General features: G+C 73.3%; 54 protein-coding genes and 1 tRNA gene. 34 read left to right on the top strand and 21 right to left on the bottom strand.

Annotation, left to right across the window (positions count from 1 at the left end; genetic code table 11):
• Window positions 1–116: 116 nt before the first annotated feature.
• The gene (locus tag J1G43_RS17450; protein ID WP_207378945.1) at window positions 117–563 is read right to left on the bottom strand and encodes a VOC family protein; all 447 of its coding nucleotides are present in this window, start codon (window positions 561–563) and stop codon (window positions 117–119) included.
• 188 nt (window positions 564–751) lie between these two features.
• Window positions 752–1,489 (bottom strand): GH25 family lysozyme, encoded by a 738-nt coding sequence (locus tag J1G43_RS17445; protein ID WP_307859648.1) that lies wholly within the window; start codon window positions 1,487–1,489, stop codon window positions 752–754.
• Between the two features lie 290 nt (window positions 1,490–1,779).
• Between J1G43_RS17445 and J1G43_RS17440 the strand changes: the two genes are divergently transcribed.
• Both J1G43_RS17440 and J1G43_RS17435 read left to right on the top strand, forming a co-directional pair.
• Window positions 1,780–2,463 carry an HAD family hydrolase gene (locus J1G43_RS17440; RefSeq protein WP_207378944.1) on the top strand — a complete coding sequence of 228 codons (684 nt, stop codon included), beginning with the start codon at window positions 1,780–1,782 and terminating at the stop codon, window positions 2,461–2,463.
• A gap of 453 nt (window positions 2,464–2,916) precedes the next feature.
• Window positions 2,917–3,600, top strand: coding sequence for an MOSC domain-containing protein (locus J1G43_RS17435; protein WP_207378943.1), 684 nt, complete (start codon window positions 2,917–2,919; stop codon window positions 3,598–3,600).
• Between the two features lie 446 nt (window positions 3,601–4,046).
• Here J1G43_RS17435 and J1G43_RS17430 read toward each other — a convergent pair whose 3' ends face one another.
• Window positions 4,047–4,751 (bottom strand): hypothetical protein, encoded by a 705-nt coding sequence (locus J1G43_RS17430; RefSeq protein ID WP_207378942.1) that lies wholly within the window; start codon window positions 4,749–4,751, stop codon window positions 4,047–4,049.
• Window positions 4,752–5,097: 346 nt separating this feature from the next.
• On the opposite strand from J1G43_RS17430, the gene dnaK reads away from it, so the two are divergent.
• From dnaK to J1G43_RS17410, 4 genes are all read left to right on the top strand, one after another.
• A complete protein-coding gene (gene dnaK, locus J1G43_RS17425; RefSeq protein WP_207341894.1) occupies window positions 5,098–6,966 on the top strand; it encodes a molecular chaperone DnaK in 1,869 nt (622 codons plus the stop codon).
• Window positions 6,963–7,592, top strand: coding sequence for a nucleotide exchange factor GrpE (grpE, locus tag J1G43_RS19210; protein ID WP_207378941.1), 630 nt, complete (start codon window positions 6,963–6,965; stop codon window positions 7,590–7,592). The genes dnaK and grpE overlap by 4 nt, the downstream gene beginning before the upstream one ends.
• A gap of 123 nt (window positions 7,593–7,715) precedes the next feature.
• Window positions 7,716–8,705, top strand: coding sequence for a DnaJ C-terminal domain-containing protein (locus J1G43_RS17415; protein ID WP_207341896.1), 990 nt, complete (start codon window positions 7,716–7,718; stop codon window positions 8,703–8,705).
• Between the two features lie 25 nt (window positions 8,706–8,730).
• Window positions 8,731–9,153, top strand: coding sequence for a heat shock protein transcriptional repressor HspR (locus tag J1G43_RS17410; protein ID WP_207371031.1), 423 nt, complete (start codon window positions 8,731–8,733; stop codon window positions 9,151–9,153).
• A gap of 42 nt (window positions 9,154–9,195) precedes the next feature.
• Here J1G43_RS17410 and J1G43_RS17405 read toward each other — a convergent pair whose 3' ends face one another.
• Window positions 9,196–9,618 (bottom strand): hypothetical protein, encoded by a 423-nt coding sequence (locus J1G43_RS17405; protein WP_207378940.1) that lies wholly within the window; start codon window positions 9,616–9,618, stop codon window positions 9,196–9,198.
• A gap of 204 nt (window positions 9,619–9,822) precedes the next feature.
• On the opposite strand from J1G43_RS17405, the gene J1G43_RS17400 reads away from it, so the two are divergent.
• The 6 genes from J1G43_RS17400 (at window position 9,823) to nrdF (ending at window position 16,641) form a co-directional block, all read left to right on the top strand.
• Window positions 9,823–11,670 (top strand): AAA family ATPase, encoded by a 1,848-nt coding sequence (locus J1G43_RS17400; protein ID WP_207378939.1) that lies wholly within the window; start codon window positions 9,823–9,825, stop codon window positions 11,668–11,670.
• A 129-nt stretch (window positions 11,671–11,799) separates the two neighbouring features.
• Window positions 11,800–12,030, top strand: a complete 231-nt coding sequence (locus J1G43_RS17395; protein ID WP_207341900.1) for a chemotaxis protein CheW — start codon at window positions 11,800–11,802, stop codon at window positions 12,028–12,030.
• A 603-nt stretch (window positions 12,031–12,633) separates the two neighbouring features.
• Complete coding sequence (gene nrdH / locus J1G43_RS17390) at window positions 12,634–12,879, top strand: glutaredoxin-like protein NrdH (RefSeq protein WP_089800153.1); 246 nt, start codon at window positions 12,634–12,636, stop codon at window positions 12,877–12,879.
• Window positions 12,880–13,081: 202 nt separating this feature from the next.
• Window positions 13,082–13,498 carry a class Ib ribonucleoside-diphosphate reductase assembly flavoprotein NrdI gene (nrdI, locus tag J1G43_RS17385; RefSeq protein ID WP_207341901.1) on the top strand — a complete coding sequence of 139 codons (417 nt, stop codon included), beginning with the start codon at window positions 13,082–13,084 and terminating at the stop codon, window positions 13,496–13,498.
• The gene (nrdE, locus tag J1G43_RS17380; protein ID WP_207341902.1) at window positions 13,468–15,615 is read left to right on the top strand and encodes a class 1b ribonucleoside-diphosphate reductase subunit alpha; all 2,148 of its coding nucleotides are present in this window, start codon (window positions 13,468–13,470) and stop codon (window positions 15,613–15,615) included. Before nrdI ends, nrdE begins: the two co-directional genes overlap by 31 nt.
• A 45-nt stretch (window positions 15,616–15,660) precedes the next feature.
• Window positions 15,661–16,641: a class 1b ribonucleoside-diphosphate reductase subunit beta gene (nrdF, locus tag J1G43_RS17375; protein ID WP_207341903.1), complete on the top strand. Its 981-nt coding sequence runs from the start codon at window positions 15,661–15,663 to the stop codon at window positions 16,639–16,641.
• A 117-nt stretch (window positions 16,642–16,758) separates the two neighbouring features.
• Here the strand turns inward: nrdF and J1G43_RS17370 are convergent, their stop codons facing one another.
• Complete coding sequence (locus tag J1G43_RS17370) at window positions 16,759–17,343, bottom strand: hypothetical protein (RefSeq protein ID WP_207371028.1); 585 nt, start codon at window positions 17,341–17,343, stop codon at window positions 16,759–16,761.
• Window positions 17,344–17,912: 569 nt separating this feature from the next.
• Between J1G43_RS17370 and J1G43_RS17365 the strand changes: the two genes are divergently transcribed.
• The 5 genes from J1G43_RS17365 to J1G43_RS17345 all read left to right on the top strand — a co-directional run bounded on the left by J1G43_RS17365 (window position 17,913) and on the right by J1G43_RS17345 (window position 20,764).
• On the top strand, window positions 17,913–18,098 hold the full coding sequence (locus tag J1G43_RS17365) for a hypothetical protein (protein WP_207341905.1): 186 nt from the start codon (window positions 17,913–17,915) through the stop codon (window positions 18,096–18,098).
• Window positions 18,095–18,280: a hypothetical protein gene (locus tag J1G43_RS17360; RefSeq protein WP_207341906.1), complete on the top strand. Its 186-nt coding sequence runs from the start codon at window positions 18,095–18,097 to the stop codon at window positions 18,278–18,280. The genes J1G43_RS17365 and J1G43_RS17360 overlap by 4 nt, the downstream gene beginning before the upstream one ends.
• Window positions 18,281–18,322: 42 nt before the next feature.
• Entirely contained in the window at window positions 18,323–18,469 is a 147-nt protein-coding gene (locus J1G43_RS17355) for a hypothetical protein (protein WP_207341907.1), read from the top strand.
• Window positions 18,470–18,588: 119 nt separating this feature from the next.
• Window positions 18,589–19,485 (top strand): sulfurtransferase, encoded by an 897-nt coding sequence (locus J1G43_RS17350; protein ID WP_207341908.1) that lies wholly within the window; start codon window positions 18,589–18,591, stop codon window positions 19,483–19,485.
• A gap of 163 nt (window positions 19,486–19,648) precedes the next feature.
• Window positions 19,649–20,764: an aromatic acid exporter family protein gene (locus J1G43_RS17345; protein WP_207341909.1), complete on the top strand. Its 1,116-nt coding sequence runs from the start codon at window positions 19,649–19,651 to the stop codon at window positions 20,762–20,764.
• A gap of 32 nt (window positions 20,765–20,796) precedes the next feature.
• Here J1G43_RS17345 and J1G43_RS17340 read toward each other — a convergent pair whose 3' ends face one another.
• From J1G43_RS17340 to J1G43_RS17330, 3 genes are all read right to left on the bottom strand, one after another.
• Window positions 20,797–21,174, bottom strand: a complete 378-nt coding sequence (locus J1G43_RS17340; RefSeq protein ID WP_249670707.1) for a cupin domain-containing protein — start codon at window positions 21,172–21,174, stop codon at window positions 20,797–20,799.
• Between the two features lie 124 nt (window positions 21,175–21,298).
• The gene (locus J1G43_RS17335; RefSeq protein ID WP_207378938.1) at window positions 21,299–23,113 is read right to left on the bottom strand and encodes a family 43 glycosylhydrolase; all 1,815 of its coding nucleotides are present in this window, start codon (window positions 23,111–23,113) and stop codon (window positions 21,299–21,301) included.
• Window positions 23,110–24,765: a ricin-type beta-trefoil lectin domain protein gene (locus tag J1G43_RS17330; RefSeq protein ID WP_207800633.1), complete on the bottom strand. Its 1,656-nt coding sequence runs from the start codon at window positions 24,763–24,765 to the stop codon at window positions 23,110–23,112. The genes J1G43_RS17335 and J1G43_RS17330 overlap by 4 nt, the downstream gene beginning before the upstream one ends.
• Before the next feature lie 389 nt (window positions 24,766–25,154).
• On the opposite strand from J1G43_RS17330, the gene J1G43_RS17325 reads away from it, so the two are divergent.
• Entirely contained in the window at window positions 25,155–25,652 is a 498-nt protein-coding gene (locus J1G43_RS17325; RefSeq protein WP_207341912.1) for a hypothetical protein, read from the top strand.
• Between the two features lie 117 nt (window positions 25,653–25,769).
• Window positions 25,770–27,041: a PP2C family protein-serine/threonine phosphatase gene (locus J1G43_RS19710; protein WP_207378937.1), complete on the top strand. Its 1,272-nt coding sequence runs from the start codon at window positions 25,770–25,772 to the stop codon at window positions 27,039–27,041.
• A gap of 39 nt (window positions 27,042–27,080) precedes the next feature.
• On the opposite strand, the gene J1G43_RS17315 is transcribed toward J1G43_RS19710, so the two are convergent.
• Entirely contained in the window at window positions 27,081–27,629 is a 549-nt protein-coding gene (locus J1G43_RS17315; protein WP_207341914.1) for a TetR/AcrR family transcriptional regulator, read from the bottom strand.
• Between the two features lie 111 nt (window positions 27,630–27,740).
• On the opposite strand from J1G43_RS17315, the gene J1G43_RS17310 reads away from it, so the two are divergent.
• The 6 genes from J1G43_RS17310 to J1G43_RS17285 all read left to right on the top strand — a co-directional run bounded on the left by J1G43_RS17310 (window position 27,741) and on the right by J1G43_RS17285 (window position 32,523).
• The gene (locus tag J1G43_RS17310; RefSeq protein ID WP_207378936.1) at window positions 27,741–29,666 is read left to right on the top strand and encodes an FAD-dependent oxidoreductase; all 1,926 of its coding nucleotides are present in this window, start codon (window positions 27,741–27,743) and stop codon (window positions 29,664–29,666) included.
• Between the two features lie 137 nt (window positions 29,667–29,803).
• Window positions 29,804–29,962, top strand: coding sequence for a hypothetical protein (locus J1G43_RS17305; protein ID WP_207378935.1), 159 nt, complete (start codon window positions 29,804–29,806; stop codon window positions 29,960–29,962).
• Entirely contained in the window at window positions 29,959–30,090 is a 132-nt protein-coding gene (locus J1G43_RS17300; protein WP_207378934.1) for a chromosome partitioning protein, read from the top strand. Before J1G43_RS17305 ends, J1G43_RS17300 begins: the two co-directional genes overlap by 4 nt.
• A gap of 170 nt (window positions 30,091–30,260) precedes the next feature.
• A complete protein-coding gene (locus tag J1G43_RS17295) occupies window positions 30,261–31,331 on the top strand; it encodes an iron-containing redox enzyme family protein (RefSeq protein WP_242635965.1) in 1,071 nt (356 codons plus the stop codon).
• Window positions 31,328–32,314, top strand: a complete 987-nt coding sequence (locus J1G43_RS17290; RefSeq protein WP_207378933.1) for a glycosyltransferase family 2 protein — start codon at window positions 31,328–31,330, stop codon at window positions 32,312–32,314. The genes J1G43_RS17295 and J1G43_RS17290 overlap by 4 nt, the downstream gene beginning before the upstream one ends.
• Window positions 32,311–32,523, top strand: coding sequence for a CDGSH iron-sulfur domain-containing protein (locus J1G43_RS17285; protein ID WP_207371020.1), 213 nt, complete (start codon window positions 32,311–32,313; stop codon window positions 32,521–32,523). Before J1G43_RS17290 ends, J1G43_RS17285 begins: the two co-directional genes overlap by 4 nt.
• Window positions 32,524–32,534: 11 nt before the next feature.
• Here the strand turns inward: J1G43_RS17285 and J1G43_RS17280 are convergent, their stop codons facing one another.
• Window positions 32,535–33,554: an aldo/keto reductase gene (locus tag J1G43_RS17280; protein ID WP_207341920.1), complete on the bottom strand. Its 1,020-nt coding sequence runs from the start codon at window positions 33,552–33,554 to the stop codon at window positions 32,535–32,537.
• A 163-nt stretch (window positions 33,555–33,717) separates the two neighbouring features.
• Between J1G43_RS17280 and J1G43_RS17275 the strand changes: the two genes are divergently transcribed.
• Window positions 33,718–34,326: a TetR/AcrR family transcriptional regulator gene (locus J1G43_RS17275; RefSeq protein ID WP_249670708.1), complete on the top strand. Its 609-nt coding sequence runs from the start codon at window positions 33,718–33,720 to the stop codon at window positions 34,324–34,326.
• 56 nt (window positions 34,327–34,382) lie between these two features.
• On the opposite strand, the gene J1G43_RS17270 is transcribed toward J1G43_RS17275, so the two are convergent.
• On the bottom strand, window positions 34,383–34,952 hold the full coding sequence (locus J1G43_RS17270) for an NADPH-dependent FMN reductase (protein WP_207341922.1): 570 nt from the start codon (window positions 34,950–34,952) through the stop codon (window positions 34,383–34,385).
• 136 nt (window positions 34,953–35,088) lie between these two features.
• On the opposite strand from J1G43_RS17270, the gene J1G43_RS17265 reads away from it, so the two are divergent.
• The gene (locus tag J1G43_RS17265) at window positions 35,089–37,050 is read left to right on the top strand and encodes a right-handed parallel beta-helix repeat-containing protein (RefSeq protein WP_207378932.1); all 1,962 of its coding nucleotides are present in this window, start codon (window positions 35,089–35,091) and stop codon (window positions 37,048–37,050) included.
• Between the two features lie 186 nt (window positions 37,051–37,236).
• Window positions 37,237–38,814 carry a SulP family inorganic anion transporter gene (locus J1G43_RS17260; protein WP_207378931.1) on the top strand — a complete coding sequence of 526 codons (1,578 nt, stop codon included), beginning with the start codon at window positions 37,237–37,239 and terminating at the stop codon, window positions 38,812–38,814.
• Window positions 38,815–38,860: 46 nt separating this feature from the next.
• Here the strand turns inward: J1G43_RS17260 and J1G43_RS17255 are convergent, their stop codons facing one another.
• The 4 genes from J1G43_RS17255 to J1G43_RS17240 are packed head-to-tail and all read right to left on the bottom strand — an operon-like array spanning window position 38,861 to window position 41,936.
• Window positions 38,861–39,727, bottom strand: a complete 867-nt coding sequence (locus J1G43_RS17255; RefSeq protein WP_242635964.1) for an anti-sigma factor — start codon at window positions 39,725–39,727, stop codon at window positions 38,861–38,863.
• Window positions 39,711–40,283 carry an RNA polymerase sigma factor gene (locus J1G43_RS17250; protein ID WP_207341926.1) on the bottom strand — a complete coding sequence of 191 codons (573 nt, stop codon included), beginning with the start codon at window positions 40,281–40,283 and terminating at the stop codon, window positions 39,711–39,713. The genes J1G43_RS17255 and J1G43_RS17250 overlap by 17 nt, the downstream gene beginning before the upstream one ends.
• 57 nt (window positions 40,284–40,340) lie before the next feature.
• Window positions 40,341–41,078 (bottom strand): class F sortase, encoded by a 738-nt coding sequence (locus J1G43_RS17245; RefSeq protein ID WP_307859647.1) that lies wholly within the window; start codon window positions 41,076–41,078, stop codon window positions 40,341–40,343.
• Window positions 41,079–41,090: 12 nt separating this feature from the next.
• Window positions 41,091–41,936 carry a DUF4397 domain-containing protein gene (locus J1G43_RS17240; protein WP_207341927.1) on the bottom strand — a complete coding sequence of 282 codons (846 nt, stop codon included), beginning with the start codon at window positions 41,934–41,936 and terminating at the stop codon, window positions 41,091–41,093.
• Window positions 41,937–42,245: 309 nt separating this feature from the next.
• Between J1G43_RS17240 and J1G43_RS17235 the strand changes: the two genes are divergently transcribed.
• Window positions 42,246–42,542: a DUF1540 domain-containing protein gene (locus tag J1G43_RS17235; RefSeq protein WP_207341928.1), complete on the top strand. Its 297-nt coding sequence runs from the start codon at window positions 42,246–42,248 to the stop codon at window positions 42,540–42,542.
• A 98-nt stretch (window positions 42,543–42,640) separates the two neighbouring features.
• Here J1G43_RS17235 and J1G43_RS17230 read toward each other — a convergent pair whose 3' ends face one another.
• Window positions 42,641–43,393 (bottom strand): phosphotransferase, encoded by a 753-nt coding sequence (locus J1G43_RS17230; protein ID WP_207341929.1) that lies wholly within the window; start codon window positions 43,391–43,393, stop codon window positions 42,641–42,643.
• Window positions 43,394–43,476: 83 nt separating this feature from the next.
• Entirely contained in the window at window positions 43,477–44,301 is an 825-nt protein-coding gene (locus J1G43_RS17225) for a hypothetical protein (RefSeq protein WP_207378929.1), read from the bottom strand.
• A gap of 300 nt (window positions 44,302–44,601) precedes the next feature.
• Here J1G43_RS17225 and J1G43_RS17220 point away from each other — a divergent pair, with 300 nt between their 5' ends.
• The gene (locus tag J1G43_RS17220; RefSeq protein WP_207378928.1) at window positions 44,602–48,681 is read left to right on the top strand and encodes a sigma-70 family RNA polymerase sigma factor; all 4,080 of its coding nucleotides are present in this window, start codon (window positions 44,602–44,604) and stop codon (window positions 48,679–48,681) included.
• 218 nt (window positions 48,682–48,899) lie between these two features.
• Here the strand turns inward: J1G43_RS17220 and J1G43_RS17215 are convergent, their stop codons facing one another.
• Entirely contained in the window at window positions 48,900–49,283 is a 384-nt protein-coding gene (locus J1G43_RS17215) for a hypothetical protein (protein WP_207341932.1), read from the bottom strand.
• A gap of 266 nt (window positions 49,284–49,549) precedes the next feature.
• The gene (upp, locus tag J1G43_RS17210) at window positions 49,550–50,185 is read right to left on the bottom strand and encodes a uracil phosphoribosyltransferase (RefSeq protein ID WP_207341933.1); all 636 of its coding nucleotides are present in this window, start codon (window positions 50,183–50,185) and stop codon (window positions 49,550–49,552) included.
• Between the two features lie 330 nt (window positions 50,186–50,515).
• On the opposite strand from upp, the gene J1G43_RS17205 reads away from it, so the two are divergent.
• Complete coding sequence (locus tag J1G43_RS17205) at window positions 50,516–50,947, top strand: nucleoside deaminase (RefSeq protein WP_207371187.1); 432 nt, start codon at window positions 50,516–50,518, stop codon at window positions 50,945–50,947.
• Window positions 50,948–50,999: 52 nt separating this feature from the next.
• Here J1G43_RS17205 and J1G43_RS17200 read toward each other — a convergent pair whose 3' ends face one another.
• Window positions 51,000–51,890 carry a Sir2 family NAD-dependent protein deacetylase gene (locus tag J1G43_RS17200; protein WP_207378927.1) on the bottom strand — a complete coding sequence of 297 codons (891 nt, stop codon included), beginning with the start codon at window positions 51,888–51,890 and terminating at the stop codon, window positions 51,000–51,002.
• A gap of 84 nt (window positions 51,891–51,974) precedes the next feature.
• On the opposite strand from J1G43_RS17200, the gene J1G43_RS17195 reads away from it, so the two are divergent.
• A tRNA-Ser gene (locus J1G43_RS17195) sits at window positions 51,975–52,061 on the top strand.
• Window positions 52,062–52,295: 234 nt separating this feature from the next.
• Here J1G43_RS17195 and J1G43_RS17190 read toward each other — a convergent pair.
• Window positions 52,296–52,544 carry a hypothetical protein gene (locus J1G43_RS17190; protein ID WP_207378926.1) on the bottom strand — a complete coding sequence of 83 codons (249 nt, stop codon included), beginning with the start codon at window positions 52,542–52,544 and terminating at the stop codon, window positions 52,296–52,298.
• Window positions 52,545–52,800: 256 nt separating this feature from the next.
• Between J1G43_RS17190 and J1G43_RS17185 the strand changes: the two genes are divergently transcribed.
• Both J1G43_RS17185 and J1G43_RS17180 read left to right on the top strand, forming a co-directional pair.
• Window positions 52,801–53,277: a hypothetical protein gene (locus J1G43_RS17185; protein WP_207341936.1), complete on the top strand. Its 477-nt coding sequence runs from the start codon at window positions 52,801–52,803 to the stop codon at window positions 53,275–53,277.
• Window positions 53,278–53,358: 81 nt separating this feature from the next.
• The gene (locus J1G43_RS17180) at window positions 53,359–56,124 is read left to right on the top strand and encodes a choice-of-anchor L domain-containing protein (RefSeq protein ID WP_207341937.1); all 2,766 of its coding nucleotides are present in this window, start codon (window positions 53,359–53,361) and stop codon (window positions 56,122–56,124) included.
• The last annotated feature ends 756 nt before the right edge of the window (window positions 56,125–56,880 follow it).

The raw sequence follows: 56,880 nt of genomic DNA, 5'->3' as shown, positions 1-56,880 counted from the left end.
GTCGCGCGTCCGTCACGGAGCACCCGTGCCGGCGTCGTGTCGGCCATCGCGCCAGTCTCTCCGGCCTGGAACGGGCAAGGCTCCCGACGGCCGGCTGCACCTGCACCGGCCGGACCTCACGGCGAGCGCGGGGTCACGGACTGTCCGCCCCACTCCTCGGGCGCGACGTCCGCGAGCGTCTGGTTGAGCACCCACTGGTGGCCGAACGGGTCGTTCAGCGTGGCCTGCCGCTCGCCGTACTCCCAGTCGTGCGACGGCTCGACCAGGACGGCTCCGCGAGCGAGCGCCACCGTGACGACGGCGTCCGCATCGACGACCTTGAGCATGACCTGGTGGGAACGGCCGTCGGGATCCGGGACGCGGCGTCCGGGGCGCTCCTCGGCGACGACGAGCTCGGCGGCAGGGCCGTCCGGGAGCCCGAGCTGGGCGCGGTGTCCCTCGCCGATGCGGACGTGCTCGACGAAGCCGAGCACCTCGGTGTACCAGGCGACCGCGGCGCGGACGTCGGCGACGATGAGTACGGGCGTGACCCGGGCGTGCGGTGCGGAGCGGTTGGTCAGCACCCAGCCACCGTAGGCCCACGGTGTCCGTTCTGCCGCTCGCGGGACGAGCGCCGTCCTGTGCCACTCGCCGCCAGGCTCGTCCATGCGGTCAGCGTGGCAGGTGACACGTCGGTGACGACGCGACATCGCGATGACAGATCGACGACAACGACAGCTCCGGCCTGCTTCGTGACCTGCCTCCGCCAGGCCTACCGCAGGGCGCGCAGGTCGTCGAGGTCGCCGTCGAAGACGTTCATGTCGATGAACGACTCCTCGCCGTCGTACCCGTCGAGGCGGTCCCGGTTCGAGTACTGCCAGAAGGTCCACGCCCGGTCGTCCGACAGGGTGGGCGGCACCATCACCGACCGGATCCAGATCGGCGTGCCCGGGAAGTGGCCGGCGACGTACCGGTCGTACGCGCTGCGGGTCGCGTAGACGACCGGCTCGATGCCGTGGTCACGCAGGGTCTCGATGAGCGCGGTCAGCTCCGGGCGGACCTGCGCCGCGTCCGGGGGGTCGGCGTGGAACGTCCCGTAGTACTCGACGTCGATCGCGACGGGCAGCAGGTCCTCGTCGTCCGGCACCGTCGCGAGCACGTGCTCCGCCTGCGCCCTGCCGCTGCTCTCGAAGCTGAAGAAGTGGTACGCACCGACCATCAGCCCGGCCTCACGCGCCCCGCGCAGGTTCGCCTCGAACTCCCGGTCGACGAACGACGAGCCCTCGGTGGCCTTCACGTACGCGAAGTCGACGTCCTGCCGGGCGATCGTCGGCCAGTCGACGGTTCCCTGCCATGCCGAGACGTCGACCCCCCGCACGTCGTAGCGCGCTGCGAACAGACGGTTCGGCCACACCAGGCCGCGTTCGACGAGCGCGGCCCCGAGCGCGAGGACGACGATCGTCCCCGTCAGGACGATCAGCAGGACACGGACGCGACGGCGGCTCGGCACCGCGCCAGTCTGGCGTCGTCGCGCGTCCTGCGCGCGCAACGTCCACCTGACCGGCCGCAGACGCTGCGTGCCACGATCTGGTCGCCGAAGCACGCAACGCGCCCGGTCATCGGGTGTAGGGCTCGCGGTACTTGTCCGCCGTCCGACGCTCTGACCTCGACGTGGACAGCTCCCTGAGAACGCCGCCGTCTCACTGTCGTGTCCGAATCCTCAGAAGCGGTACGGGACGGGCTGAGCTGCAGGGGTGCGTATGACCGGGCCGAGGGCGGGGTCTCGCTATCGTGCGGCCCATGTACCGCGGCCTCCTCCTCGATCTGTACGGCACCCTCGTGTGCGAGGACGACGAGGTCCTGGCGCCGATCTGCGCCCACGTCGCAGGGCTCGCCGGTGTCGAGCCCGGCGTCGTGGCGAAGGAGTGGGGGCGTCGGTTCGGCGAGGCCTGCCGCGCGGCCCACGGTGACGCGTTCCGCCTGCAGCGGGCCCTCAGCCACGAGACGCTCGCGGAGACGATGCAGCACTTCGACGTGCGGGGCGACGCGGAGGGCCTCTGTCGTCCCCAGTTCGACTTCTGGCGTCGTCCTGCGGTCTTCGCCGACAGCCTGCCGTTCCTGCAGCAGGTCGGGGTACCCGTGTGCGTGGTCTCCAACATCGACCGGGACGACGTGCAGGCGGTGCTGGACCTGCACCACCTGCCGGTGGACGCCGTCGTCACGAGCGAGGACGCCCGCGCCTACAAGCCTCGCCCAGAACCGTTCGAGCTCGCTCTGAGCGCTCTGGGGCTGCAGGTCGACGAGGTCCTGCACGTCGGGGACTCGCCGTCCGCCGACATCGGTGGTGCCCGGGTGCTCGGGATGGCTACGGCATGGATCAACCGCAAGGTCCGGCGTGCCCCGGCGGGCTGCGAACCGACCTTCACGGCGGGCTCCCTCCACGAGCTGTCCGAACAGCTGCGCCTCGGCATGCGGCGCAGCTGATCGACACGAGGAGGCGAGCGCGCAGAGGGGGTCGCAGGACCCCTCCAGATCCTCAGTGGTGCGCGGACACGTCAAGGCGACGGCGGGCACGCGCCGGACACGCTGACGCGAGCCGGACAAGCGGGACGCAAACCCACATCAGGTGGCTGTAGGAACTCATCGAACGTGTCCGGGGGCCGAAGCTCTGGCCTGCGGTGGGACAAGTAGGTGAGGCGGCGCGCGTCTCAGTTGGCTGTCCGAATCCTCGGATGCGCTGCGGCCACCGGGTGGTGCGTCAGCTGTGCAAGTGGCGATGTTGTCGACGGTGAGAGTCGGTTGCCCGCGGCGGGCGGCGGGGCACGGGAGCCAACAACAGCGGCGGCTCAGTGCCTCGGCAGCCCGCGCGTCGCCATCGGGCGCGTCAGGACGCGCAGGAGCACTGATCACCGTGAGCGACTCGCTAGGTTCGGGATCGTGGTCGTCACCTCCCTGCGCCGCTACCCGGTCAAGTCGATGGGTGGAGAGGCGCTGGCCTCAGCCGAGCTGGACCATCGCGGGTTCCACGGGGACCGCTGGTACGCCGTCGTGGACGGCGACGGCCGGTTCGCGTCGGTCAAGGACACCCGCCGGTTCCGCCGGCGGGACGCCGTCGTGCGCTACACGGCGTCGACGACGGCGGACGGCCAGGTCGAGGTTCGCTCGGACGACACGAGCTGGCTCGTGGGCGACCCGCTGCTCGACCGGCACCTCACCACCGCCATGGGGAGCGAGCAGCGCATCCTGCCCGAGGCTGCCGTCTCGCACCAGGACGCCGGTGCCGTCTCCCTCGTCGGCACCGCGACGATCGCATGGTGCGCGGCCCGGTGGGGCGGCAGCGACGACCCTCGGCGGCTGCGCGTCAACATCGTCGTGGAGACGCAGACGCCGTTCATCGAGGAGACCTGGGTCGGCCACCAGATCGCCCTCGGGTCCGCCGCGCTGACGGTCGTGGAGCGGATCCCACGGTGCCGGATGATCGATGTCGAGCAGGACGGGACCAGCCCGCGTGCCCCATGGCTCCGGTCGCTCGGCTCCGAGCGAGATCTGTACCTCGCGGTCTACGCCGACGTCAGCCGACCGGGTGTGATCACCCTCGGCGACGAGATCTCTGTGCTCTGAGCCGAGGATGGGCCGCAACCTCTGACCGGACAGGGTGCGTCAGTCGGCGCTCGGCGCACAGCCGACCGTCGCCCTACCAGTCAGTCGGCGCTCGCCGAGCCATCTGAGCGTCTTCCCAAGGGAGGCGGCCAGGCCTCTGACCTGCGGAAGGACACGTAAGCGCGAACGGCGCCGTCGCGCTTGGGTGTCCCAATCCTCAGCCCAGTGCGGGCGCTGCGGTGCTGTGACCTGCGATGGGACTCGCTCGATGCACCAGCAGGTCGGCGGCCGGACACGCTAACGCGACGCGGACAGGCTCGATGCGAACCCTCAGCAGCAGCAGGGGTGTAGGAACTCATCGAACTTGTCCGGCCCGAGGCTCTGACCTGCGGTGGGACAAGTAGTTGAGACACCTGCCATCTCACGCACTTGTCCACATCCTCAACGACCGGGAGGTGCGCGTCTGGTCAGCGGACGATGCCGGCCTGGAGTCGACCGCCAAGCGGTGCGAGCAGATCGTCGGCCACCTGCAGGAAGAGGGAGCGCTCGCCTGATGCGAACGCACCGATCAACCGGTCGGCAACGGCGGGGGCCCCGGTGCGGAGCCTGCGCAAGAGCCACTTCCCTGACCCGAGCCACTGCCGCTGCGTCAGGAGAAGCAGCTCGGACAGCGCGGTGAAGGCATCGGCCAAGAGCAGTGCACGCTCGCCGGGGTCGTCGGCGTCCGCCAGATCGTCGAGCAGAGCGCTGACGGCGTAACGGCGAACGTCGAGTGCGTGCTGCTCGATCCGCGGGCCGGCCGACAGCACGTCTCGTGCCCACGTCTGCAGATCATGGAGTTCAGGCCCGGAGCGCAGGACTACGCCCTCGCTGAGCATCGTGAGGATGACCGGGCGGTGCGCGTCGACCTCGCGGCCGGCCCAGGTGCGGTACGCCTCGGGCGAGTACGCGAACACCTCTACGACGCGCCCGCTGTGCTCGTACGTCGCTGCCAGACTCGACCGCCCGCCGTCCAGGGCGCCCGTCGGGCAGATCAGGACGAGGTCGAGATCGCTGGTCGGCGTGCTGGTGCCACTCGCGCTGCTTCCTGCGAGCACAGCACCGCAGGCCGCGGGAAACAGGCTGGCGACGAGCTGTTCGGCGATCGCTGACTCGGCGTCGAGGGTCGGCACGCGCACGAGCCTAGAGGCGGTCACGGACCCCGTCCCGAGCCACGCCCATCTCCCCACCGTTGGCCCTCCGGCTGGGACGACTAGGTGAGATTGGGTCAGGCCGTGGGCAGCTTCATGAGATGGGGACAACTCAGATGAGATCCCACACCGGCGGTGAGACGCGGAGCGAGACGCACCCGGGAACAAACTCCGCCCTCCAAGAGTTGAGCCCATCAGACTCAACTTCCGCCGCCTCCAGTTGCCTCGCGCCCCCGGCGCATCGCAGACTTGAGCCCGGCGGACTCAAGACGTCTCTCAGACCACAGCACGTCGGAGCCTCACCGGGCTCCAGGAAGAAGGCACACACATGGCACGAGCAGTCGGCATCGACCTCGGTACCACCAACTCGGTGGTCGCCACCCTCGAGGGCGGCGAGCCCACCGTCATCGCGAACGCGGAGGGGTCGCGCACGACTCCGTCCGTGGTCGCGTTCTCCAAGACCGGCGAGGTCCTCGTCGGTGAGGTCGCCAAGCGTCAGGCCGTCACCAACGTCGACCGCACCATCTCGTCCGTCAAGCGCCACATGGGCACGGACTGGTCGGTCACCATCGACGACAAGAAGTACACGGCGCAGGAGATCAGCGCCCGCATCCTCGGCAAGCTCAAGCGCGACGCCGAGGCGTACCTGGGTGAGCCCGTCACGGACGCCGTCATCACGGTCCCGGCGTACTTCAACGACGCCGAGCGTCAGGCGACGAAGGACGCGGGCACGATCGCGGGCCTCAACGTCCTGCGCATCATCAACGAGCCCACCGCCGCGGCGCTCGCCTACGGGCTCGAGCGCGGCAAGGAGGACGAGAACATCCTCGTCTTCGACCTGGGTGGTGGCACGTTCGACGTGTCCCTGCTGGAGGTCGGCAAGGACGACGACGGCTTCTCGACGATCGAGGTCCGCGCGACCGCCGGTGACAACCGCCTCGGCGGTGACGACTGGGACGCCGCGATCGTGGCGCACCTGGTCACCGAGGTGAAGAACACCACGGGCGTCGACCTGTCGAAGGACAAGATCGCCCTGCAGCGTCTGCGTGAGGCGGCGGAGCAGGCCAAGAAGGAGCTGTCGTCCGCGACGAGCACCAACATCTCGCTGCAGTACCTCTCGATGAGCGAGAACGGCCCCATCCACCTGGACACCAAGCTGACGCGCGCGCAGTTCCAGCAGATGACGCAGTCGCTGCTCGACCGCGTGAAGGCGCCGTTCCACCAGGTCATCCGCGACGCGGGCATCTCCGTGAAGGACATCGACCACGTCGTGCTCGTCGGCGGCTCGACCCGCATGCCGGCCGTCTCCGAGGTCGTCACCGAGCTCACGGGCGGCAAGGAGCCCAACAAGGGCGTCAACCCGGACGAGGTCGTGGCCGTCGGTGCCGCGCTGCAGGCCGGCGTCATGAAGGGCGACCGCAAGGACGTCCTGCTCATCGACGTGACCCCGCTGTCCCTCGGCATCGAGACCAAGGGTGGCGTGATGACCAAGCTCATCGAGCGCAACACGGCCATCCCCACCAAGCGGTCGGAGATCTTCTCCACGGCCGAGGACAACCAGCCGTCCGTCCTCATCCAGGTGTTCCAGGGTGAGCGCGAGTTCGCCCGGGACAACAAGCCGCTCGGCACGTTCGAGCTGACCGGCATCGCCCCGGCCCCGCGCGGCATGCCGCAGATCGAGGTCACGTTCGACATCGACGCGAACGGCATCGTGCACGTGTCCGCCAAGGACCGCGGCACGGGCAAGGAGCAGTCGATGACGATCACCGGTGGCTCGGCCCTCCCCAAGGAGGACATCGACCGCATGGTGAAGGACGCCGAGGAGCACGCCGCCGAGGACAAGCGCCGCCGCGAGGAGGCCGAGACCCGCAACACCGCGGAGCAGCTCGTCTACCAGACGGAGAAGCTGCTGGCCGACAACGGCGACAAGCTCTCGGACGACATCAAGGGCGAGGTCGGTGGCGCCGTCACGGAGCTGAAGACCGCGCTCGAGGGCACGGACGTCGAGGCCGTCAAGGCCAAGCACGCCGCGCTGCTCACGGCGAGCCAGAAGATCGGCGAGGCGCTGTACGCCAACCAGTCCGCGGCCCCGGCCGCCGACGAGGCCCCGGCCGGCGCCGGCTCGACGTCCTCGACGACCTCCGACGAGGACGTCGTCGACGCCGAGATCGTCGACGACGAGGACGACAAGAAGTGACCGAGGAGCGTTCGGGGTCGGGTACGCCCGAACCCGAGGACACCCCGCGGTTCACGGACAAGCGCCGCGTCGACCCGGAGACGGGCGAGCTGCGCGAGCCGACGCCCGAGGAGGCCGTGCTGGCCGAGGCCGAGCAGGTCACGACGGAGGCCGAGGAGTCGGTCGTCCTGGAGGGCCTGGTGCAGGCCGAGAAGCTCGCGGCCGAGCGGCTCGAGGAGCTGCAGCGCGCGCAGGCGGCGCTGTACAACCTCGAGCAGCAGTACAACGGCTACGTCAAGCGGTCCAAGGCCGAGACGGTGGCGGCGCACGACCGTGGCGTCGCGACCGTCGGCGAGGCGCTGATCCCGGTCCTCGACGACATCGACCTGGCCCGTCGCCACGGCGACCTCACCGGTCCGTTCGCGTCGATCGCCGAGAAGCTGGAGAGCACGCTCTTCCGGCTCGGCGTCGAGCGCTACGGCACCGAGGGCGACCCGTTCGACCCGGCCGTGCACGAGGCGCTCATGCACTCGCACTCCGACGAGGTCGAGGTGGCCACGGTGCAGCAGGTGCTGCAGCCCGGCTACCGCACCCCGGCGCGGATCCTGCGGGCCGCGCGCGTCGCGGTCGTGGACCCGGAGGCCTGAGGCCGCCATCATCAGCACCGAGAGACGCGGGGGCGGCGGCCGGGGGACCGGCCGCCGCCTCCGCGGCACCAGGAGAACCACCACGACCACGCACCACAGCACACGAAGCAGGAGGGAGGCGCCGTGACCGGCCAGGACTGGATCGAGAAGGACTTCTACGCCGTGCTCGGCGTCGCCAAGGACGCCGACGCCGCGACCATCAAGAAGGCGTACCGCAAGCTCGCCCGCCAGCTGCACCCCGACCAGAACCCGGGTGACGCCAAGGCGGAGGCGCGGTTCAAGGACATCGGTGAGGCGTACGCGGTCCTGTCGGACCCCGAGCAGCGCCAGCAGTACGACCAGCTGCGGGCCATGGCCGGCGGTGCCCGCTTCACCGCGGGCGGCCGCGGGGCAGGCGGCACCGCGGGGTTCGAGGACGTGTTCGGCGGCATGTTCGGCGGCGGGGCCAACGGCCCCGGCGGGCGGGTGCGCTACTCCAGCGGCGGGGCCGGCGGCGCGGGCTTCGAGGACATCCTCGGTGGCCTGTTCGGCGGCGCCGGCGGGTTCGGTGCGGCGCGCGGCCCGCAGCGCGGCACGGACCTCACGGCCACCACGACGCTGCCGTTCCGCACGGCCGTCGAGGGGTCGACGATCTCGCTGTCCGTCGAGGGCCGCACGGTCAACGCCCGCATCCCCGCAGGGGTGCGCGACGGGCAGAAGATCCGTCTGCGCGGCAAGGGACGCCCCGGTGACGACGGCGCCCCGGCGGGCGACCTGGTGATCACGGTGCACGTCGAGCCCCACCCGGTCTTCAGCATCGACGGCGACAACCTGCGTGTCACCGTGCCCGTCGCCTTCGACGAGGCCGCACTCGGCGCCACGATCGACGTCCCCACGCTCGACGGCTCGACCGTGCGCGTGAAGGTCCCGGCCGGTACGCCGTCGGGTCGCACGCTGCGGGTCAAGGGCAAGGGTGTGGCGACGTCGCGGCACACGGGCGACCTGCTGGTGAGCGTGCAGGTCGTCGTACCGCAGAAGCTGTCCGGTGCGGCCAAGGAGGCCGTGCAGGCGTTCGGCATCGCGACGTCCGGGCAGGACGTGCGGGCCGACCTGATGGCGCAGGCCAGACGCTGACCTGCGGAGCCGGTGAGGAGGGGTGATGGACGAGGACTCCAAGGTCTACGTGATCTCCGTCGCCGCCGAGCTCGCGGGCATGCACCCGCAGACCCTGCGGCAGTACGACCGCCTCGGCCTGGTGCGGCCCGCGCGCACGCGCGGCCGCGGCCGTCGCTACTCGCCGCGCGACATCCGTGCGCTGCGCGAGATCCAGCGGCTGTCCCAGGAGGGCGTCAACCTGGCGGGCATCAAGCGCATCCTCGAGCTCGAGGAGGAGGCCCGTGCGCTGCGCCGGCAGGTCGAGTTCCTGCGCACGCTGGTCGACCCGGGCCGCCGCGTGTTCCGGGCCGACCCGACCGGCAACGTCGTCGCCGACCGGCTGCACCCGCTGGCCGAGGCGAGCGCACCGCGGCCCACGCGCTGGGTCCCGCGGCAGCTGACGTCGGGCACCGCGCGCCGCGACTGACCGCACCTGCGCAGCGTGCCGCGCGGCGCCGTGCCGGTGCCGTCAGGCCCAGTGCCAGCGGAACCTGGCGTGGCGCGATCCGTTGAGCGCGCGGACCCGCGCCGCGGCGTGCGGCAGCCAGCGGTAGAACTCGTACCCGCTGCCCGTGAAGACGGCCCACGGCAGCAGGCCCACGAAGCGCGCCAGCAGCAGCAGCAGCGCGACCGCTCCGACGAGCCACAGCTCCAGCAGCATCACGACGCCGGCGAGTACAACGAGGCCGAGCAGTGCCGCCAGCACGCCGACCACCAGGGCGACGACGCCCCCGACGAGGTCGTCCGAGGCGCCGCTGAGGCCCGACAGGTCGATGCCCGGGTCGGGCATCCGGCGGCGCGGGCGCCACGGCAGCAGCCGGACCTCGATGACGGCGGGCGGCCGCTCGGGACGGTCCTCCACCACGTCCTCGTGCGTTCCCCAGGCCGGCATCACGGCAACTTATCGCGGTCCGGGGTCGACGGCGCCCCCACCCGCCCTCAGTCCGCGCACCCCCCCCGCGTGGGGCGCTGGGCCGGACGGGTGACAGCGTCTCGGCACGGTTGTCCGAAACGGACAATCCGGACGACGATGGCCCGACCACCGCGGCTGCGGCGGCCGAGCACCGCGGGCCGTCGCCTCACGAAGGGCCCGCCCGTGACCGACGCCCCCGCCAGGCCCCTGCTCGGCGCGCACGACATCGCCGTGGACCGCGAGCGGGTGCGTCGCCGCCGGGTGATCCGCCTCTGCCTGGTGGTTCTGGCGCTCGAGGCCTACGTCGTGTGGTCGGCGCTCACCGGGCGGCCGCTCGTGGTGCTGCCCGCCGTCGACCCGCTGGTCATCGCCCCGGTGCTGTTCTTCGTCGCCCTGATCGCGCTGCTCGTGGGCACCCAGGTCGGTGCCGGGCGGTCCCCGCACATCACGTTCCGCCCGGAGCAGGTCGACGTCACGCTGGCCGACGTCGTCGGCATCGACCCGATCGTCGACGACGTGCGCCGCTCCATCGACCTGTTCCAGACGCACCGGCGGTTCGCCGACCAGATGGGCGGCACCCCGCGGCGCGGCATCCTCTTCGAGGGGCCGCCCGGGACGGGCAAGACCCTGACCGCCAAGGCGATGGCGGCCGAGGCCGGGGTGCCGTTCCTGTTCGTCTCCGCGACGAGCTTCCAGTCCATGTACTACGGCGCGACGGCCCGCAAGATCCGTACGTACTTCAAGGCGCTGCGCCAGGCCGCACGGGCCGAGGGTGGTGCGATCGGCTTCATCGAGGAGATCGACGCGATCGCCCTGCGCCGTGGTGGCCTGCTCGGCGCGGAGCCCACGGCGGCGTTCGTGGGGTTGCCGTCGCCGTCGTCGCTGCTGGCCGGCCAGGGGGTGGTGCGCAACGCGATGATCTCCGAGGGCACGGGCGGCGTCGTCAACGAGCTGCTGGTGCAGATGCAGTCCTTCGACCAGCCGGTCGGTGCGGACCGCTTCTACAACGGGCTGGTCGCCGCCGTGAACCTGCTGCTGCCTGCGCAGCGCCAGCTCAAGCAGCGCCGCCCCACGCGGGCGCCGATCCTGCTGATCGCCGCGACCAACCGTGCGGACCACCTCGACCCGGCCCTGCTGCGCCCGGGTCGCTTCGACCGGCGGCTCACGTTCAACCCGCCGGACGCGCACGGACGGCGGGCGCTCGTCGACCACTTCCTCGCCCGGCGTTCCCACCACGCCGAGCTCGACGAGCCCGCCGTCCGTGACCGCGTCGCCGCCGCGACGAGTGGCTGGACCCCCGTCATGGTCGAGCACCTGCTCGACGAGGCCCTCGTCAACGCGCTGCGGCGCGGCGACGACGCGATGACCTTCGTCGACGTCGAGCAGGCGCGCATCACCGAGCTCGTGGGTCTGGGGCACCCCGTCACCTACACGGCCGGCGAGCGCACGCTCATCGCGACGCACGAGGCCGGCCACGCAGTCACGGCGTGGCTGGTGGCGCCCAACCGCACGCTCGAGGTGCTCACCATCGTCAAGCGCGGCTCCGCGCTGGGCCTGCTCGCGCACGGCGACTGCGAGGAGGTCTACACCCGCACGCAGTACGACCTGCGGGCGCTGGTGCAGATCGCGATGGGCGGCTGGGTGGCCGAGGAGCTGTTCTTCGGCCAGACGACGACCGGCCCGGCGTCCGACCTGGCGGCGGCGACCCGCACGGCCGCGCAGATGGTCGGGGCGGCGGGCATGACCGGCTCGCTGGTGTCGTTCGCGGCCACCGACCGGGACCTCGTCTCGGCGGTGATCGGCGACACGGCGGCGCGGGCGCAGCTGGAGGACGTGCTGGACAGCGCGCGGGCCACGGTGCGGCGGCTGCTGGCCAGCAACCGGGACCTGGTCGAGGCGCTGCGCGACGCGCTGCTCGACCGGCACGAGCTGGTGGGCGAGGAGATCACGTCGGTGCTGGAGAAGACGGTGGCCGCACGGCCCGACGGCGTGCGACCGGGGCCGCCGGCGGAGCACCTGCGCATCGCCTGACGCCCCACCCGCAGGCGGCGCGCGGCCCGGGGACGTAGGTCCCGCGTCCTGGCGGTGCCCCGCTGGGACCATCGAAGGGCCGGAGACCCCGGCACTTCGCTGTCCTCGCACCTACAGGAGCGTGTCGCCGTGTCCGCTGTCACCTGGAACCGTCCTGTGACGGCTGCCCGCCCGCTCCCGCTGCGCACCCGCGTGCGCCACGTGGTGGAGACCGTGCGCTGGGCACCGGCGCCGTACTTCGAGGGCTCGGCGCGGCAGCGCGCGCGCTACGTCGCCTACCTGCTGGGGTCCGTGCTCGCCTGGACGGTCGGCAGCCTCGCCGTGCTGGCCGTGATCGGGCAGGCTCTCGCGTCGTTCTGACGCCCCCGACACCGTGCCGGGCGTGCAAGGACGCCCTCCCGGTGCGGGCCGTACCCCGTGCGCGGCCACGTGCACGCGCCGCGGCGGCCGTCCGCACGGGCAGGTAGCCCGCAGAGCGGACGGTCCGCCGCGTCGCGGACGGCCGCCCAGCAGGGTGTCGCACGCAACTGTGCGCCCGTGGCATCCCGGCATAGCGGACAACGCCCCCGAAGCCGCCTGTGGACGGTGGTGGGGACGACGTGCCCGCGCCTGTGCACGCCGCTGTGGGTCGTCCCGGCGTGTCGCGCTGCTGACGCGCGTCGTCGCACGTCAGCGGGCTCGCGCGGCGTCCACAGGCGGTGCGCCACTGGCCTCACAGGGTGAAGAATGACACGGCCGTAACACAACACTTAGTGGGTGCTTGCGATGTCAGACCCCAGGTGTAGTGTCTAGCCAGACGGCTCGCCCCGAACCACACCGGTGTCATGCAGGCCCCTCGGCAGCACGACGGACCACCCCTCGCAGGGAGGCCCGGAGGCTGACAGGAGCACGCGGACCCCGACCCCCGGGTGACGCGGCCGCCACGGCGAGAACCACACGGACCACGAGCTCGGGGGAGCACACATGACCATCACGGTGTACAGCAAGCCGGCCTGCGTGCAGTGCACGGCCACGTACCGCGCCCTCGACAAGCTCGGCCACGAGTACACGGTCGTCGACATCTCGGAGGACGCCGACGCGCGCGACTACGTCATGTCGCTCGGCCACCTCCAGGCGCCCGTCGTCGTCGCCGGCGGCGAGAACTGGTCGGGCTACCGCCCGGACCGCATCAAGGCTCTCGCGGACAAGCTGGCGACGCAGGTCGCCTGAACGCGGCGGGCCTCGCGGCCTGTCGCCCCGCACGCCCCGGGCCGACGCACGGCTAGCGCCGCGTCGGCCCGGCGGGCACTCGAGAACGGTCCGGCCGGCGCCTCGTGCGCCGGCCGGGCTGCACCCGGCACGCGCAGCGGGCCTCGGCATGCCCGGGTCCGCCGCACGGCAGCAGCACAGGACGCGGAGAGGGAGGCGAGCGGTGACCGAGCTCGTGTACTTCTCGTCCGCGTCGGACAACACGCACCGCTTCGTGCAGAAGCTCGGCATCCCGGCGCAGCGGATCCCGCTGCGCCCGACCGACGGGTTCCTGCGCGTCACGGAGCCGTACGTCCTCGTCGTGCCGACCTACGGGGGCGGCAACGAGGGCGGCGCGGTCCCGCGGCAGGTCGTCAAGTTCCTCAACGACGAGGACAACCGTGCGCTGATCCGCGGCGTCATCGCGGCCGGCAACACGAACTTCGGTGAGGCGTACTGCATCGCCGGCGACATCGTGGCGGCCAAGTGCCACGTGCCGTACCTGTACGCCTTCGAGCTCATGGGAACAACCGAGGACGTCACACGCGTCCGCGAAGGATTGGGAAGATTTTGGCAGCGACAGTCGCAGATACCCGCGTAGAGCTGACGGGGCTGGACTACCACGCCCTCAACGCGATGCTCAACCTGTACGACGCGGACGGGAAGATCCAGTTCGACGCCGACCGGCAGGCCGCGCGCGAGTTCTTCCTGCAGCACGTCAACCAGAACACGGTCTTCTTCCACGACCTGGACGAGAAGCTCGACTACCTGGTCGAGAACAAGTACTACGACCCGGCCGTGCTCGCGCAGTACGACCGCGCGTTCGTCAAGTCGCTCTTCCAGCACGCGTACTCGAAGAAGTTCCGTTTCCAGACGTTCCTCGGCGCGTTCAAGTACTACACCTCGTACACGCTCAAGACGTTCGACGGCAAGCGGTACCTCGAGCGCTTCGAGGACCGCGTCTGCATGGTCGCGCTCGCGCTGGCCGAGGGCGACCAGCAGTTCGCCATGAACCTGGTCGACGAGATCGTGTCCGGGCGCTTCCAGCCGGCTACGCCGACGTTCCTCAACCTCGGCAAGGCGCAGCGCGGCGAGCCCGTCTCCTGCTTCCTGCTGCGCATCGAGGACAACATGGAGTCCATCGCGCGCGGCATCAACTCCGCCCTGCAGCTGTCGAAGCGCGGCGGCGGCGTGGCCCTGCTGCTGTCGAACATCCGTGAGCACGGCGCGCCGATCAAGCACATCGAGAACCAGAGCTCCGGCGTCATCCCCGTGATGAAGCTGCTCGAGGACTCGTTCTCGTACGCCAACCAGCTCGGTGCGCGCCAGGGCGCCGGCGCGGTGTACCTGCACGCGCACCACCCGGACATCTACCGCTTCCTCGACACCAAGCGCGAGAACGCGGACGAGAAGATCCGCATCAAGACGCTCTCGCTCGGCGTCGTCATCCCGGACATCACGTTCGAGCTGGCGAAGAAGAACGAGCCGATGTACCTGTTCTCCCCGTACGACGTCGAGCGCGTCTACGGTGTGCCGTTCGCCGACGTGAACGTCTCGGAGAAGTACTACGAGATGGTCGACGACGGGCGGATCCGCAAGACCAAGATCAACGCGCGCGAGTTCTTCCAGACGCTCGCCGAGATCCAGTTCGAGTCCGGGTACCCGTACGTCATGTTCGAGGACACGGTGAACCGGGCCAACCCGATCGAGGGCAAGATCACGCACTCGAACCTGTGCTCGGAGATCCTGCAGGTCTCGACGCCGTCGACGTACAACGAGGACCTGTCGTACGCCGAGGTCGGCCGTGACATCTCCTGCAACCTGGGCTCGATGAACATCGCGCTGTCGATGGACTCCCCGGACCTGGGCAGGACCGTCGAGACCGCGATCCGCGCCCTGACCGCCGTCTCGGACCAGACGAGCATCGAGTCGGTGCCGTCGATCAAGAAGGCGAACGCCGGCGGGCACGCCATCGGCCTGGGCCAGATGAACCTGCACGGGTACCTGGCGCGCGAGCGCATCTTCTACGGCTCCGACGAGGGCCTGGACTTCACGAACATCTACTTCTACACCGTGGCGTACCACGCGATCCGCGCGTCGAACCTGCTCGCGCAGGAGCGCAAGGCGTCGTTCTACGGCTTCGAGAAGTCGACGTACGCGACCGGTGAGTACTTCACCAAGTACATCGAGAAGGAGTGGAAGCCGCGGACCGCGCGCGTCCAGGAGCTCTTCGACACCGCAGGCGTGCGCATCCCCACGCAGGACGACTGGCGTCTGCTGGCCGCGCTCGTCGCCGAGCACGGCCTGTACAACCAGAACCTGCAGGCGGTGCCGCCGACCGGCTCGATCTCCTACATCAACCACTCGACGAGCTCGATCCACCCGATCGCGTCGAAGATCGAGATCCGCAAGGAGGGCAAGATCGGGCGCGTCTACTACCCGGCGCCCTTCATGACGAACGACAACCTCGAGTACTACCAGGACGCGTACGAGATCGGCTACGAGAAGGTCATCGACACGTACGCCGAGGCGACGCAGCACGTCGACCAGGGCCTGTCGCTCACGCTCTTCTTCAAGGACACCGCCACCACGCGCGACCTGAACAAGGCGCAGATCTACGCGTGGAGGAAGGGCATCAAGACGATCTACTACATCCGCCTGCGGCAGATGGCGCTCGAGGGCACCGAGGTCGAGGGCTGCGTCAGCTGCATGCTCTGACGCCCCACCTGCGACGACGCCTTCGACGAGACTGAGGAAGAACACATGATGAGCACGGGCAAGCTGAAGCTGGTCGACCGCGTGTCGGCGATCAACTGGAACCGGCTGCAGGACGAGAAGGACGCGGAGGTCTGGGACCGCCTCGTCGGCAACTTCTGGCTGCCGGAGAAGGTGCCGGTCTCCAACGACATCCAGTCCTGGGCGACCCTCACCGAGGCCGAGAAGACGATGACGACCCGCGTCTTCACCGGTCTGACGCTGCTGGACACCATCCAGGGCACGGTCGGCGCGGTCAGCCTCATCCCCGACGCGCTGACCCCGCACGAGGAGGCCGTCTACACGAACATCGCGTTCATGGAGTCGGTGCACGCCAAGTCGTACTCCTCGATCTTCTCCACGCTGATCTCCACCAAGGAGATCGACGAGGCGTTCCGCTGGTCGGAGGAGAACCCGAACCTGCAGCGCAAGGCCGAGATCGTCCTCAACTACTACCGGGGTGACGAGCCGCTCAAGCGCAAGGTCGCCTCGACCATGCTCGAGTCGTTCCTCTTCTACTCGGGCTTCTACGCGCCCATGTACTGGGCGTCGCGCGCCAAGCTCACCAACACGGCCGACCTGATCCGCCTCATCATCCGCGACGAGGCCGTGCACGGGTACTACATCGGCTACAAGTACCAGAAGGGCCTCGAGCTGGTGTCGCCGGCCGAGCGTGCGGAGCTCAAGGACTACACGTTCAACCTGCTCTTCGAGCTGTACGACAACGAGGTGGAGTACACCCAGGACCTCTACGACGAGCTCGGCCTGACCGAGGACGTCAAGAAGTTCCTGCGCTACAACGCCAACAAGGCCCTGATGAACCTGGGCTACGAGGCGCTGTTCCCGCGCGACGAGACCGACGTCAACCCGGCGATCCTGTCGGCGCTGAGCCCCAACGCCGACGAGAACCACGACTTCTTCTCCGGGTCGGGCTCCTCGTACGTCATCGGCAAGGCCGTCAACACCGAGGACGACGACTGGGACTTCTGAGTCCCGCTGAACGGCGCCGCGGCCCCCGTGACCTGCTGGTCACGGGGGCCGCGGCGCGTCGGGGGACGAGGGCGATCAGCCGCCGGTGGGGCAGCGGGGACCTCGTCCCGTCGTCTGTCAGGACTCGGGGCTCGGCAGCTGCGGGTACGCGGTGCACGAGGCGGGCGACGCAGCCATGACCCACCCGTCGATGAGGTACTGGCCACCGGCCGGCACGAGCGACGGGAAGTCCCCGCCGCCCCCGACGATCGTCCCCTCCGCGCTGCGGCAGATGATCCCCACCCGCAGGTCGGACCAGTCCTCGGCAGTGCCGTTGACGAGGGTGAACGTCCAGTCCCCCTCAGCGGTCTGCTGACCGTCGACGGGTGCGACGGGCTCGGCGGGTTCGGCGGAGGAACCGTAGTCGCTGACCTCGAGGGTGGCCTCGACGCGGGCGACGGTCTTGCCGGTCGTGTCTGTCTGGGTCCCGATGGCGGTGACGCCCTCGGCACTCGTGAAGATCTCGACCTGCTCCTCCGTCGCGATCAGGGTGTCCGTCTCGTCGAAGAGGTTGAACACGACGGTCGCGAACTCCCCGACGTGCCCGGTGTTGGAGACGAGCGAGGTCACCCACGTGTAGTCGCCGTCCTGCCCGAACCCGGCCTCGAGGATCTCGGCGTGGTCGGCCTTCTCCTCCTGCGCGGCCGGACTGCGATCCTTCACTTGCTCGGACGTGGGAGGTGCGGTCGCGACCGCCTCATCGGTAACGGTGTCGCCGCCTCCGCAGCCTGCGAGCAGGAGTGCGCAGCTGAGGGCGACGAGGGTGTGAGTAGTGCGCATGCGCGGGAATATAGCGTCGCTATTTGCACGGAACAAAATCAGCGGTCTCGTCCCGCGGGCTCAATCAGGTTATGCTTGCAGATCGTGCGATAAATCGCACGCTCCTGGCGGCTGGCACATTCAGGTGGTGCGTGGACATGGCGCGATAATTTACCAACGCCTCACCCGTCCCGGCGAAACCCAGAAAGGTCGCTGTTGGTGAGTCTTCACCCATTCTGCCGGAACGGAGCGATCAGGAGATGCGTGCCCGGGTGGTGCGAAAGGCCCCCGGCACCCGTGGCGGAGGCTCGGGGGGCGTCAGCGGTACGTCGGTGACTCCGCGGCGGCAGGCTGTCGAAGTGCAGCGCGATCACCTGATGGAGTTGCTCGCCCCGTCGCGCCGACCCGGGCCGGGCGTACGCCGGTGGCACAGTGATACCAGGGAGGTCGGCATCTCGACGATGTCGTTGCGCATGAGCGACGAGGACAGCGCGCTGCTGCGGCGTCTCGCGGAGCGCGAGAACCGGTCCATGAACGACACGGCGATCCTCGCGATCCGCCGGCTGGCCGAGCAGACCGTCGTCGAGGACGCCTACGCCGACGCGGTCTCCAAGGTCGCCGAGCGCGACGCCACCCTGCTCGACCTGCTGTCCCGGTGAGTGTCTGGTACCCGACCCTCGACACGGCGAAGCTGATCTGCGACCGGTCCGGCCTCCACATCGGTGACGCCGGCTCGCTCGCGTCGGCTCTCGCGCGCCCCTCGCAGGTCGTCCGGGGCGTCGAGGCGTACGTCGGGATCCACGCGAAGGCAGCGGCCCTGCTCGACGCGATCAACCGGTAGCATCCGCTCCACGACGGCAACAAGCGGCTCTCGTGGCTCCTGGTGGCGTCGTTCTACGAGGTCAACGGGTACTCCCTCGTCGTCGACCCGCACGACGGCGACGGGTTCATCCGCGCCGTTGGAGGTGACGACCACCTGACGCTCGACGCCGTCGCCGACTGGTTGTCGGCGCATGCCGTCGCCCACTGACGGCCCGGCGCGCGGGACGCTCGCACGGTGGTGTGGGCAGCCCGGGGCATCGTTGATCGGCTCGGAGTGCCACGGGCCGCGTAGCGTCGGTGGACACCGGCCCCAGCGAGGAGAGCCTCATGACCTCTGCCCTTCCCGCCCTCGTCAGCCCCGAGGAGCTGCACGCCACCACGGCGGCGGGCACCGTGCCCCTCGTCGTGCTCGACGCCTCGACGGCGCTGGCCACGCACGGTGAGGGCGAGCCGTACACGGCGCAGCCGCTGCGCGCCGCGTACCTCGATGCGCACGTGCCCGGCGCCGCGTTCGTCGACGTGACGAACGAGCTCTCGGACACCGGCGCTCCGCAGCTCTTCACCCTCCCCGCCCCGGACGCGCTGGCCGCCGCCCTCGGTGCGCTCGGCATCGGTGACGACACCCACGTCGTCGTGTACGACAACGTCGGCTCCGCGTGGGCGACGCGCGTGTGGTGGCTGCTGCGCTGGCTGGGCCACGACCACGTGTCGGTGCTCGACGGTGGGCTCGGCGCCTGGCGGGCGGCCGGGCTGCCCCTCGCGAGCGGGGCCGAGGACGACGCGGCCGCCCGTGCCACCCCGGGCCGGCTGACCCCGCGCGTCCGGCCCGAGCTGCTGGCGACCTTGCCGCAGGTCGAGCAGATCTCCACCGGGTCGGCAGCCGGGTTGCTGGTCAACGCGCTCGACCCCGCGACGTTCCGCGGCGAGCAGGAGGTCAGCCCGTACCCGCGCCGCGGCCGCATCCCCGGCAGCATCAACCTGCCGCTGTTCACGTTCCTGGACCCGGCGACCGGCCGCTTCCTGCCGCCCGCCGAGTTGCGCGGCCTCCTGCAGGACGGCGGCCTGCTCGACGCCCAGGGCGCCGTCACGTACTGCGGCGGCGGGATCGCGGCGACCGTCCCCGCGTTCGCGGCCTACGTCGCGGCCGGCGTCGACGTCGCGGTCTACGACGGCTCGCTCTCCGAGTGGACGGCGGAGCAGGGGCGCCCGGTCGACGTCGGCTGACGCGGCACCGCCGGCGGTAGGTCGTGACGGGTTGTTGCCGAGTTCGGCAACAACCCGTCACGCCGTCGTGCCCCCCCGGCCGGTCGTCGTCCGGCCGTACCGGGACGCACACCCTGCTCCCGGCCACCTTGCCGGTGCCCGCACCCCGGGTTCGACTGGACGGATGCGCACAGACCGTGGGACCGCGCGTCGGCTCCTGCGCCACCCGCGCGTGGAGCTGGCGCTGAAGGCGGCGGTGGCGGCGACCGTCGCGTGGGTGCTGGCGCGGCAGGTCCCGGGCGCGCAGGACTACGCGTTCTACGCGCCCTTCGGCGCGGTCGCGACGACGTACTCAGCGGTCGTCCGGTCCGTGGCGGAGACCGTGCGGACGGTCGCCGCGATCCTGCTGGGCGGGGCCGTCGGGGTGCTGGCCGACGTGGTGCTCGGCCCCGGCGTCGCCGCGATCGCGCTGGTCGTGGGGCTCGGGATGCTGCTCGCCGGCGTGCCGTGGTTCGGTGACGCGCGCTCGTACGTGCCGGTCGCCGGGATGTTCGTGCTGCTCGTCGGGCAGGGGGAGGAGATCGGCTACACCGCGGCGTACGCCGGGCTGTTCCTGCTGGGGGCCGCGTGCACGGTGGTCGTCAGCACAGTGCGCCCGGCGCTGCCGCTGGAGCGGACCGACCGCGCGCTGGACGCCCTGCGCGAGGCGTGCGTCGAGCACCTGCGCTCGCTCGCCGCGGCCATCGACCCGCGTGCCGACGACGACGTCGAGCTCCCGGACCGCGACGAGCTGAGCGGGCCGCTCAACCGCGCGCGGACGGAGGTCGACGAGCTGCGGCAGGCGGCACGCGGGAACCGCAGGGCGCGGCGCCGGTCCGACGACGTCGCCCGGCGGACCGAGTACTTCCGTGCCCTGCAGCGTGCCGCGCTGCTCGTCGACGACCTCCAGGCGACGGTCGAGGACCAGCCCTGGGGCCTGAGCGTGGCGCACCTCCCCGAGGAGCTGCGCACACCCACCGCAGACGCCCTGCGCGAGCTGGCCGCCACGACGGCCGAGGCCGCGACCCACGACGTGGAGCCCGGGCGCCGCCGGTCGGCCGACCGCGCGACCGCCACGCTCGTCTCCGCGCTGCACCGCTACGGCGAGCGCGGCGGGTCGGACGCCGTCACGCTCGTCGTCTCGGCCGTCGTGACGACCCTGCGGCGGTCGCTGTCCGCGCTCACACCGTGGGACCGCATCCAGCTCTCGACGAGCCCCGCCGAGGCGCTGGAGCTCGAGGACGACCGCACGGACCGCTGAGAGGTCGGAGGGCACCGGACACAGCGGTCCCGTCAGCGCGGCGGATCCTCGGCAGCGTTCTCCTGGATCATCACCGGCGACGCGTGGATGCAGATCATCCGCAGGTCGCCGTCGCCGGTGTTGGTGAAGCGGTGCCACGTGTCGGGCGGCACGACGGCGGTGTCGCCGGTGCGAGCGACGACGTCGTGCTCCCCGATCCGGATCGTCGCCTCCCCGTCGAGGACGGACCACGTCTCGGAGTACGGGTGGCGGTGCAGGACCGGCCCCTGCCCGGGGGCGTTCGTGACGAGGAAGAAGCTGACGCCGGAGCCGTGCTGCGCACCCTCGAACCGCAGGGTCCGGCTGCCCGCCATGCGCAGCCGGTCGGCGGGGACCACACCGGGGATCGCGGGCTCGTCCTGTCCGACCACGGTGACCGCCTCCCTGCGTCGTGCCGCTCGGTGCCACCGTACGACCGCGCGCCGACATCGCTCCAGCGCGACGTCGGCGGTCCCGGGACCGTCCCGGAGCCGCCGACGTCGTCGCGCCGTGGCGTCAGGCCGCGCGGCTCCACTGGAACGTGCCCGCCGACGTGCACGTGCGCTGCTCGAGCGCGGCGCCGTCGGCCGTCGAGCCGTCGACCACGCCCACGCACTTCCCGCTGTTGCGGGTCACCAGCTGCTCGTAGCCGTCGCCCGAGCGCCACGAGAACTGCTGGTTGGTGCCGCCGTGGCAGGTGTACTGGATGAGCCGGGCGCCGTCGGCACCTGACGCACCGCTGACGTCGAGGCACTTGCCGCTGTGGACGCTGCGCACGGTGACGTAGCCGCCGCCGGCGTCGACCACCTGCCAGCGCTGCCAGGGCTGGCCGTTGCTCGTCCACTGCCCGACCACCGCGAGGTCGTCGCGGTTGGGGGCCTGGACGTCCATGACCTTGCCGCTGGCGCGGTTGGTGATCCGGACGTCCCCGGACGGCGGCGTCGGCGTCGGCGTCGGGTCGCCGCCCACGCCGCGCGTGAACTGCCAGCTGGTGACGTTGAACAGGCTGCCGCTGCCGCCGGTGAACCGCAGGACCAGGTCCCGGGTGCCGGTCGCGCCGCTGACGGGGCAGCTGACGGTCGTCCACGTCTGCCAGCCGCCGGTGCCGGGCACCGTGCAGGTGCCGACCACCGGGCCGGACGCGCTGTCGAGGCGCACCTCGATCCGACCGCCGCTGCCCGCCGACGCGACCCGCGCGGTGAACGTGGCCGCGCCCGTGCCGAACGCGACGCCCTTCACCCGCAGCCAGTCGCCGTTCTCGATCCACCCCACGTTCATGCCGCCCTCGGATGCCGGCTCGGTCTCCAGGCCGCCGGCCCACGCGATCGTCTCGGCCTGCTGCGTGACGTACGGGTCGAGGGGTTCGATCTGCGGTGGCCCGGTGGCCGTCATGCTCATCTGGGGGATGGACCCGTCGGCGCCGTAGGTGAACTGCTCGACGGCGACCGAGCGCGTGAACCCGCCCCCGCCCGGCAGTGCACCGTTGTGGTAGAAGAAGTACGACCTGCCCCGGTAGTCGACGACGCCCGGGTGGTTGGTGAAGCTGCCGCCCTGCGTGGGCATGACCACGCCGCGGTACGTCCACGGGCCGGTCGGCCCGGGTGCCGTCGAGTAGCCGATGAACTCGCTGCAGCACGCCGCCGCGAACACGTTGTAGTACGTGCCGTTGCGCTGGTAGACCCACGGGCCCTCCTCGTAGAGGGTGGGCCGCTGCGCGACGTTGCCGGGGCGGGTGCCGAAGCCCGCGGTGGTGAGCGGGATCCGGGCGGGGCTGCCGGCGAGCGACACCATGTCGCGGTTGAGCCGCACGACCCAGAGGTTCGGGTTGCCGTAGTAGAGGTACGCCTGCCCGTCGTCGTCGATCATCACGCTCGGGTCGATCTCGGCGTTGTCGACCAGGGGTCGGCCGATCGCGTCGCGGAACGGCCCGGTGGGGCTGTCGGACACCCCGACGCCGATGGCGTTGCCGCCGCCGCGCTTGACGACCGGGACGTAGAAGTAGAACCGCCCGTCCCGTTCGACGACCTGACCGGCCCAGGCGTCGGACTGCGCCCACGAGAACGTCGCCAGGCTCATGGGGGAGCCGTGGTCGGTCCAGTTCGCCATGTCGGTCGTCGAGTACACCCGCCAGTCCTTCATGGTGAACCAGGTCGAGCCGTCCTCGTCGTGGGTCGTGTAGACGTACAGCCGGCCGTCGTGCACGAGCGGGGCCGGGTCGGCCGTGTAGATCGTCTGGACGATCGGGTTGTCCGCCTGCGCCGGGACGGCGAGGGCGACGGGTGCGAGCAGGGCCGCCGCCGCCAGCGCGGCGACCCGCCACCGCCGGCTCATCGTCGGCTCCAGACCTGGTTGGCGGACCCGGAGCAGTGCCAGAGCAGGACCCCGGTGCCGTTGGCGGTGAGGTTGTGGTCGACGTCCAGGCACAGGCCCGTCGCGACGTTGCGGACGGTGCCGTTGGACTCGAGCGTCCACTGCTGGTTGGTGCCCCCGTGGCAGTCGTAGAGCTGCACGGCCGTGCCGGCGGCCGCCCCGGTCGGGGCGTCCAGGCAGCGGCCCAGCACGCGCAGCTGGGCCCCGCTGACCTCCCAGCGCTGGTTGGCCCCGCCGTGGCAGTCCCAGATCACCGGCTTGGTGCCGTTCGTCGTCGCACCGTTCGGCGCGTCGAGGCAGCGGCCGGACGCGGCGCTGACCAGCATGGACGTCGAGCTCGTCGGCGGCGGGTCGGTCGGCGGCGGGGTCGTCGTGCCCGGCGTGACGCGGTAGAGCGCGACGCCGTGCGCGGGGACGGTCGCGGTGATCCGGTCGGACGTCTGGCCCGACGCACCGGTCCACAGCTCGCGGTACGACGCGGTCCCCGCCGGCAGGCCGGCCTCGACGAGCGTCGCGGAGATGCTGCGGGCGCTGTTGCCGCGGTTGAGCAGCGCGACCGCCGCCGACCCGTCGGCCAGGGGCTTGGCCCAGACCTCGGCGTCGCCGTCGTCCCGCACCCGGTCGGCCTGGCGCACCAGCGGGTCCTGGTCGATGGCCAGCACGTCACGGTTGGTGAGGACCGCCCGCACGTCGGCGCTCATGTTGCGGATGTCGTTGCCCGCGATGAGCGGTGCCGACAGCATCGCCCACATGCTCATGTGGGCGCGGTTCTCCGTGGGCGTCAGGGTGTTGCGGACGCCGACCATGAGCATGTCCGGGTCGTTGTACTGCCCCGGCCTCGTCCACTCCCGCATCGGCTCGATGACGTCCAGCGCCTCGGTGATGCCGACGAAGCACCACTGGTCCGACGGCGGGCAGCCGGTCGACCAGGCGTCCTTGAGGTCCTCCGACGTGCGCCACATGTCCGCGAACGCACCCCAGCCGGAGTACGTCGGCGCCGTGTTGTCGTGCGCGCTGTTGGGGTTGATCGAGTAGACGATGGGCCGACCGGTGGCCTTGAGCGCGTCGCCGAACTTCTTGAACAGGGCCGCCTGCTCCTGCACGTTCCCACGCGGGTCGCACCAGTCGTGCTTGACGTAGTCGACGCCCCACGACGCGAACAGCTGCGCGTCGCGCGTCTCGTTGCCGTTGGACGACGTGCCGGGGCGATTGTTGAAGTACTGGTCGCACGTCTTCTCGCGCGGGGCGTGGTACAGCCCGAACTTCAGGCCCTTGGAGTGGATGTAGTCCCCGAGCGCCTTCATGCCGGACGGGAAGCGCGACGTGTCGGGGCGCAGGTTGCCGTCGGGACCGCGGGTGTCCTGCATCCAGCAGTCGTCGACGACGACGTACTGGTAGCCCGCGGCCGCCATGCCGGAGCTGACCATCGCGTCCGCCGCCTGGCGGATCATCTGCTCGTTGATGTTGCAGTAGAAGGTGTTCCAGCTGTTCCAGCCGAGCGGCGGCAGGGGAGCCGGCTCCTGGACGGTGGGCGTCGCGGCGGCGGCGGGCGCGGCGGGCGCGACGACGGCGGCGGCAGGCGCGGCGAGCAGGGCCAGGACGAGGGCGAGCATGCGGAGCCTGGAGCGAGGACGGGTGCGTGACACGGAGGTCTCCTCGGTGGACGTGGCCCGCGGACGGGCCGGACCTACCCCGCGGACGTCGGTGTCCACCGGGGCGTCACGGGTGGGCGCCGAGTCACCCGGGCGTCGTCCCGACGCCGACGTGGCACGCGTCCGACCCAGCCGTGAACGTTCACAACGGCCTCACGGTGGCGTAGCAGGACGACGGCATCCAGTGGTGAAACGCTTCGACGTTGCACGGGCACCCGCGCGCCGATATGGGAGCCCGTTTCTACGGAATCGGGCCAGAATGCCCGAAAAATGCCGTTCAGGTCGCGTGGTCGACTCCGGGGTGCAACCGTTGCGGTTCACGCACAACCGTTCCCTCACTGGAGGCTTTCATGGCTGCACCCCGCACAAACGGTGGCAACGCCACCCACGAGCCTCGCCGCGCGGCGACCACCGGCCTGGTCGTCGCCGCCCTCGGGATCGTGCTGTTCAACATCTCGCCCCTGCTCAACTGGGTGAACCCGGGCGGCGACGCCGACCCGAGGACGGGCTACGAGACCGACTCCGTCGTCCCTTTCATCGCCTACCTGGGCCTCGGGCTGCTCATCGCCCTGCTCTACGCGAACAAGCTGGCCCGGCGGGGCCAGCACCGCGGCCTCACGCTGGTCACCATGGCCGTCGGCATCGCCGCGGCCATCCAGTGCCTGGCCTTCGCGATCAACCCGATGGGCGGCCTCGAGCGCGGTGACGGTCTGGCGACCGACATCGGCGTGTGGGTCGGCCTGATCGGTGCGGCGGTCTGGGCCGTCGGCGCCTTCCTGCTGGCGAAGGACGTGGAGGGTGACGACCGCGTCGACACCTACCAGCAGGACGCCGCCGCCACGCGCTGACACGTCCTGACGAGCGGTGGAAGGGGCGCGCGGCGTCCCTTCCACCGCTCGCGCTGTCGGTGCAACCCCACAGGCACTTCTCGTGCGGTCGTCCAGCAGGCGTGGCACCCTCATGGCGTGACGCCCGCACCAGTCGACATCTCTGCCTTGCTCACAGCCGCGGAGGACGTCTCCCCGGCCGACGCGATGTCGGCCGCTGCGGACGCTTTGCGGCGGAGCCTCGGCGTCGAGTCGGCCACGTTCCTGATCGCCGACGCGGCGGGGAACACCCTCATCGACCACGGCGACCCCGCCACCCGCTTCTCGCTCGACGGCACGGACCCGGGGCGGGCGTGGCGCGGGCAGTGCATCATCCACGACGCCGCGCGCCGGCGCGCGTACGCACCCGTCACCGTGCGGGGCGACGCCCTGGGCGTCCTGGCGGTGCAGCTGCCGCCGAGCGACGCGACGGTGGACGGCGGGGGAGACGGCGCGGAGGAGCGTCCGGACGCCGCCGACGGCGAGCTCGACCCGGTCCGCGCCGAGCAGCTCGCAGCCGTCGCCCACGCCCTGGCCTACGTGCTGGTCGCGAACCAGCGGCACACCGACACCTACGAGACGGCCATGCGCTCGGCCGAGTTCACCCTGCCCCGTGAGATCCAGCGTCGGCTGCTGCCGTTGGGCTTCGTGTGCGAGGGAGGGTCCTTCACGATCGCCGGCTGGCTCGAGCCCTCGGCCAGCGCGGCCGGCGACACCTTCGACTACGTGGCGTCCGGCGACCGTCTGGTCGCCACCCTCACCGATGCCACCGGGCACGACCTGAACGCCGCTCTCATCGCGACGCTCACGGTGAACGCGCTGCGCAACGCCCGCCGGCAGGGCGCCGACCTGGTCGAGCAGGCGCACGCCGCCAACATGGCCCTCATCGACCAGGGCGTCCCCCACGGCGGTGCCTACGTCACCGGGATGCTCCTCGAGATCGACCTCCGGTCCGTGGACGACAAGGAGGGCAGCGGCGAGGGCGCCGTGGTCCGGATCATCAACGCCGGGCACCCCGGCGCGCTCCTGCTCCACGACGGTCACGTCACGACCGTCGCTCCCGCCAACAACCCGCTGCTCGGGATGCGGCCGCACGAGTACCAGGCTCAGGAGATCGAGATGTACCCGGGAGACCGGCTCCTGCTGATGACCGACGGCATGCTCGAGCGCAGCGCCGCCGCGTTCGACCTGCCCGCGGCGCTGCGCGACACGGCGGACCAGCACCCCCGCAACGTCGCGCAGGACATCTCGCGCATGTTCCTCGAGAAGGTCGGCGCCGACGTCCAGGACGACGCCGCCCTGCTGCTGCTCGAGTGGCACGGCGGCTCCACGCACCGCCGGACCCGCCACGGGGCGGACGCCGCCCGGTAGGCCCGGCAGCGGCTGACGTGCGCACGCGGGCCGGGACGGTCAGGGCCGCAGCCCCGCGAGCGCGATCGTCAGCCCGCGGTCCAGCGCGGGGCCGCGCTCGTCATCGTCCTGGGACGCGAGCAGACCTTCGACCATCATCAGGACGAGGTGGATGTCGGCGACCGTGACGTCGGCGGAGATCTCGCCCAGGTCGATGGCATCGGCCAGCGGCCGGGTCACCAGGGTGCCGATGCGCTCGCCCAGGGCGTCGAGGTGGCCGGCGGCGTCGGGCGCCGAGCGCAGCAGGGGGAACAGGCCCGCGAGCCGGCGCTGGCCCTCGGCGATGCGTCGCACGACGGCCTCGAACGCGCCGGGCTGCCCCGCGCGCTCGGTGGCGAGCCGCGCGGCGTCGTCGAGATGCTGCCCGTAGAGCCCGGCCGCGAGCGCGTACCGGTCGGGGAAGTGGCGGTAGACGGTCGCGCGGCCCACCCCCGCCTCGCGGGCGACCTCGCTGAGCGGGGCGGTCAGACCCTGGGCGGCGAAGACGCGCTCGGCCGCGGCGATGACGGCGGCGCGGTTGCGCGCGGCGTCCCGTCGCGCGGAGGTCACCCACGAAGTCTAGGACGTTGATCCCCGACGTCGCGGGCGGGCCGCCGCAATACTCGGGAACAGAAACGGACGCGGTCGTCCGTTTCGATCCCTTCCCTGATCGGAGCCCTTGTGACGCGCCACCCCCGCATGCTCGAGCCCGCCCGCTGGGGCTCTCTCGAGCTGCCCAACCGCACCTTCATGCCGCCCATGGGCACCCACACGGCGAACGCCGACGGCACGATCTCCGCCGCGGGCGTGGCGTACCTCGTCGCCCGGGCGCGCGGCGGCGTCGGCCTGCTCATCACCGAGTCGATCCAGACGCAGGACGTCTACGACCTGCCCACCGGCTCGACCATCAGCCTCACCCACGACCGGCACGTCGCCCCGCTGCGCGACGCCGTCGCCGAGGTCCACCGCGCCGGCGGGCTCATCAGCGCCAACCTCACCCCGGGCCTCGGGCGGATCATGCCGGGCGGCCCCGGCGGCCTGCCCCCGTTCTCGGCGTCCGACTGCCCCACGCTCATGGACCCGAGCGTCCGCTGCCGCGCGCTGAGCACCGAGCAGGTCGAGGACGTCCTGGACCGGTTCCGCGCCGCGACCCGCCGCGCCCTGGAGTGCGGCTTCGACGCCATCGACCTGCACGGGCACACCGGGTACCTCACCGACCAGTTCCTGTCGTCCGTGTGGAACACCCGCACCGACCGGTTCGGCGGGGACGTCCGGGGCCGCGCGACCTTCGCCACGGAGATGATCCGGATCGTGCGCGAGGAGGGCGGCGCCGACTTCCCGCTGTCCATGCGCATCAGCGTCCGCCAGGGGTTCCCCGGAGGCCGCACCCCCGACGAGGCGCGCGAGCTCGCCGTGATCCTGCAGGACGCCGGGCTCGACGTGCTGCTCGTCGACGCCGGCTCCTACGAGGCCATCGACTACTCGTTCCCGTCGTACTACATGGGCGACGGCGTGTACCTGCCGGACGCCGAGGTCGTGAAGCCCGTCCTGCGCATCCCCGTCGCCGTCAACGGCAACCTCACGCCCGACCTGGCGGAGCAGACCCTCGCCGACGGCACGGCGGACTTCGTCGGGTTCGGCCGCATGGTCATCGCCGACCCCGACCTGGTCCGCAAGGTCGCCGAGGGACGGGCCGAGCAGGTGCGCCCGTGCATCCGCTGCAACGAGCTGTGCATCGGCAACGTCGTGGCCGGCAAGGCGCTGGGGTGCTCGGTCAACCCGGAGGCCGCGCAGGAGGCGACGCGGGTGCTGCTGCCGACGCCGGTGGTCCGTGCGGTCACGGTCGTCGGGGGCGGCCCCGGCGGGCTGGAGGCCGCACGCGTCGCCGCCGAGCGCGGCCACAAGGTCGACCTCTACGAGCGCGGGCCGCGGCTCGGTGGCGTCCTCGAGCCCGCCGCCACGCCGGAGTTCAAGCGCGAGCTGCACCGCATGGTCGACTGGTGGGAGGGCGAGATGGCGCGCCTCGGTGTGACCGTCCACCTCGACCACGAGGTCACCCCCGACGCCCCCGAGCTCACCGACGCCGACGCGGTCGTGGTCGCCACGGGCTCCACGCCCTGGGCGCCGCCCGTCCCCGGCGCCGACGGCCTGTCCGCGGTGCACGTGCTCGACTTCCACCGCGGCGCGCACGTCGGACCGCGCGTCGTCGTGTGCGGCGGCGGGCTGTCCGGGGCCGACGCCGCGCTCGAGCTCGCGCTCGACGGGCACGACGTGACGATCGTCGAGGCCGCCCCGCAGATCGCCGCCGACATGGTCGTGCACAACCGCGTCGCGCTGCTGCGCCGGCTGGCCGAGGTCGGGGCGCGGGTGCTCACCGGCCACCGCGTCACCGCGATCGGCGACGGCACGGTGGTGTGCGACGGGCCGGACGGCGTCGTCGAGCTGGCGGCGGACACGGCGCTGCTGGCGTTCGGCGTCCGCCCCGACCGTGCGCTGCCCGACGCGCTCGCGGGCCGCCCGGCCACCCACGTCGTGGGGGACTGCGTGCAGCCGTCGAAGGTCGGCGACGCGATCCACGCGGGCTACGCCGCGGGCGCCGCGATCTGACGCACCCGGCCGGCCCGTCCGGTCGGTGCGTGAAGGGTTGGTGCCGGATCCCGGCACCAACCCTTCACGCATGCCCGTGCGCCGTCGGCGCGGGCGTCCGGGTGCGAGCCGCGCGTGCCGGTGCGAACGTGGAGAGCATGAGCGAAGAGACCACGGGCTACGACCCGAACCAGGACCCCGACGCCGACCCCGCCAACCTCAACCCCCGCACCGGGGCTGCCGCGCAGGGCGACCCCGACCAGGACGCCGACACCGACGCGGAGTCGGCCAACCTCAACCCGCGGGACGACACATGAGCGAGGGCCTGCCGGACAGCTTCGACGGGAAGCAGCCCGACCTGCCGTCCCTCGGCGTCGACCCCGACCCGATCCCCGACGACCACGAGGGCAACGCCCCGGACGGCGAGGGCGCCGACCCGTCCTGACGTGCACCGCTGCGGGCCCCGGGCGCGACGCCCCGGCGCGCCGGCGGGTGCGCGGTGCACGCGACCGGGTGGGCGTGACCCGTGGCACGTGCCCCCCGGTGGCGGGGTCCGGGGGGTCGGGCCACGATGAGCGGGCGCCGAGCGGGGCGCCTACCTGCAGGAGGAGCTCGATGACCACCCAGCTGCCGTCCCCGGCGCCCGTCACGACCGGGGAGCAGTCCCCGATGCCGGTCCCGACCCCCCGCGGCCCGCTGAGCGACACGCTGCTCCGCGTCCTCACGTGGACCGCCGACCCCGGGTCCCTGCACGCGTCCGTCGCGGACGTCGTCGCGGCCCCGTCCGGCTCCTGGCTCGAGCACGACGACGTGCAGCTCGCCCTGACGTGCATGTACGAGCTGCACTACCGGGGCCTGGCCGGCGTCGACGACGACTGGGAGTGGCAGCCCGACGTGCTGGGCGCCCGTGCCGCCCTGGAGCAGCTGGTCGAGGCCGAGCTGCGCGAGCGCGTCGCCGTCCCGGACCTGCCGGAGGGCTCGTCCGCGCAGCAGGTCGCTGCCGCCCTGTTCGCCCTGACGTCCGCCGACGGCGGCCCGAGCATGTCCCGCTGGATCGCGCGCCGCGCGGACCGCTCCCAGCTCGAGGAGCTGCTGGTCCACCGGTCCGTCTACCAGCTGAAGGAGGCGGACCCGCACACGTGGTCCGTGCCGCGCCTGGGCGGTGCGCCCAAGGTCGCGCTGATGGAGATCCAGTCCGACGAGTACGGCGCGGGCGACCCCGAGCGGCAGCACGCGGCGCTGTTCGCCACCGCGATGCGCGGCCTGGGTCTCGACGACACGTACGGGCGTTACGTCGACCACGTCCCGGCGATCACCCTCGCGCACCCCAACGCGATGTCGATGTTCGGCCTGCACCGCCGTCTGCGCGGCGCGATCGTCGGGCACCTGGCCGCGTTCGAGATGACGTCGTCCGTCCCCAACCGCCTGTACGGCAACGGCATGCGCCGCCTCGGCCTGGGGCCCGACGTCACCGAGTACTTCGACGAGCACGTCGAGGCCGACGCGGTGCACGAGCAGATCGCCGGCCGGGACCTCGCGGGCCGGCTCGTCGAGCAGGACCCGGTGCTCGCGGCCGACGTGATGTGGGGCGCCGCCGCGTGCCTGGCGCTCGACGGGTGGTGGGCGCAGCACGTGCTGGACCGCTGGGAGGCCGGTGAGACGTCGCTGCGGGAGCCGCTGCGATGAGCGTGCGGCACCGCGACGCGGTGTACGTGCTGCCGCTGCGCAGCGAGACGCCCTTGGACGTCGAGGCGCTGTCCTACCTGGTGGGCCTGGTGCGGGAGGTGCCCGTCGTGCTCGTCGACGGCTCGCCGCCGCACGTGCGCGAGCGCAACGCCCACACGCTGCCGCGGGACGTCGTCCACGTCGAGGCGCCGCACCCGGTGCCGGGGCGCAACGGCAAGGCCCAGGGGGTGCGACGAGGGCTGGAGGTCTCCGACGCGCCGTACGTCGTCGTCGCCGACGACGACGTCCGCTGGGAGCCTGCCGAGATGGCCCGCGCGCTGCGGATGCTCGACGACGTGGACCTGGTCCGTCCGCAGAACGCGTTCCACCCGCTGCCGTGGCACGCGCGGTGGGACACCGGGCGTGCGCTGGTGAACCGGGCGGTCGGCGGGGACTGGCCCGGCACGCTGGTGGTGCGGCGCGACGCGCTGCCGCCGCACGGCTACGCGGACCACGTGCTGTTCGAGAACCTCGAGCTGGTGCGCACCGTCCAGGCGCGCGGCGGCCGCACCCGGGTCGCGCGGGACCTCGTGGTCCGGCGGATCCCGCCGGCGCCCGGCCGGTTCGTCGACCAGCGGCTGCGCCAGGCGTACGACAGCCACGCCCAGCCCGTGCGCCTGGTGGCCGAGCTGGCGGTGCTGCCGCTGCTGGCCGCGTCCGCGCGCCGGTACGGGCCGGTGCGGGCGGTGGCCGCCGCCGTGGTCCTCACGGCGGGTCTGGCCGAGGCCGGGCGCCGGCGTGACCGCGGGACGCGCTTCTACCCGGCGACGTCGGCCGCGTGGGCGCCGCTGTGGCTCGCCGAGCGGGCCGTCCTGTCGTGGGTCGCGCTCGGCTACCGGTTCACCGGCGGCGTCCCCTACGGGGGCACCCGGATCCGCACGGCGGCGCAGTCCACCCGCCGGCTGCGGCGCGAGGCCGTCGCCGCGGCCCGGGCGGCGGCGTGAGCGCCGACGAGTCCCGCCGGCCGGTGCGGATCACCCCCTGCCCGGACGGCCCGCTGCTGGTCCGCGGCCCGATCGAGATCGTCGACGCGGACGGGCGCACGGTCGTGCCGTCCCGCCGCACCGTCGCGCTGTGCCGCTGCGGCGGGACCGCGACCCCGCCGTGGTGCGACGGCACGCACAAGGCCAACGGGTTCCGCACGGGGGAGTGAGGGCCGACGGCCTACCGGCGTCGCAGCCGTGCGTCCAGCAGCGACGGCGGGTCGTCCATCTTCTCGCCGGGCGCCAGGTCCACACCGGGCGGGACGATCGCGTCGACGGCGTCCAGGACGTCCTCGGTCAGCACCGTCCCGGCCGCGGCGAGCTGGGAGTGCAGGTGCTCCAGCGTGCGCGGTCCGATCAGTGCGCTCGTGACGCCGGGGTGCGCGGTGACGAACCCGAGGGCGAGCTGGACCAGCGTGAGCCCCGCCTCGTCCGCGACGGCCGCCAGCCGCTCGACGGCGTCCAGACGCGCGCGGTTGACCGGCAGCTCGAGGTCGAACCGCTCGGGCATGAAGCCGGTGCGGTTCGTCGTGACCGGACGGCCCGCCCGCACGGCGCCGGACAGCCACCCGGACGCGAGCGGGCTCCACACCAGCACACCGAGCCCGTACTCCTGGGCGACGGGCAGGACGTGGGCCTCGGCGCCGCGCTGCAGCACGGAGTAGCTGGGCTGCTCGGTGACGTACCGCGAGAGCCCGTGCTCGCGGGCCGCCCACTGCGCCTGCACGACGCGGTAGGCGGGGAAGGTCGACGACCCGAAGTAGCGGATCTTGCCCGCGCGCTGCAGGTCGGTCAGGGCGGAGAGCGTCTCGTCGTCCGACGTCTCGGGGTCCCACCGGTGCACCTGGTAGAGGTCGACGTGGTCCACGCCGAGCCGTCGCAGGCTGTCGTCGAGCGCACGGGTGAGCCAGCGGCGCGAGGCCCCGCGGTGGTTGGGCTCCTCGGTCATCGGGAGCATGGCCTTGGTGGCCAGGACGACGTCGTCACGACGACCGGCGATCGCGCGTCCGACCATCTCCTCGGACTGCCCGCGGCTGTAGTGGTCGGCGGTGTCGATGACGTTGACGCCGGCATCGAGCGCCGTCCGGACGATGACGTCGACGTCGGCCTGACCGGTGCGGCCGACGGCGCCGAAGTTCATGGCGCCGAGCGCCAGGGTGCTGACCTGGACGCCGGTGCGTCCGAGAGTGCGGTAGCGCATGGGGCTCTCCTGGTGGGGTGGGCCGGGGTGCAGTGCACCGCGGGCGGGCGCTGTCCCCGCCGCGCGCTGGTGCCGTGGCGGGCGGGGTGCGAGGCTGACGAAGCGGAGCGTCGCTCCGCCAACATACGGAACATTGCTCCGATTCCGCAAGGGAGGCGCCCGCGTGACCTCGTCCCGCCCTGTCCCGACCGAGCCGTCGAGCGCGCCCCGCCCCCGGCGCGTCGACGCCCGCCGCAACGAGCGGGCCCTGCTCGACGCCGCCGCGGCGGTCTTCGTGGCCTCCGGCGTCGACGCACCGGTGCGCGCGATCGCCGAGGCGGCGGGCGTCGGCATGGGCACGGTCTACCGGCACTTCCCGACCCGCGCCGACCTCGTCGTCGCCGTCTACCGCCACCAGGTCGAGGCGTGCGCGCAGGCCGCCCCGGCGCTGCTACGGGAGCGCCCGACGCCGTACGCGGCGCTGCTCGCCTGGGCCGACCTCTTCGTCGACTTCCTCGTCACGAAGCACGGGCTGGCCGCCGCGATGCGCGACGACCGGCCGGGGTTCGAGGCCATGCACGCGTTCTTCCTCGAGCGGCTCGTCCCCGCGTGCGACGCGCTGCTAGACGCCGCGCGGGCGGCCGGCCAGGTGCGCGGCGACGTGCCCGCGGCCGGTCTGCTGCGCGGCATCGGCAACCTGTGCGCGTCCGGCGGCGCCGACCCCGCCTACGACGCCCGCGCGATGGTGCGCCTGCTGCTGGCGGGGCTGACGGTGCCGGACCCCGCGGCGTGACGCGGTGCCGGCGTGACGCGGTGCCGACCTGACCGGGGGCGCCGGCCGCGTGCGGCTCAGTCCCGCGGGAGCACCGCCAGCACCCGCTGGACGTGGTCGCGGAACTCCTGCATGAACTCCCGCAGGAAGGTCGCGGTGTCCTCGTCCGTCACCTCGCCGGAGTCCGTGTAGACGTCGGGGTCGAACTGGATGTACGCCTCGGGCGACGTCATCTGGCGGGCGTTGCAGTAGCTGAGGACGCCCCGCAGGCTCTGCTGCGCCAGCGCGGTGCCGATCATGCCGGGGGACGCGCCGATGACGGCCGCGGGCATGTGGTCGAACGAGTTCTGGCCGTGCGGGCGCGACGCCCAGTCGATCGCGTTCTTCAACGCACCCGGGATCGACCGGTTGTACTCGGGCGTGACGAACAGGACCGCGTCCGACGCGGCGAGCGTGTCCTTCAGGGCGCGCGCCTCGGGCGGGTAGTCGTCGTCGAGGTCGGGGGTGTAGAGGCGCAGGGTGCCGATCGGGATCTCGGTGAGCTCCAGGTCGTCGGGGGCCAGCCGGACCAGCGCCCTGCTGAGCGTCCGGTTGACCGACGTCGACGACAGGCTGCCGACGAAGTACGCGACCTTGTACGTGCTCATGCTCGACCTCGCCGTCGAAGGGTCCCGGGTGGGCCCGTCCACCCTCTCAGCGGTGCTCCGGTGCCCGCCACCGCAGGGGGCGCGCGGCTCGCGTCAGCGCGCTGTCGCGTCGTCGGGCCGCGGGTAGTGTCGGTTCATGGCAATGGTTATCCACGTCTCTGTCCAGGGCTCCGACGACGCCGTCGGCACGCAGGACGCCCCGCTGCGCACCATCGACCGCGCAGCCCAGCTCGCCCGCCCCGGTGACACGGTCACCGTGCACGCGGGGGTCTACCGCGAGTGGGTGCGCCCCCGCCGCGGCGGCCGCGGTGAGAACCGCCGCATCACCTACCAGGCCGCACCCGGTGAGCACGTGCGCATCACCGGCTCCGAGCAGGTCACCGGCTGGGAGCCGGTCGGCGGCGGGGTGTGGCGCGTCGAGGTGCCGAACACGCTGTTCGGCGAGGTCAACCCGTTCGCCGTCGAGGTCGACGGCGACTGGATGGTCCGCCCGGGCCGCGACGAGCCGAAGAAGCACCTCGGCGCCGTGTACCTCGACGGCCGTCGGCTGCTGGAGGTCGCAAGCGTCGACGCCGTGACGTCCGCGCCGCGGCGCACCGAGCAGGTCGACGACTGGACCGGCACGACCGTCCCCGTCCCCGACGCGGACTGGACGCAGCGCGTCTGGCACGCCGAGGTGGGCGCCGACGTCACGACGATCCACGCGAGCTTCGGCGACGCCGACCCGAACGCGGCGCTGGTCGAGATCAACGTGCGCCGCGCCGTGTTCTTCCCCGAGGACCACCACGTCGACTTCATCACCGTCCGCGGTTTCGAGCTGTGCCAGGCCGCGACGCAGTGGGCGCCGCCCACGGCGAACCAGCCCGGCCTGATCGGGCCCAACTGGGCACGTGCCTGGGTCATCGAGGACAACGACATCCACGACGCGACGTGCTCGGCGGTCTCGCTGGGCAAGGAGGCGTCGACGGGCGACAACTTCGCCACCGACCGTGGCGACAAGCCGGGCTACCAGTACCAGCTCGAGTCCGTGTTCTCCGCCCGGCAGATCGGCTGGGACAAGGAGCACATCGGCTCGCACGTGGTGCGCCGCAACCACATCCACCACTGCGGTCAGAACGCGGTCGTCGGGCACCTGGGGTGCGTGTTCTCGCGCATCGAGGACAACCACATCCACGACATCGCCAACGACCGCGAGTTCTACGGGCACGAGATCGCGGGCATCAAGCTGCACGCGCCGATCGACGTCGTCATCGCGGGCAACCGCATCCACGACTGCTCGCTCGGCATCTGGCTGGACTGGCAGACGCAGGGCACGCGCATCACGAGCAACGTGCTGTGGGACAACGCCCGCGACCTGTTCATCGAGGTCAGCCACGGCCCGTACGTCGTCGACCACAACGTGCTGACGTCCCCGGTCTCGGTGGAGAACCACAGCCAGGGCGGCCTGTACGCGCGCAACCTGCTGTGCGGCACGGTCGGGCTCAAGCAGATGCTCGACCGCGCGACGCCGTACCACCGCCCGCACTCCACGCAGGTGGCCGGCTACGGGATCATCCTCACCGGCGACGACCGCTGGATCGGCAACGTGTTCGTCGGCGGCGACCTCGACGTGGCGTACGCGGCGGACTCGTGGGGCCGCATCGGCTCGCAGACCGGCACCAGCGCGTACGACGGCTACCCGACGTCGCTGGAGCAGTACCTCACCGAGATGGGCGACCGCTGGGACGGTGACCACAACCGCTTCGGCAGCCGCGTGCAGCCCTACTGGTCGCGCAGCAACGTGTTCGTCGGGGGCGCCCGCCCGGCGGACGGCGAGTCCGACCCGCTCGTGCTCGACGGCCCCGCGCGCGTCGAGGTCGTGACGCAGGGCGACGAGGTGTGGCTCGAGGTCGACGTACCGGGCGCCGGCGCCGCCGTGCTCGACGTCGTCACCGGTGCCGAGCTGCCGCCCGCACGCCTGGTGGGCGCCGACTTCGAGGACCCGGACGGAGGCGCGCTGGTGCTCGACGCCGACCTGGTCGGCGACCGGCTGGACGGTGCGCTGCCGGCCGGTCCGCTGGCCGGCGGGCTGTCCGGCGCGCGCGTGCGCCTGCTCTGACCTGACCGCCCGGCACGGCTCGCCGCACCACACCACGACGCCCCGCCGCCCGTCACCGGGTGGCGGGGCGTCCGCGTGCCGTGGCACGGGCTACCGTGACGGGCGAGGTGCCCGCGCCGTCCGCCTGCCGGCCCGGCCCCCCGGGGTGCACCCCCACCGCCCCGCCTCACCCCACGGAAAGCCCGCATGCCTGACGACCCCCGCACGCCCCCGCCCGCCACCGGTCCCGCCGACGGTGCCCCCGCCCCCGGGAGCGTCCCCGTGGCCGCCGCCGGCCCGCCCGAGGCCGACGACTCGCACTCCGTCCTCGCGGCCCTGCGGTCCCCGCGCCGGCTGCGCACGGAGGTGCTCGCGGGGCTCGTGGTCGCCCTGGCGCTGATCCCGGAGGCGATCGCGTTCTCCGTCATCGCCGGCGTCGACCCGCGCGTGGGGCTGTTCGCGTCGTTCACGATGGCGGTGACCATCGCGTTCCTCGGGGGCCGCCCGGCGATGATCTCGGCCGCGACGGGCGCGGTCGCGCTGGTCGTCGCGCCGGTCGCGCGTGAGCACGGCGTCGACCACCTCATGGCGACGATCGTGCTGGCCGGGGTCATCCAGGTGGCGCTCGCCCTGCTGGGCGTCGCGCGGCTCATGCGGTTCATCCCGCGCTCGGTGATGGTCGGCTTCGTCAACGCGCTGGCGCTCCTGGTCCTGATGTCCCAGGTCCCGCACGTCACCGGCGTGCCCTGGCTGGTGTACCCGCTGGTCGCGGCCGGCATCGTCGTCATCGTGCTGCTGCCGCGCTGGACGACGGCGGTCCCCGCCCCGCTCGTCGCGGTCGTGCTGCTCACGGGCGCCGCGGTGCTCGCCGGCCTCGACGTGCCCACCGTCGGCGACGAGGGCGCGCTGCCCGAGTCCCTGCCGTCGCTGCTGTGGCCCGCCGTGCCGCTGACCCTGGACACCCTGCGGACCATCGCGCCCTACGCGGTGGCCGTGGCGTTCGTGGGGCTCCTGGAGTCCCTGCTGACCGCCAAGCTCGTCGACGACATCACGGACACGCACTCGGACAAGACCCGTGAGGCGTGGGGCCAGGGCGGCGCCAACATCGTCACCGGGCTGTTCGGGGGCATGGGCGGGTGCGCCGTGATCGGCCAGACGATGATGAACGTCAAGATCTCCGGTGCCCGCACCCGCATCTCCACGTTCCTGGCCGGGGTGTTCCTGCTGGTCCTCGTCGTGGGGCTGGGCGACGTGGTCGCGGTCATCCCGATGGCGGCGCTGGTCGCGGTGATGGTCATGGTGTCCGTCGGCGCGTTCGACTGGCACTCCGTGCACCCGCGCACGCTGCGGCGCATGCCGCTCTCCGAGACGGCCGTGATGCTGACGACCGTGGTGGTCACCGTCACCACGCACAACCTGGCCTACGGCGTGCTGGCCGGCGTCCTGCTGGCCATGGTCCTGTTCGCGCGCCGGGTCGCGCACGTGACCACCGTGACCCGCCTCGCCGCGGACGACGCAGGCCGCGCGGTCTACGCCGTGGCCGGCGAGCTGTTCTTCGCGTCGTCCAACGACCTGGTCTACCGGTTCGACTACGCCGGCGACCCGGACGAGGTCGTCATCGACATGAGCCGCGCGCACGTGTGGGACGCCTCCACGGTGGCCACGCTCGACGCCATCACCCACAAGTACGCGCTCAAGGGCAAGTCCGTGACGATCGTCGGCATGGACGCCGCCAGCCAGGCGCGCCACGCCCGCCTGGCCGGGAACCTGGGCGCCGGGAGCTGACGCGCCTCCCGGCGATCCGGTTCAGGCGTCGAGCGCGCCGGCCGGCTCAGGCGTCGAGCGCGCCGCGCACCACGGAGACCCCGGAGTGCGCGGGCTCGCCGTCCAGCGGCTCGTCGCTGACGTCGACCACCGGGTACTCCGCCAGGTCCAGACCCGGCGGCAGCGCGAACGTGCCGCTCGTGCCGTCGAGCGTTCCCAGGCTGATCAGGCCGGAGACGTCGGGGCGCAGCAGCCACACCTCGAGGAACCCCTCGCCCTGCGGCGCCTCGTCCAGGTCGACGACGAGCGAGCGCGTGCCGTCGGGTGCGGTGCGCACCTGCGCCGTGCCGGTCTCCGACCAGCCCGGCAGCGGCTCGAGGACGGCGGACGCCAGGACCGTCGACGGCTCGGGCCGCAGCTCCAGGTAGGCGGTCGCACCGGCGCCCCCCACCACGAGCCCGACGGCCGCGGCCACCGCGATCCGCGCCGGCCGCGGACGACGGCGGGACGCGAGCGGCGTCACCGTGGCGGGCGGGCCGTCTGGCTCGCCGCTCGACGGCCCGTCGGCCGGTCCGCCCGGCAGGGAGCGGGGTGCGTCGTCCCGGGCCTCCGGGAGGGGGTCGTCGTCCGGGGCGGACGTCGCGGCGTCCGGCGTACCGGCCACCGTCCCGCCGCGTGCCGCGGCGTGCGCGCGCTCCCCGAGGCCGAGCTCGGCCGCGACGCGGTCCCACACCTGCGGGCCGGGAGCCACCAGGTGCGGGTCGGGGCCGGACTCGCGCGCCAGGTCCGCGACGCCGTGCAGCGCCTGGACCTCGTCGGCGCACTGCGGGCAGGCGGCGACGTGGTCGAGGTCGCCCGGCGTGCCCACGCGCTCGCCGAGAGCGAGGAGGGCCAGCGTCTCGTCGTCCACGTGCAGGTCATCGGACGGCACCATCCACCTCCCATCGGGTCCGTAGGCGGGCCAGGCTACGTCGCACGTGGCTCTTCACCGTCCCGAGCGGCAGTCCCAGCCTGTCGGCGATCTGGTCGTGCGTCAGGTCGTCGAAGAACGCGAGCCGCAGGATCGTGCGCTGCGGGTCACCCAGGTCGTCGAGGGCGTCGGCCACGACGACCCGGTCGACGACCCGCTGGTCGAGCATCGCGGCGGGCAGGCGGTCCGGGTCGGTCGTGACCTCGGGCTGCTCGCGCACGCGGCGGTCCCGGGTGCGGCGCTCGTGCGCGTCCGCGACCGTGTGCCGGGCGATGCCCAGCAGCCAGCCGGGCAGCCGGGCACGGTCCGGGTCGAACCGCGCCCGGCCGCGCCAGGCCTCCACGAACACCTGCTGCGTGACGTCCTCGGCATCCGTCCGGTCGCCGAGCGAGCGCAGGGCGACCGTGTGGACGAGCGCGGACCAGCGGCGGTAGGCCTCGCCGATGGCCGCCTCGTCCCCCGCCGCGAAGGCGCGTCCCAGCACCTCCACGTCGTCGGGCACGGTGGCCGACGTGCTCACCCGCGCTCCTTCCGTCCCTGCCCCGGTACCGCGCGCACGGCGTGCGCTCCACGGCGCTCATCCACCCGCGCCGTCCACGACGGGGTCGGCGGTCACCGCGACGTTGTCGGCATAGTGCCCCACTTCGCGGTCGAACGCCCCTCCACAGGTGACGAGGACGAGACGCGGGCTCCCCTCCCGATCGAACCACTGCTCGACCGGCGCGTCCTGCTTGGGCACCTGGGTGACCTCCCGGACGGTGTACGCGTGCACGGCACCGTCCGCGGTGGTGACCTCCACGCGGGCCCCGGGAGTGACCGTGCGCAGCTCGGAGAACGGGCCGATCCCGGTGGTCCAGGAGTCCACGTGCGCCGCGACGACCGTGGCCCCGGCGGGGTCCGCGGGCGACGGGCCGAACCGGTACCAGCCGGCCCGGTCCGCGTCCTGCGGGATCTCCATGGTGCCGTCCTGCGCCACGCCCACCGCGTCGATCGGCATGTCCAGGCCCAGGTCCGGCACGACCAGCCGGACGGGGGCCGGGGCCGCGACGGGCAGCGAGGCCAGGCCCGCGTCCTGCACCGGCACGTCAGGGACGGCGGGCCCCGCAGCCGGGGGGCCCGCCGTCGGCGTGGCGGCCGGTGCGCCGGCGGTGGGCGTCGGTGCGGAGGCGTTCCCCTCCGACGTCCCGCACGCGCCCACCAGGGCGACGACGGCCAGCGCCGCCGCGCACGCCGAGCGCACGCGGCGGCGGGCGGTCGCCGCGCCCGGCGGCCGGCCGGCAGGGGCTGGCCGGCCGTCGGGCACGAGGTGGTTCACGGTGCTCCCGGGTCAGCGACGCACGGTCGCGCGACGGGCCACCTGACGCCCGGCCACGGCCAGACCGGTCACGCCGGCGACGACGAGCATCGTCAGTGCGACGGGCAGCACGGGCGAGGACTCGTCCGCCGCGAGGCCGACCTGGCCCGCCTGGACGCCCGACGGGTTGGAGTGCAGCCCGGTCACCGTCTGCGTGGCGAGCGCGAGGTTCCCCGCCTCGAGCGAGCCCCACGCGTACACGATGGTCAGGGCGCCCTCGGTGACGGGGACGTCCGCCGGGCCGAGCACCGCCGGCTCCGTGGTCCCGGCCGCGACGACCGTCGCCGAGACCGTGCCGGCCGGCAGGTCCAGGCTCTTCTCGTTCGGGTTGGTCAGGTTGGTGATGACGGGCTGACCGCCGGCGAGGACGTCGACCGCGGGGGCGGCGGCCACGTGCCGGACCGTGAGCCGGCCCTGGCCCGCAGCGGTGGCGGCGGTGTCGTTGGTGAACAGCGTGGCGGTGGGGGTGCCGGACTCGTTGAGGTGGGCCACGGCCGTGTAGTCGCCGCCGCCCTCCAGGGTCAGGTCCACCGGGCCGATGGCGGGGGAGGAGGCGTCGGCCGCGTCGGCGGCGGTGATCGCCACGGTGTACGTGCCGGCGGGCAGGTCCAGCGGACCGGCGAGCGTGCCGGGCGTGAAGTCGTCGAGCGTCCGCTCGCCGTTCACCCACACGTCCACCGTCAGGTCGGGGACCCCGTGCAGCACCGAGAGCTTGGCGGTGCTGCCGGTCGCCGCCGTGGCGGGGAGCGCAGCGATCGAGGTGAGGAGGCCGAGGGCCAGGGCACCGGCAGCCGTGCCGGTGAGGAGTCGTGCGCGCATCGGGGGAGTCCTTCCAACGGGCCCGCGTGGCGGCGGGCGGGGACGTGCTGACACCCCTACTTCCCCCGGCGGACGCCTCCCGGATGCACCCGGGACGAACTTTCTTCCGACGACGTCGCGCGCGGCCGTCCGTCAGGGGCCGTCCCAGCGGGGGCGTGACCTGCCTCGACGCCGTTTGCGCAACAGCCTCGTTGCGTAAAAAGGGCCTCTGACCTGCGGGTAAGCCTGGCCTGCCTTGCTGGCGGGGTGGCCCGGGCGGGTCTAGCGTCGAGGAGTGCACCCCGCACGTCCCACCCCCCGGAGGTCGTCATGAGCACCCTCGCAGAGCTTCCCGCCGTGGCCGAGTGCTCGGTCGCCGGCTGTTCGTACAACGACCACTCGTCCTGCCACGCCGCCGCCGTGACCATCGGCGGCACCGGCGACGCGCAGTGCGCCACCTTCATCCCGCTGGGCGTCAAGGGCGGCCTGGACCGCGTCGTCTCGCACGTCGGCGCCTGCCAGCGCCAGGACTGCTCGCACAACGCGCACCTGGAGTGCGGCGCCCCGTCGGTCCGCATCGGCGCCGGCCACGACCTGGCCGACTGCCTCACCTACGTGCCGCGCTGACCACCCGCGCCGACCACCCGCGCCGACCACTGCGCGGCCGGACGACGCACGACGGCCGCACCCGTCCGACGGGTGCGGCCGTCGTCGTGCGCGGGCCGTCAGGGGTTCGACGTGAGCTCCACCATCGTGCGCACCAGGGCGGCGGCGGCGGGCACCAGCTCACGCTCGCCGGGCAGCAGCAACGGTGCGGTCGAGCGCAGGGCCGCCGCGTCGTCCAGGGCGGTCAGCGGTGACACCTGGCTGGAGTGCAGGAACGCGGCGAGCAGGGCACGGGCCGCCTGCGAGTAGTCCCCGCCCGCGTCGACGGCGACCTCGGCGATGAGGACCGCGGTCAGCGCGACGTCCAGCTCGGCCGTCCCGGTCCGGGCGTTCGCCCAGTCCAGGACCCCGGGACCGGCCTCGGTGAGGATGACGTTGCCGGGGTGCAGGTCCAGGTGGACGACCACCGGCCCGCCGCTCAGGGTCTGCCAGTCGTGGTCGGACGGCACCTGCCAGGAGCGGGGGGACGGCACGAGGTGCAGGCGGGCGTGCAGATCGGTGAGCACCTGCGCGGCGCCGGCGATCGAGATCTCGCCCGCGCCCAGTGCCTGCAGCAGCGTGGGGCCGTGCAGCCGGGTCATGACGATGTCCGAGCCGGCGGCGTCGAGCACCTCAGGGGCCGGGTAGGCGTGCTGCCGCACGTGGCGCAGCAGCTCGACCTCGGGTCCCGCGTCCCGGCCCTCGCGGTAGCGGCGCAGCACGCGGCCGTCGTCGAGCGCGTACACGTCGGCCGAGGTGCCGGAGGTGAGCAGCGGTCCTGGGACCTCGGCCGGCGGCGCCTCGCCCTGCGGGACCACGTCGGCGGGAGCCATGAGATCGACGGTAACGCCGTTCGCCCCGATCTGTCTCGGGGTGGGCGAGATCGGGCGCTTCGCGGCCCGGCGGTGAGCGCGGGTCAGTGGCCCTCGGGCGGCCCGGCAGGACGCGGGATGCCCGCCCACGGCTCGGGCCTGGCCAGGTGCGACAGCCGTTGGACGGCCTCCGCGTGCGTCTCCGGCAGCGGCTCCACCCACACGCGCACGGGCTGACGCACCGAGATCCGCACGTCGATGTCCGCGCACCGCCCGGCGATGTCCGCGCGCAGCTCGGCCAGGCGCGCGTCCATGCCGTCGTCGGTGCGCGTGAGCACCACGAACACCCCGCCCCCCAGCGTGGCCATGGGGTACCCGGTGCCGAACGTCGTGCGCAGCGCCGCTCCCACGGCCGCGGACCGGGCCGCACGCATCAGCCCGGTGACGTGCCCGGCAGCGACGTCGACCACGGTGAGCCCGTGGTGCACGGCCGGGTCCACGTCGTCCTGCTCCGCCACCAGGTACGTCTCGGCCAGGCGCACGGCGAGGTACTGCTGGGTCGGCAGCCCGGTCTCCGGGTCCACGCACGCGCCGGCGGTCACGAGCGCGGCCTGCGCGTCCGACCAGCCCTCGTTGAGCGCGCGCACCGCGTCGAGCGGGGGCACGGGACGCCCCGTCGAGCGGTAGAGGCAGACCAGGTCGTCGAGCGTCTCCCCGATGCCCACGCCGTGCTCCCCGCGGGCGCGGCCCAGCGCCCACGCGGGGCGCGACGGGTCGTCGTCGGCGAGCACGGCGACGGCCAGCGCGTCCACCGCCGGGTGGTACCAGTCGGAGGGGCGCCGCCACACCGAGGCGACGCTCTCCTCCCGCCAACGCTCCCGCAGCCCCTCGGGCAGGGCGTGCCCGTCCTTGCCGATGTCGGTCGTCACGCCTGAGGAGAGGGACGCCGGGACGGATCATGACGCGGGTGTGGGTGGTTTCACCCGGTCGGCCCCCAGGATCACCCGGTCGGCCGCGCCCGCGAGGTGTGCAGAGCAGGGGCGCCGCGAGCGGCACGGCGGACGGCCTTTCGGGCCTGCGACCTGCGACAGCGCACGATTCGTCCCGCACGTCCGACCCGCGTCATCCTGTTCGTCCGATCGGTCGGGTATGGCACCCTGTAGCGGCGAGGCCGCACGCAGGCGGCGGCCCACCGGCAGACGTGACGGGGACCCGGCGTGGCGGCAGGCATGAGCGACAGCGACGTCGTCGAGGACGACGCCGCGTTGCTGCGCGCCACCCGTACGGGTGACTCGGCCGCCTTCGGTCGCCTCTACGAGCGCCACGCCGGTGCCGCGCTCGTCGTGGCGCGGCAGTACACGGACTCCACCCCGGACGCCGAGGATGTCGTCGCGGACGCCTTCGCCAACGTCCACCGGGCGCTGCTCGGCGGCCACGGGCCCGACGCGGCGTTCCGCGCCTACCTCTTCACCGTGGTGCGCCGCGTGGCGGCGGTGCAGCGCACGGCCGGGCGGCGCGCCCAGCCCACCGACGACGTCGCGACGCTCGAGACCGCCTCCGCGCCCGTCGCCGCCGCCGAGGAGCCGACGCTGGCGGGCTTCGAGCGCGGCGTCGTCGCCCGTGCGTTCCGCTCCCTGCCCGAGCGCTGGCGCGAGGTGCTCTGGCACAGCGAGGTCGAAGGGCTGACGCCCGCCCAGATCGCCCCCATCGTCGGACTGAGCGCCAACAGCACCGCTGCACTGGCCTACCGCGCCCGCGAGGGTCTGCGCCAGGCCTACCTGCAGCACCACCTGCAGGACCCGCTGGACGAGGGCTGCCGGTCGGTCGCCGGCAAGCTCGGTGCGCACGTGCGCGGCGGGCTGGCGGCGCGGGACACCCGGCAGGTCGAGACGCACCTGGACGAGTGCGGGGAGTGCCGCGCGCTGGTCCTGGAGCTCCGGGACGTCAACCACGGGATGCGGGCCGTCGTGGCGCCGCTGGTGCTGGGGCTGCTCGGGCTCGGCGCGCTCGCGCACGACCTGCCGGTCGGCGGGGGCCTCGCGGCCGGCGCAGCGGCGCTGGGTCAGGCCGGGGGCGCCGGGGCGTCGGGGGGTGCCGGGTCGGCGGGCTCGGGTGCCGGGGCCTCCGGTGGTGCGGGCTCGGGAGGTGCGGGTGCCGGCGGTGCCGGTGCGGGTGCCGTCGGGTCGGGTGGTGCGGGTGCGGTCGGTGCCGGGGCGGGCGGTGTCGCGGCGACGGGTGCCGTGGGCACCGTCACCGGCGCGTCGGCAGCGGTCGGCGGCGCGACCGCCGCGACGGCCGCCACCGGTGCGGCCGGGCTGCTGGGCGGCGTCTCGGCCGGCGCGGTGGCCCTCGTGGCGGCCGCGGCGCTCGTCGTCACGGTCGTGGTCGCCGCGGCCGTGCTGCTCGTGAACGGCCCGGACGTGCTGGCCGACCCCACGCCGAGCGTGTCCGGTGCCGCCGAGACCCGCCCGACGGCACCGGCGCCCCGCGCGACGTCCTCGAGCACGCCGGCGCCGGTGCCGACGTCCGACCCGACGCCCGACACGGACGACGGCACCCCGGACGACGCCTCGCCGGACGACGCCTCGCCGGACGGCCGCGACGGCACCGTCCCGGGCCGCGGACCTGCCGCCGCACCGCCGGGCGCCCCGGCGCCGGTGACCCCGCCGGGTTCACGCCCCGTCCTCGCGCCGCCTGCCGGTCCGGCCCCGGGTGCCGAGCCGGAGCCCGGCCCCGGACCTGCACCCGACCCCGACCCCGACCCCGAGCAGCCCCCGCCGCCGGGCCCCGCCGACGTCGTCGTCGTCGTCCCGGAGGGCGGGATCGACCTGGCGGCCGGTGTCGCGGGGCAGGCCATCGAGCTGACGGTGCGCAACGCCGGCGGGCTGCCCGCGGCGGCGCTCGTGGCGGAGGTCGAGCTGCCCGCCGGCGTGACGTTCCAGGCGGGCGCGCTCGCGTCGCCCGGCTTCGGGTTCGGCCCGGTCGCGGCGGCCGAGCCCGTCGGGTGGACGTGCGTGGACCGCGACGGCGACGGCGCCGCCGCGTCGTGCACCCTGCCCGGGCTCGACCCCGGCCGCGGTGCCGTCCTCGCGCTGCGGGTGAACGTCGACGAGGGCTGGGTCAGCACCTCCGGCGACGAGGCCGTGCGCATGCGGATCACCGGCGACGGGCGCACCTGGGAGCCCGAGCCGGTGCGCGTGCGGGTCGCGGCCTCCCCGGCACGACTGGCGTTCGACGGTCCGGTCCCCACCGAGGTGCAGCTGGTCACCGGCCGCGCGCGCACCCTGACGGTGCCCGTGCGCAACGCGGGCGGCACGGCCGTCACGGCGACCGCCCCGGCGCTCGCCGAGCTGACCCTGCCGCCGGGCGTCAGCGCCACGGCCGCCGCGCCGTGGTCGTGCGCCGCCGGGCAGGACGGCCCGACGGTGTGCCGTCACGCCGGTCTCGCACCGTTCGAGCGCTCGACGCTCACCCTGACCCTGACGAGCCCCTCCGGTGCCGCGACGGGCAGCGGCACGCTGCACGTGCGGCTGTCCCCGGCCGGGCACCGGTCCTCCGAGACGCACGTGGTGACCTCGTCCCTCGTGCGGCCCCCCGTGCTCGGCGTCGAGGCGCCGGCCGCGCTCGACGTCGCCCCCGGCACCCCCGTCGACCTGGGCGTCACCGTCGCCAACACCGGTGACCTGGCCGCGGCGGGGACCTCGCTGCAGCTCACGGTGCCCACGGGCGCGACCGTCGAGGACGCCGCCGGCGAGGGCTGGGCCTGCGCGCCGGCCGGCGCCACCGCGACCTGCACCACCGACCTGGCGCCCGGCGCCCGCAGCAGCGTCACGGCGCGGGTCACGGCCGCCGCCGGCAGCGTCGGCGCACTCGGTGCGGCCACCGCCCGCGTGAGCGCCCCCGACGCGGACGTCCCCGCGGTGCCCGCAGAGGTGGACGTCACCGCGATCGAGCCGGTCCTGGCCGTGACCGACGCGGCGGCTGTCGTCGACGCGAGGCGCGGCGGCACCGTGGCGTTCGTCGCGGCTGTCGCGGGCTCGCGCGTCGACGGGCGGTCCGCGGCCGACGCCGCCGGGGTGGTGGCGACCGTGACCCTGCCGCCGGGCATCACGCACGACCCGACGGCCGCGGGCCCGCAGACCGTCGGGTGCGCCGCGGCCGGGTCGGTCGTCACGTGCCCGCTGGGCGGGCTGGTCGCGGGCGTGTCCGTCCCCGTGCAGCTGCAGGTGCGGGCCGCCGGTGCCGTGCGCGGCACGGTCGACGTGCGCGTGACCGCGACGGGCGCGCAGGCCGTCACGACGTCCGCGCAGGTCGTGGTCGCGTCGGGCAACCTCACCCCGGTGTGGTCGGGCGTCGGCGACCTCGACGTCACCGAGGTCGGCGCACCGCTGCTGCAGTGCGTCGGCGCGTACGGCGGGACGTGCCCGGCCGTCCGGCAGGACCGCGACAACAACGGGCTCGACATGCGTCCCCTGGACCTGGTGCCGCCGCCGTCCGGCGCGCGCGCCGCCGTGCCCGTCTCGTCGTCGACCCGCCTGACCGTGCCCGGCGGTCGGCCCGTGGTGTGGGCGGGGCTGTACTGGTCGGCCGTGCGCGGGCCCGCCGACGCCTGGAGCGGCGACCGCAGCACCGCGCGCCTGCGCAGCCCCGACGGCACGTGGACGGACGTCACCGCCGGCTCGGTGGTCGACGTGGCCGACAGCAGCGGGCGGCAGTACTACCAGGCGGCCGTGGACGTCACGGACCTCGTGGCACGCGGCGGCGCCGGGACGTGGGCGCTGGCCGACGCCGCCGTGAGCGCCGGCCGCTCCGACCGCGACCCCACGTACTACGCGGGCTGGTCGCTCGTGGTGGTGCACGGGACGCCCGCCGCTGCCGGGTCACCCGGTGCCTCGGCCGTCACCGTCCACCAGGGTGGCGCCTGGACCGGGACGTCCACCGCCGCCCCCGCCTTCGCGTTCGTCGGTGAGGCGGGCGCCCGCACCCGCATCGGCGTGGTCGCCTGGGAAGGTGACCGTGCCGCGTCGAACGACCGGATGACCCTGTCGGGCGTCGGCCCCCTGCGCCCGCTGCGGTGGGACGGCACCGCGACGGTCGGCGGCGGGTCGGCCGGCAACGCGTTCGACTCCACCGCCACCGGGTGGGCCCACCCCAACTCCCTGGGCGTCGACGCCAAGGGGTTCGAGGAGGTCACGTTGCCGACGGGCGTCGGGACGCTGACACCGAGCACCGCGGGTGACCAGTACCTGATCGGGGTCGTCACCGTGCGGACGGCCGCGCCGCCGTCGCTGCAGGCGCCGCAGTCCTGACGCCGCAGTCCTGACGCCGCAGAGTCCTGACGGGACGGGCGGAGGTCGCGGGCCGGGTCGTCGACCGCTCGTCGCAGGGCCTCGGTCGCTCGCGCGCCGGGCGGCCGCCACGGCACCACGTCCACGCGACGCGGCACGCCACCGGTGGCGGCGGGGAAGGGTGCGCTGCCGGGCCGGGCGGGTCCCCCGATCCGGGCCCGGCCCGGCAGCGCGAGTCCTCAGCCGGCGTCCCCCGAGCCGGTGAGGACGTCAGGGGTGCCCGGGTCGGTGTCGGGCACCGGCTCGAGCAGGCGCAGGTGCGTGATGCGCTCGCCGAGGCTGCGCACGTCGCCCGCGGTGCCGGGCACCAGCGACAGCGCCGCGAACGTGTCGGCACCGGGCAGCGCCTCCTGCGCGAGCTCGCGCAGCAGGTCGGCGGTCTCCGCGATCTCCGCGGCGCCGGGGCGCGGGGTCGTGCCCGTGTCGGCGCCGTCCTGGGGGAGGCTCACGTAGAGCACGAAGCCGGCGCGAGGGCCGGCGGGCGCGGGCGCCAGGGGGGCGGTCTCACGCGCGAGCGGTGGGTGAGCGCTGCGCGGGCGGCGCAGCCGAGCGGGTGTGGTCATGGGAGGTCTCCGGGTGCGGGCGGCCGGCGGCGGGGCCGGCGAGAGGCTGCGGGCTGGACGGGCGGTCCGGGTGGGAGCGGGTCAGACCCGACACCAGCGCGGATACCACCCGGACGCAGGTACGCAGCAGCCATGACGGGCGCACACCAGGGACATCTCGGGACTCACCGGACGATCGTGGCACGGCGGTCCGTGTCACCCCAAGGAGTTATCGGCGTCGTCTCAGGCCGTGGGACCGGCCACCCGACGGACGAGCACCTCGCAGGTCAGACGATCCCGTACAGCCGGTCGCCCGCGTCGCCCAGGCCCGGGACGATGTACGCGTGCTCGTCGAGCCGCTCGTCGACGGCGGCGACGACCACCTGGACGTCCGCGCGGTCCCCGACGAACTCCTCGACGACCTTGATGCCCTCGGGCGCCGCGATGAGGCAGACGGCGGTGACGTCCCGCGCCCCGCGCTGCAGCAGGTAGTCGATCGACGCGACCAGCGTGCCGCCGGTCGCGAGCATCGGGTCGAGCAGGAAGCACTGCCGGCCCGTGAGGTCGTCGGGCAGGCGGTTGGCGTACGTGATCGCCTCGAGGGTCTCCTCGTCGCGCTGCAGACCCAGGAACCCGACCTCCGCCGTGGGCAGCAGGCGGGTCATGCCCTCGAGCATGCCCAGGCCGGCGCGCAGGATCGGCACGACGATCGGGTTGGGGTGGGCGAGCTTCTTGCCGGTCGTCGCGGCGACGGGCGTCACCACCTCGACGTCACGCGTCCGGACGTGGCGCGTCGCCTCGTAGGCGAGGAGCGTCACCAGCTCGTCGACGAGCTGACGGAACGTCGGGCTGGGGGTCTCCGCGTCCCGGAGGACCGCCAGCTTGTGGGCGACGAGCGGGTGGTCGGCGACGTGCAGGCGCATGGACGTCAGGGTAGTGCGAGGATGCCCCCGTCCGCCCGGGACGGTGGTCGGGGGCGTGCGGCGCACGCGGGGACGGGCTGTCCGGTCCGTCACGCCGCGGCGTGTGCGGCCCGGTCCGCCGAGCGGGCGACGCGGAGCAGGGCGGCGACGGGCGACGCGGAGCCGGACGACGACGGGGGAGGTGCTGTGGGGGAGCCGACGCAGGGTGCGGCCGAGCCGGGTACCGCCGTCAGCGGGCCCGCCGGGCCGCCGGTCCGGGAGGTGGCCGACCCGCCGCGGGTCGTCGTCGGTGAGCGCTCCGCCTGGGCGACGCCGGCCGACGAGGCGGCGATGGACCTCGCGCTCGCGGAGGCCCGCGCGGCGCTGGCCGGCGACGACGTGCCCGTGGGTGCGGTCGTGCTGGGTCCCGACGGCGCGGTCGTCGGCCGCGGGCGCAACACGCGCGAGGTCGACGGCGACCCGACGGGCCACGCGGAGATCGTCGCGATGCGGCAGGCCGCCGAGGCGCTGGGCCGGTGGCGGCTCGACGGGTGCACGCTCGTCGTGACCCTGGAGCCCTGCCTGATGTGTGCGGGTGCGGTGCTGCAGGCGCGCGTGCCGCGCCTGGTGCTGGGCGCGTGGGACGAGAAGGCCGGCGCGTGCGGCTCGCAGTGGGACGTCGTGCGGGACCGCCGCTCGCCGCACCGCGTCGAGGTGGTCGCCGGGGTGCGGGCCGCGGAGTCCGCGGCGATGCTGCGGGACTTCTTCGCCCCGCACCGCTGACGGGGAGCCGGGCCCTGGCGGCGTCGGTGTCGCGTGAGCGGTGCCCCGAGCCTCAGTGCTGCGGCGTCGGCAGGACCTCGGCCAGCGCGGACAGCGTCTCGCTGGTGCCCGCGTCCACGGTGACGGTGGCGTACCGGTCGCCGCGGGTCGCCCCGCGGTTCACGACGACGACGGGCTTGCCGGCCAGCGCAGCGTGCCGGACGAACCGTCGCCCCGACTGCACGGTGAGCGACGACCCCGCCACCAGCAGGGCGTCGGCGGCGTCGACCATCGCGTACGCCCGCTCGACCCGCTCGCGCGGCACCGTCTCCCCGAAGTACACGATGTCCGGCTTGAGCATGCCGCCGCACTCCTGCGCGGCGTCCTCGAGGTCCGGCTGCCAGCAGTCCTGCACGCGGAAGTCGGCGGTCTGCTCGACGACGGCGTCCGCGTCGGGCGCGATCTCCACGTCCGCCACCTGCCCCACCCGCTCGACGAACCCCGGGTTGAGCGCCTCCAGCCGGTCCGCCAGGGCGGCACGCGGCACCACGCGGTGGCACCGCAGGCACACCACCCGGTCGTACCGGCCGTGCAGGTCGATGACGTGGCGGGAGCCCGCGGCCTCGTGCAGCAGGTCCACGTTCTGCGTGATGACGCCGTGCACGACGCCCCGCTGCTCCATCGCCGCCAGCGCGCGGTGACCCGCGTTGGGCCGCGTCCGGTGCACGTGCCGCCACCCCACGTGGTTGCGGGCCCAGTAGTGCCGCCGGAACGCCTCGTCGCCGACGAACTGCTGGAACGTCATCGGCGTGCGCGGCGGCGAGTCCGGTCCGCGGTAGTCGGGGATCCCGGAGTCGGTCGAGACGCCCGCGCCCGTCAGCACCGTCAGCCGGTGGCCCGTGAGCAGCGCGACGACGTCTGCGAGCGACCCCGAGGTGACGGGGGCTGCCTGCGACGTGCTCACCGGGCCACGGTACGACGGCTCGCTGTGAGCGGCCCGGGCGCGGATTGGGACCGACGGCGCCGACCGGGTACTGTGACCCCCCGAGGTAGCGTGTCCGAGCGGCCTAAGGAGCACGCCTCGAAAGCGTGTGTGGGTGAAAGTCCACCGTGGGTTCAAATCCCACCGCTACCGCCGCGGGGTACTGACGGAACTCAGTGCCTTGAAGTGACAGAACCCCTCGCGGGGGCCCGGAAGGGCGCCTCGCGGGGGGTTCAGTCGTTCCAGCTGGGCTCGTTCGGGCCGTTCGTGGCTGGACGATCGGCGTGCGCCGGAGTTGGCTCGCTCAGGCGACGGTGCCCGGACATGACGGCAGGCCCACCGGCCTGGGGCCGTGGGCTTGTCGAGGGTGCGGGGTTGTCGCCGAGGTCAGGCTGCGGTGGGCGGGCTCAGCGCCGCGGGCGGCTCGTCGTCCTCGAGGGGGATCTCCTCGTAGCCGGCGATGGCGCGGTCGCGCGCGAGCAGGATGTCGTCGCTCTGGAACCCGGTGCGCTTGGCCCACGTGCGGACCATGCGCAGGTTGTAGTGCACGATCGCGAAGGCGGTCATGATCGCGGTGGCGGCCAGCCCGACGAGGCGGATCCAGCCCCAGGACACGAGCTGCTCCTGGTCGAGCACCTCACGTGTCCGGACAGCCGCGTCGCGGCCCAGATCGGACGGTGGTGTCACCACCCCGTCGGCAGCTGTCGAACGGGCATCTGCGGCCGCCCAGCCAGGAACGCTCCCGGCGTGCGCCTCGCGTACGCGGACACATCCCTACCTCGCGATCGTCGTGTACTGCGCTGTTCGAGTGGTTCAGCCCGAAACGCCAGACCCGGCCCACCGGGCCGGTCTACCGTCCAGCGACAGTGCAGCAGCGGAGAAAGCGGGCAGCGTGCGGGCAGCAGTCAGCACCGCGCTCGCGATGCTCGTCGTCCTCACCATGGCTGCCTGCGGGCCAGCCAACACCGCGGACGCCCCCGACACGCACACACCTGTCGCCGCCCCGAGCGACGACGAAGAGGCGACGTTCGAGGACTACTGCGCCACCGTCCACCAGGTCAACTGGGTCCATGCCGAGCAGACCCCCGACGGGGTGCTCGTCACCTGGGACTCCTCACAGACGATCGGCGTACCGGAGCCGTTCGTGGTCTACCGCCGTCCCGCCGGCACCACCGCGTGGCAGCGCGTCGAGCAGGTCGAGCGCCTCGACGACAACTTCACCTACGTCGACACCCAGCCGGCCGAGCAGCCCGGGGTCGCCTACGAGTACTGGGTGACGTTCGTCGTGCCCGAGTGCGGCGGCGAGAGCGAGCTGTGCCCCACGTTCGTGTGCGACCCGCCGCCGGCGGCCACACCACGCCAGGACTGACACCCCACCGGCCAGCCTCACCCGCACCGACCCGACCGGCACCTGCCCGGTGGGTGACGCACGCCCACGAGAGGAACCAGCATGCCCGCACGACCATGGCTCGCCGTGGCCACCTCGGCCACGCTCGCAGTCCTGCTGTCCGCGCTGCCCGCCGGCGCAGCGACGCTCGACCCGGCACCCGCGCCCGGGTACCCGGCACTGCCCGTCAGCGACCCGACACCGCCGCAGGACCAGGCACCGGCCCGCCCGGCACCCGATACCGCGCCGGCCGGACCCGCCGCACGCGCTGCGGCCGCGGCCGCCCCGTCGGACGACGAGATCGCTGCGGCCCTGGACATCCCGTCGTCGTGGTTCGTCAGCGCGTCCATCGGGCAGTCCGACCCCCGCGGTGTCGCGGTCAGCGACGGCGTGCCGATCTCGGCGCCGGATCCCGGCCCTGACGGACCGATCGTGCCCATGGGCGCCGGCGACCCCGGGGCGCAGGCTGCCGCCGCAGGCGACCCGCTGCCGTTCCCCAGCCGCGGTGAGACGTTCCTCGTGATGTCCACCGGTGACGCCTCGCGCGCGATGCTGCCGCCGGTACCTAGCGGTGAGAGCACCGTCCTGGACGGGCTCGACAACGAGCAGGGCAACGACAAGGTCCAGCTCGAGCTCGTGCTCCAGGCGCCGCAGGACGCACGCTGCCTCGCGATGGACGTCGCGTTCCTGTCCGAGGAGTACCCCGACTTCGTGGGCGGCTCGTACAACGACGCGTTCACCGCCCAGTTCGGCAGCGGCGACATGTGGATCGTCAACGGGGCGGTCGACGCCCCGGGCAACTTCGCACGCGACTCGCAGGGCAACCCGCTGACCGTCAACGCCTCATTCGACCTGCAGGACTCGACCGCGAGCACCTACGACGGCTCCACCGCCCGGCTGCGGTCGGCGACGCCGGTGCTCGGCGGGCGTGAGGTCAAGGTGTTCCTCACCATCCAGGACCTCGGCGACTCCGTGCTGGACTCGGCCGCGTTCATCGACAACGTCTTCTTCTCCGAGGACGCCCTGTGCCGGTTCGGGTCCACCGAGGACTCCGACGGCGACGGGCTGCTCGACGAATGGGAGGAGAACGGCTTCGCCATGACCGTCGGCGGCGAGCAGTGGTTCGTCGACCTGCCGGCCATGGGCGCCGACCCGCGCACCAAGGACGTGTTCGTCGAGATCGACTACATGTCCGACGCCACGCACTCCCACGCCCCCGACCCGGCCGAGATCGCCGACATCGTCGACAGCTTCGCGCGGTCCGGGATCCACCTGCACGTCGACTACGGTCGGTTCGCACCCCTGACCTACGGCCAGCCCGGCGCGGTCTGGGGCTCCCTGAGCCAGGCCGACCAGATCCCGCACACCGAGCACTTCGGGTCCAGCGGCTTCCTGACCAACAGCTACAGCTGGCGGGCATTCGACGCCGTCAAGCGGGACAACTTCGACCCGGCACGCGCCGCGCTCTTCCACTACAACCTGTGGGTCCACCGCATGGAGGAGAAGCCAGCAGGGCAGGGGTACCCCAGCGGCAGGTCCCGCGGGGTGCTCGAGGGCGGCTCCGACTTCATCGTCAGCCTCGGGAACAACATCTCCCGGGGCTACCAGGCCGGCACGTTCATGCACGAGCTCGGGCACAACCTCGGCCTCGGGCACGGCGGCAGCGACCACGTCAACGGCAAGCCGAACTACCTGTCGGTCATGAACTACGACCACCAGTTCAAGCTCCCCGTCGGCTACCCGGGCCCGAGGTTCGACTACTCCTTCGTCCGCCTGGCCGACCTCGACGAGCACGACCTCGACGAGAACGTCGGCATCGGGCTCACCGCAGACCTCGGGCTGCGTCCGAGGTTCCACTGCAACGGGCAGGGCCAGCCCGTGACGGCGCCGAAGTCCCAGCCGGTCGACTGGGACTGCGACGGCAACCTGGAGTCCAGCGTGTCCACCAGCGTCAACCGTGACAGCGAGCTCGACGTCTTGCACGGCCACAACGACTGGCGCAACCTCGTCTTCACCGGCGGCGCGATCGGCATGCCGGGCGCCATCGTCGACCTGCCCGAAGAGACCGTCGACCCCGAGCCCGAGGCCACCTACGAGACGTACCTTGAGGTCGTCGGAGGTGCACCGGAGGTGACCGCGGCACCGACGCTGCCCACCTCCCCGGTCACCGTGGGCACCGAGGTCGCGGCGTCGGCCACCTTCTCGGTGACCGAGGGCGACGGCGGCAACATGACCGCGCAGTGGTCGTGGGGTGACGGCGCCGTCAGCGACGGGGTCGTGACCGCAGGGCACGCACCGGCCGTCACCGGCACGCACGTGTACACGACACCCGGCACCTACCAGGTGAGCGTGACGGTCGTGGGACCTGACGGCACCGCGACCTCGCCGGCCGGCACCGTGACCGTCCAGGGCGCGACCACCTCACGGGCCAGCGCCACAGCTGCCGGCGTTCTGCGCACCACCGGCAACCGGACCGCCGACGTCGTGCACGTCGCCGTGGACGCACGGACCGTGCCCGGGCACAGCGGGCCGCTCGGTGCGTCCCTGGTCCGCGCAACCAACGCGAAGCTCACCGTGGTCGGCGAGCGCATCGAGCGCCTCGACGTCACGGGGGCGACCGCGGTCATCGAGTCCCGCGTCCTGGTCAACGGCCGCTCGGGCTACCGGCAGCGCATCACGCTCGTCGACGGGTTCCCCGCCCGGACCCGCATCCAGGTGTGGGACCCGGCGAGCGGCGGACCGGACGTCCCGACCGCGGTCTTGCTTGACACGACGGGCGGAGCCGCGCCTGCACCCTCGCTGGGCGTCCTCATCGACGTGCGCGACTGACAGCAGCCCGACGGGACGTGGCACCCCCACCACGTCCCGTCGGGCGCCCGCAACGTACGCCCCGCAAGCGGCCGCCTCGCCGTCAGGCCGGAGCACCGCCGTAACCTTGCCCACTCGGCGTCGGGCAGCTCGGCGGGTCGGTACTGCTCGATCGCGTCACGGTCTGCCGGGTCGAGCGAGGCCGGGTCTGGTTCAGGTGCGAGGCGCGGACCTCCCCGTCGTGTCCACGCGCGGAGCCGCTGCGGAGGGTCTTCGCGCGCCGGGCCACTCAAGCTGCGCGGGGGACCCGACGCCTCGCGTTCCACGACGCAACTGGCGCCATCGAGCGTATGTCGCGCCCGAAGGTCTGACGGTGCCCCGTAGCAGCGTTTCACCAGGTCAAGGACTCGCCGTGTGGGCACCTCCAGGAGTTCCGTGTGACCGCGTCGAGACCGCCCCCCTCTTCGCCCAGGTCAGGACAGTTGTGTCACTACCCCGCCGCGGGGTACTGACGGAACTCAGTGCCTTGAAGTGACAGAACCCCTCGCGGGGGCCCGGAAGGGCGCCTCGCGGGGGGTTCAGTCGTTCCAGCTGGGCTCGTTCGGGCCGTTCGTGGCTGGACGATCGGCGTGCGCCGGAGTTGGCTCGCTCAGGCGACGGTGCCCGGACATGACGGCAGGCCCACCGGCCTGGGGCCGTGGGCTTGTCGAGGGTGCGGGGTTGTCGCCGAGGTCAGGCTGCGGTGGGCGGGCTCAGCGCCGCGGGCGGCTCGTCGTC

Origin of the sequence: Cellulomonas sp. zg-ZUI22 (genome assembly GCF_017353535.1) — a bacterium.
GTDB classification, from domain to species: Bacteria; Actinomycetota; Actinomycetes; order Actinomycetales; family Cellulomonadaceae; genus Cellulomonas; species Cellulomonas wangleii.
Note: the sequence above shows the minus strand (reverse complement) of the source record. Positions and strands in the feature narration are given on the sequence as shown.

Coding starts and splice junctions, on each gene's coding strand:
- J1G43_RS17440 (WP_207378944.1), top strand. CDS start 1,780: ATGTACCGCGGCCTCCTCCTCGATCTGTACGGCACCCTCGTGTGCGAG.
- dnaK (WP_207341894.1), top strand. CDS start 5,098: ATGGCACGAGCAGTCGGCATCGACCTCGGTACCACCAACTCGGTGGTC.
- J1G43_RS17410 (WP_207371031.1), top strand. CDS start 8,731: ATGGACGAGGACTCCAAGGTCTACGTGATCTCCGTCGCCGCCGAGCTC.
- J1G43_RS17405 (WP_207378940.1), bottom strand. CDS start 9,618: ATGCCGGCCTGGGGAACGCACGAGGACGTGGTGGAGGACCGTCCCGAG.
- nrdH (WP_089800153.1), top strand. CDS start 12,634: ATGACCATCACGGTGTACAGCAAGCCGGCCTGCGTGCAGTGCACGGCC.
- nrdF (WP_207341903.1), top strand. CDS start 15,661: ATGATGAGCACGGGCAAGCTGAAGCTGGTCGACCGCGTGTCGGCGATC.
- J1G43_RS17365 (WP_207341905.1), top strand. CDS start 17,913: ATGAGCGACGAGGACAGCGCGCTGCTGCGGCGTCTCGCGGAGCGCGAG.
- J1G43_RS17350 (WP_207341908.1), top strand. CDS start 18,589: ATGACCTCTGCCCTTCCCGCCCTCGTCAGCCCCGAGGAGCTGCACGCC.
- J1G43_RS17345 (WP_207341909.1), top strand. CDS start 19,649: ATGCGCACAGACCGTGGGACCGCGCGTCGGCTCCTGCGCCACCCGCGC.
- J1G43_RS17335 (WP_207378938.1), bottom strand. CDS start 23,113: ATGAGCCGGCGGTGGCGGGTCGCCGCGCTGGCGGCGGCGGCCCTGCTC.
- J1G43_RS17330 (WP_207800633.1), bottom strand. CDS start 24,765: ATGCTCGCCCTCGTCCTGGCCCTGCTCGCCGCGCCTGCCGCCGCCGTC.
- J1G43_RS17325 (WP_207341912.1), top strand. CDS start 25,155: ATGGCTGCACCCCGCACAAACGGTGGCAACGCCACCCACGAGCCTCGC.
- J1G43_RS17305 (WP_207378935.1), top strand. CDS start 29,804: ATGAGCGAAGAGACCACGGGCTACGACCCGAACCAGGACCCCGACGCC.
- J1G43_RS17300 (WP_207378934.1), top strand. CDS start 29,959: ATGAGCGAGGGCCTGCCGGACAGCTTCGACGGGAAGCAGCCCGACCTG.
- J1G43_RS17295 (WP_242635965.1), top strand. CDS start 30,261: ATGACCACCCAGCTGCCGTCCCCGGCGCCCGTCACGACCGGGGAGCAG.
- J1G43_RS17290 (WP_207378933.1), top strand. CDS start 31,328: ATGAGCGTGCGGCACCGCGACGCGGTGTACGTGCTGCCGCTGCGCAGC.
- J1G43_RS17280 (WP_207341920.1), bottom strand. CDS start 33,554: ATGCGCTACCGCACTCTCGGACGCACCGGCGTCCAGGTCAGCACCCTG.
- J1G43_RS17270 (WP_207341922.1), bottom strand. CDS start 34,952: ATGAGCACGTACAAGGTCGCGTACTTCGTCGGCAGCCTGTCGTCGACG.
- J1G43_RS17265 (WP_207378932.1), top strand. CDS start 35,089: ATGGCAATGGTTATCCACGTCTCTGTCCAGGGCTCCGACGACGCCGTC.
- J1G43_RS17260 (WP_207378931.1), top strand. CDS start 37,237: ATGCCTGACGACCCCCGCACGCCCCCGCCCGCCACCGGTCCCGCCGAC.
- J1G43_RS17255 (WP_242635964.1), bottom strand. CDS start 39,727: ATGGTGCCGTCCGATGACCTGCACGTGGACGACGAGACGCTGGCCCTC.
- J1G43_RS17240 (WP_207341927.1), bottom strand. CDS start 41,936: ATGCGCGCACGACTCCTCACCGGCACGGCTGCCGGTGCCCTGGCCCTC.
- J1G43_RS17235 (WP_207341928.1), top strand. CDS start 42,246: ATGAGCACCCTCGCAGAGCTTCCCGCCGTGGCCGAGTGCTCGGTCGCC.
- J1G43_RS17230 (WP_207341929.1), bottom strand. CDS start 43,393: ATGGCTCCCGCCGACGTGGTCCCGCAGGGCGAGGCGCCGCCGGCCGAG.
- J1G43_RS17220 (WP_207378928.1), top strand. CDS start 44,602: ATGAGCGACAGCGACGTCGTCGAGGACGACGCCGCGTTGCTGCGCGCC.
- J1G43_RS17215 (WP_207341932.1), bottom strand. CDS start 49,283: ATGACCACACCCGCTCGGCTGCGCCGCCCGCGCAGCGCTCACCCACCG.
- upp (WP_207341933.1), bottom strand. CDS start 50,185: ATGCGCCTGCACGTCGCCGACCACCCGCTCGTCGCCCACAAGCTGGCG.
- J1G43_RS17205 (WP_207371187.1), top strand. CDS start 50,516: ATGGACCTCGCGCTCGCGGAGGCCCGCGCGGCGCTGGCCGGCGACGAC.
- J1G43_RS17180 (WP_207341937.1), top strand. CDS start 53,359: ATGCCCGCACGACCATGGCTCGCCGTGGCCACCTCGGCCACGCTCGCA.